We start from the raw sequence: 55,112 nt of genomic DNA, 5'->3' as shown, positions 1-55,112 counted from the left end.
ATCGAACGGCTGTGGAACGAGGGGTTGCCGATCGCCGGAACGCCCGCGGAAGCCTATCTCCGCTTTCGCGGCATCACCGGCGCCTTCGACGACCTGAGCTACCACCCGCGCTGTCCGTGGGGACCGAAACCGCATACCCGGTTCCTCCCGGCGCTGCTGATCGCGGCGCGGGAGGGGCGCACGCTGCGCTCGATTCAGCGCATCTTCCTCGACCTCGCGCATGGCGGCTATCTCGACAAGGCGACGCTCGGCACGCCGGGAGGTGCGACCTGGCAGGGCATGCGCGTCACCGACACATTGGCGCTTGGTGAGGGGTTCGAGACCTCGGCCGCCTTCACCCAGATCCACGGCATCCCGTGCTGGGCGACGCTCGGCGCGGCGCGGCTCGACCGTGTCCACATCCCCGATAGCGTCACCACGCTGATCTTCGCCGAGGACAATGACTTCGAGGGCCGACGCGCACGACGCAAGGCGTGGGCCGCCTATCGGCCGCGCGGGCTGACGCTGAAGCGGATGCCGCCACCCTCACGTTATGGCGACTGGGCCGACGTCGTGAAACCCGGAGCCTGAGAGGGAAGGGGGGTCGGGGTCGTGAGCTGCACGAGCAGCCACAGACCCGGAGACCCCCATGACCGACCTGTTCGACCCTGCGCCCGCGCGCGCCGACCATGCCACCGCTGCCGCCCGCCTGCTGCTCCCCGCGATCGCCGGCGACGCGAAGATCACCCGAGCGATGCTCAACGACGCGATGATCCGCGCCTATGGCGGCACCGACGCCGATGGTCACTGGACCCAGCGCGAGAGCTTCGAGGTGCTGGAGCATGCGACCGCGCTGGCGGTATGCGCAGCAGGCACCACGCCGGCGGTCGACGCCGCGATCGGGCTTATGGCGCGCCTTCCTACCCAGACCGTGCGCAGCGAGGAGCAGATCGACTGGCAGCAATTCTCGACCCCGCTCGATCTCGCCACGATCACGGTCATGCTCGCGAACGCACGCGCGGATGACATCGTACTCGAACCGAGCGCCGGCAACGGTCTCCTGGTAGCGGGCCTCCCGCCGATCGCGGCGCTCCAGCTCAACGAGATCGATCCCGCGCGCCGCGAGCGGCTGTCGGCCACCTTCCCGAAAGCCAGCGTTACCGGCCACGACGGCGCGCAGATCGCCAGCGTCATGGCATCCGCGGAGCGCCCCAGCCTCATCCTGATGAACCCGCCCTTCTCGCGCTCGCTCGGCCGCGGTGCCGACGCGCTCGCTGCGGTCCGCCACCTGCAGGCGGCGATCAAGCGTGTGCGGCCTGGCGGGCGCGTCGTCGCGATCATGCCCGACTGGTTCTTCAACTCCGCGCGCATGGGCACGATCTGGTCGACGACGCTGGCGAGCGTCGCGCTGCGCACCTCGATCCGGCTGACCCATGCCTATGGCAAGCACGGCACCGGAGTCGCGGTGCGACTCTATGTCATCGACAAGACGGTGGGTGATACCACGACGGTCACGCTCCAGCGCGGCGCCGTAAGCGACCTGGTCGAGGCGCTGGTCATCCCGCCCCGGCAGGATCTGATCCCGGAGGCCGCCACTCCGGCGCCGGTCAAGCGGGGCGGGGGGCTGTCCCTCCTGCGCAGCGTGAGATCGAAGCCCGCTGCCACCCCGCGCATCTTCCGCGCTCTCGCCAGGAACGAGGTTCTCCCGGTCGGCTACCAGGTACTCGAGACGCCGGCGCCACTCGCCGAGCAGTCCGGCGTCTATCTGCCCTATCGGCCGAGCCGTATCGTGTTCGACGCTGCCGGCGAGCATCCGACCGCGCTGGTGGAATCGATCGCGATGGGCTCGATCCCCGCGCCGATCCCCGTCCATGTTCCGTCGCTGCCCGAACGCACCGTCACCGAACGCCTCCTGTCCTCCTCGCAGCTCGAGACCGTCGTTTACGCCGGCCATGCCTGGACCCAGTATATCCCGGGCCTGAGCAAGCCAGACAAGGAGGGCGTGGGGCTGGTGCTCTCCGACGACGGACGCGCGTACCGCAAGGGCTATTTCCTGGGCGACGGCACCGGGGCAGGGAAGGGGCGGCAGGTCGCGGCCGTCATCCTCGACAACTGGCTGGCGGGTCGTCGCAAGAACATCTGGATCAGCAAGAACGAGGCGCTCCATGCCGACGCGATCCGCGACTGGACCGCGCTCGGCGGTCTCGCGGCCGACGTGCAGCCGCTCTCGCGCTGGAAGATCGACGAGCCCGTCACGATGGACGAGGGCGTCCTGTTCGTGACCTATCCGACGCTGCGCTCCAACCGCGGCGACGCCACCCGGCTCGATCAAATCATCGCCTGGGCCGGTGCCGACTTCGACGGCGTCATCGCGTTCGACGAGGCGCATGAGATGGGCGGCGTCGCGGGTGGCGAAGGGTCGATGGGCACCAAGAAGGGCTCGCAGCAGGGCATCGCCGGCGTTCTCCTGCAGAACCACCTGCCCGACGCCCGCGTGCTCTACGCCTCGGCGACCGGCGCGTCGGAGGTGAACAACCTCGCCTATGCCGTGCGGCTCGGCCTGTGGGGGCCGGAGACCGCCTTCGCCAACCGCGAGGCGTTCATCACCCAGATCCGGCAGGGCGGGATCGCGGCGATGGAACTGGTCGCGCGCGATCTCAAGGCGACCGGCCTCTACACCGCGCGCGCGCTGAGCTTCGCCGGGGTCGAATATGACATCCTCCGCCACGAGCTGACGCCTGAACAGATCGCGGTGTACGACACCTATGCCGATGCCTGGGCGATCATCCATCGCGGCCTTGAAAAGGCGCTCGAACTCACCGGCGTCGTCGACGGCAACGAGGGCAAGACGCTCAACTCGGGCGCGAAGGCCGCGGCGCGCTCGCGGTTCGAAAGCTGCAAGCAGCGGTTCTTCGGGGCGCTCCTCCTGTCAGCGAAGCTCCCGACCGTCATCGCGGCGATCGAACAGCATCTGGCGGCCGATCAGTCGGTCGTGCTGCAGCTGGTCAGCACCGCCGAGGCGATCCTCGACCGCCGCCTGGGCGAACTGTCGCCCGACGAGCGCGCCGACCTCGACATCGATCTCTCCCCGCGCGAGGCCGTGATCGACTATCTGACGCGGGCATTCCCGGTCCAGCAGATGACCTTCTTCCGCGATGACACCGGCGAGGTGCGCTCGCGACCGCTGTTCGACGAGAGCGGCCACCCGGTCACCAACCCCGAAGCCGAAGCCGAGCGCGACAATCTGGTCGAGCAGCTTTGCGCGCTGCCGCCGATCGCGGCCGTGCTCGATGCCATCATCACCCGGTTCGGCACCGAGATGGTCGCCGAGGTGACGGGGCGCACCAAGCGCCTCATCACGGTGAGCGGGGGAGGGCAGAAGCTCGAATCGCGCTCGGCCCGCGCCACGCAGGCCGATTCCGCCGCCTTCATGGAAGGCACCAAGCGCATCCTGGTCTTCTCCGACGCCGGCGGGACCGGGCGGTCTTATCATGCCAGCCTCGATGCGAAGAACCAGCAGCAACGCGCGCATCTGCTCCTGGAGCCGGGCTGGAGGGCCGATCGCGCGATCCAGGGCCTGGGACGTACCCACCGCACGCATCAGGCCTGCTCGCCCCTGTTCCGGCCCGTCACGACCGACTGCAAGGGCGAACTCAGGTTCACCTCGACCATCGCGCGGCGTCTAGACAGCCTCGGCGCTCTGACGCGCGGCCAGCGCCAGACCGGGGGGCAGAATCTGTTCGACCCGGCCGATAATCTCGAAAGCGACTACGCCAAGGCGGCGCTCATCAGCTGGTATCACCTGCTCGTCGCGGGGAAGCTGACCAGCACCAACCTCACCGATTTCCAGCATCGCACCGGCCTGGAACTGCTCGATACCGACGGCGTGTTGAAGGAGGATCTCCCGCCCATCCAGCGCTGGCTCAACCGGTTGCTGGCGCTGCCGATCGGGCTCCAGAACTGCATCTTTGACGAATTCCTGGCGCTGGTCGAGGCACGGGTCGCGGCCGCGCGCGAGGCGGGGACACTCGATGTCGGCGTCGAGACGATGACGGTCGAGACCGCGACCGTGCTCGACGATACGATCCTGCGCACCGACCCGGTCAGCAAGGCGACCTCGCACCTGCTGACGATCGAGGTGACCCGGCGCCGCAACCCCATGTCGCTCGAGCGCGTGCTGCGCATCGCCGATACCGACCAGACCGCCGTGTTCGTGCGCAACGGCAAGTCGGGCAAGGTCGCGCTGCGCACCAACGCGCGCTCCTGGCTGACCGAGGACGGGGTGGCGGTGTCGCGCATCGAACTGATGCGTCCGACCCGGCACGAATATCTCGCACTCGACGATCTCTACGAGACGGCCTGGGAGGAATGCAGCCGCGCACGGTTCGAGGCGGAATGGTCGGCCGAGGTCGACGAGATCCGCGGCAAGCTCGACGTCGAGACGATCCGGCTCGCGACCGGCCTTCTGCTGCCGATCTGGTCGGCGCTGCCGAGCGACCATCTCGTGGTCAACCGCGTGGTCGATGCCGAGGGTCGCTCCTGGCTCGGGCGCATGGTGTTCCCGGGCGACGTGCCGGCGCTGTTCTCGAAGATGGGCCTCGACAGCAACGACGTGCTCAGCCCGGCCGAGGTCGCGCGCGCCGCGATGGAGGGCGGGACGGTCACGATCCGGCGACCGTTCGTGTGCGAGGTGAAGCGCGTACGCGTCAACGCCAAGCCGCGCATCGAGATCAGCGGCGCACCGGCCGACCAGCTCGCGTGGCTCAAGTCGATCGGCTGCTTCACAGAGATCATCGCCTACAAGACGCGCGTCTTCATCCCCGTCGAGACGGCCGATGCGGTTCTCGCAAAGCTGATGGCCTGACCGGCACGATAACAGCCAGCTAGCAGCAAGGTAGCCGCTTGTCGGCGAGCCCCAGTCGCCCTCCCGCCCAAGCGGGAAACGAGAGGGGAGAAGGAGCGGGGAGGGTGTCCGGGTCGGGGGAAACACCCGTGCACCGGACACTTTCCCGCTCATGGAGACGATAGATGACCCAGACCGTCAAACTCGCGAAGCTGAAGCGTTCCGAGAAGAACGTGCGCACCACCCCGCCCAAGAATATCGAGGCGATGGCCGCCAGCATCCGCGCTCGCGGCATCATGCAGAACCTGCTGGTGACCGCCGCCCGCCCGAAGGGCATGTTCGAGATAATCGCCGGCGATCGCCGCTATCTCGGTGCGATGATGCTGGCCGAAGCCGGCGAGATCGTTGCCGCCGACTATGACGTGCCGGTCAAGATCATCACCGGCGACGAGGCGGACCTGCGCGAGGTGTCGCTGACCGAGAATTTCCAGCGCGAGCAGATGACCGTCGCCGAGGAATGCGTCGCGTTCCAGCACTTCCTCAAGACCGACGGTGACGTCGACGCGGTCGCCAAACGGTTTGGCCAGACCCGCCGCTTCATCGAGGGACGGCTGCGCCTCGCCGATCTTGCCGAACCGATCTTCGAAGCCCTGGCCGCGGGCAAGATCTCCTACGAGATGGCCAAGGCCTACGGCTCGACGGCCGACAAGGCCAAGCAGGAGCGCGTGTTCGAGCAGTATGGTCACTCGTCCTACGTCAACGCCGACCAGATCCGTCGCGCGATCGCCAACGACACGATGAAGGCGACGGATCCGATCGCGATCCTGGTCGGTGCCGATGCCTATGTCGCCGCGGGCGGCCGCATCGAGCGCGAACTGTTCAGCGAGGACGGTGACCGCTGGACCGACCCGGAACTCGCGCAGACGCTCGCTGCCTCGCTGATGGAGGCCGAGGCCAAGCGGCTCGGCGAGGAACTGGGCGTCGCATGGGTGCGCCCCGTCGCCACGACCAGCCTCTACGGCATCACGTCCGACCTCCACCGCGTGACGCTGCCGGCAGCGCCGCTGACGGACGAGGAACAGACGCGCTGCGACAAGATCGAGGAGCGCGTGCAGGTCATCGAGAGCGATATGGAGGACGAGGGTATCGATGACGACACCTATGCCGCGCTCGATGCGGAATCGGATCGGCTGCGCGAGGAATATCAGGCGATCCACGACAAGGCGCCCGAGCTGACCGACGAGGTCAAGGGCCAGGTCGGCGTCTTCCTGACGCTCGGCCGCGACGGCAAGATGACGCTCGACACGACCTATTACAGCGAAACGCCGATCCGCCTGCCCGGGGACGATCGGCCGCTGCCGTCGTCGCCGTCGTCGCGTCGCACCGCCGACCTGCCGCCCGAGGCGGTCGCTCCTGGCGGCAAGCCGCTCAGCGCGCGGCTCCATGACGAACTGGCGGTCCAGCGCCGCGACATCCTCGCCGCCTCGATCCTCGGCGATCCGGGGCTCGCGCTCGACTATATGCTGTTCTGCCTCGCCGACCCCAGCCACGGCTACGGCCGCTACGGGACGACGGTTCGGGCAGGGCGTCCGCAGGACCCGCAGATGCCCAAGGATCAGCCCGCCACGCAGGCGCAGGTCGCGATCGCCGAAGCCCGCGAGGGTCTCGACACGTCGTGGACGGAAGGGTCGAACCCGGTCGAGCGGTTCGAGGCGTTCCGCGCGCTCAGCGACGACGCCAAGGCGGCCTGGCTCGCGGTCGTGGTGGCGACCTCGCTCGAGGCCAAGCCCGATTACAGCTCGGTCACCACCAACCCGCTCCATGCGCGGCTCGCCTCGATCCTCGAGATCGAACCCGCCAAATGGTGGCGCCCTACCTCGGCGAACTTCTTCGACCGCGTGTCGAAGGGTACGCTGCTGGCGCTGCTCACCAACGTCGGGGGCGCGCCGCTCGCGGCCCGCTACATGGCCTCGAAGAAGGGCGAGATCTCGACCAGCTGCGAGAAGCTGTTCGCCGGCGAAGCGATCACCGAGGCGGAGACCAAGGACGCGGCGCTGGCCTGGGTGCCCGACGCGATGCGGTTCGATCTCGTGTCGGTCGCCGGTGCCGACGAGGCAATCGACGACGAGCCCGGCGATGAGGGCTTCGACGACGACGACTACGGCGACACCGATGATCTCGGTGCCGACGATGCCGGGATCGACAGCGACGAGGCGCTGATCGCGGCCGAATAGCCCCCCGATACCCCCGGCCCGTTCGTCTCCCGGGCACACCTTGGCGGCTGTCCCTCACCGGGGCGGCCGCCTTCTTTTTACCCGCGGACCGTCACGCGTGGCCCGCGCATCGAGGGAGCTTTCCCATGACCTTTCACCGCAAATCGACTGCGCCACGCCGCGATGTCGCGGCCGAGATCACCAACCTCATAATCGCCAAGCTTGAAGCCGGCGTCCTGCCCTGGTCGCGCCCCTGGGGACTGACCGGGGCAGGGGGGCGACCGCTGCGGCATTGCGGCACGCCCTACACCGGCATCAACGCGCTCTATCTCTGGGCGATCGGCGACGCCCAGGGGTTCTCTGGCCGCAACTGGATGACCTACCGACAGGCGACCGAGTTGGGCGGACAGGTACGGCGCGGCGAGCATGGCGCGCACAGCGTCTATTATTCGACCTTCTCGAAAACCGAGGCGGACCGCGTCACCGGCGAGGCGGCGACGAAGAATATCCGGTTCCTGCGCTCGTACACGGTGTTCAACGTCGATCAGATCGACGGTCTCCCGGCGTATTATTATCCGGTGCCCGCACCGCCCGAACCGCGCATCGAGAGCCGGCACCGCGCCGCGATCGATGCCTTCTTCGGAGGCCTGCCGGCGACCGTGCGGCATGGCGGCGATCAGGCATTCTATTCGCCGATCGGCGACTATATCCAGCTACCGCAGCGCGGCGCGTTTCGCTCGGACGATCATTACGCCAGCACGCTCGCGCACGAATATGTCCATTATTCGGGCGCGCCGCAGCGCCTCAACCGCGAGTTCGGCAAGAAGTTCGGCGACAACGCCTATGCGTTCGAGGAGCTGGTCGCCTGCATCGGCCAGTGTCTGGTGTGCGCCGACCTCAATCTGCCCGGCGAGCTGCACGACAACCACGCCAGCTACGTCGATCATTGGCTGAAGATCCTGAAGGGCGATTCAAGCGCGATCATCAAGGCCGCGGCGAAAGCCGAGCAGGCGGTGACCTGGCTCCATAACGCCGCCGCGGGTGGCGCGCCCGGGATCGACCAACCCGAAGCCCTCGCAGCATGACCTGGAGATCGCACCATGCACATCGAATTGCGCAAGCTGAAGGTGGTCGACGCTTTGTCCGAGGAAACGACCTGCTACTCGGCCGAGATCTGGATCGATGGGCAGCGCGCCTTCCTCGCCTCGAACCGCGGTCATGGCGCCGCGGACGATTACCATGCCGTCGGCAGCGTCACCGAACAGGCGGTCGATGCCTGGCTCGCCGCCAACCGGCCCGTCTCGCGGCTCGGCGACAGCGTCATGCCGCACTGCCTCGAATTCGAGGTGGCGGCGCTCATCACCCGGATCGAGGAGGCGAAGCGGCTGCGCCGGCAATGCCGGACGAAGCTGGTGACGATCGAGGGCGACCAGGTGTTCTGCTATCGGCTCAAGGGCAGGACACCCGCCATCGTGTTCGCCGGCGTGCAACGCCTCACCCCGTCGGCGCGCATGGTCAACGGCGATGACGCCGCGCTCGACGAGGCGGTCGCCGTGATGATCGCCCAGGCCGGGAAGCACGCCCCATCCTGATCGCATGACAGCTTCCACCCGATAGGACAGGATACGCACCATGCAACCGCAACGCCGCCCCCTCATCCGCGCACTCGCCTTCGACGAGGTCGGCGCCGCGATCGGCCGCCTCGTGGATGTCGCCTCGTCCGATACCGGGCAGGCCGCGCGCGTCGCGGACTTCCTGCTGGCGTGGTGGAATGGTGACGACAACGGCCACTTCCCCATCCTCCACCTCAGCAACTGCGACGCGATCATTTCCGAGGACATGCTAATTGTCATGGCCTGGCTCGCGCAGGAGCCTGCGATCTATCCCGATGCGTGGGGCTATCGTGACGCAATGGTCGACCTTGTCGGCCGATGGAGGCTGCGATGAGCCCACGGCCGTTACAACCATTATGGGCCTGCTTTCGTTTGCCCCGAACGCAATCATGGCGGCAGACCGTAGTGGGAGACTGGCATGAGCGATAATATACGGCTCGCGCTAATGCGGCAGGCGCTCGCGCTTTATGACGCGACCGACGACGGAGCGACCGTTGCCGCCTGTCATCTGCAGGCCGCGGTCGATGCGGAGCAGGGTCTGCGGCCTATGCAACCGGGCGAGGACATCGATCCTGAAATACCGGAGCAATTACGTAACTGGTTATCGTGAAGGGGAGGGGGAGCGAATTTCTGAGCGCGTGAGGCGCTCGGGAGATCGCTCATGCCCTACGATGTCGCCTTCCGCCACCAGCAGGCGCTCGACCCGAGCGCGCTGGTCACGATTGGAGCAAGCCTTCACGCCATCACCCGCGCGATCGACGACTGCCGCAACGCCGGCATCGCCTTCGAGACCGATCCCGCGGTCATCCTGCTCGCCCGCCATCTCGCAAGCGTCACCGCGCGGCAGTCCGAAGACGCGCTCCTCAAGCGGCGCTGCATGGACCGTATCGCCGAGCTGCGACAGCACCCGGCGCTGCTGACGCTCGCGGTGCGCGGCGTCGCGCACGATGCGGCCGCCAAGGATCGCTTCCACAGCGACGGACGCAAGGCGCTGCGCCGGCTCGCCGAAACGCTGGGGCTCGACCCCGCGCACTACGACCTTCGCTCGAACCGCAGCCACGCCTCCCGGTCCGGCGAGATCACCCTCCACGGCGAGGAGCTGTGGATGCAGCTATCGCTCCACGGCACCATGGCCGACCGCGAGGTCATCTACCGCCGCGTCAGCGGTCGTCACGATCACCTCGGGGAGCGCGACTGCTACGCCTCGATCCGCGACCTGCTCGCGCCCGAGCGGTTCGCCGTGCGGCTGCGCAAGGAATTGCGGCTCACACCGCCGGTCGCCGAGCCGGTCAGCCTGTTCGGCTGATCGATCACCCGTCCACACACGCGAAAGGACCGCCATCATGGGCTGGCTAAGCATGCCGCTGTCGTCGATGTTCCCGCACACAGGCCCCAAAGCCTATCTCGACGCGCAATTCACCTACGACAACCGCGATGCCGACGGGAAGGGCAAGGCGCTGCGCGTCATCGCCTCTTCCTGCCTGCGCAACAAGGTCTGGTACGCGGCCGTGGTGCCGTCGACCGACGGCACCGACGAACCCGCCTTCGCGGCCGTCTGCCTGGTCAGCTGGAATCCGCGTGCCAAGGACGGATTCGTGTTCGCCTACAAGGATATGACCGAACACGCCGGGCCTTGCGAGGCCGAATGCCCCGAGCGCATCCTCTCGCTGCTCGGCGATACCGACGATCCCGGTGCGCTCGACTGGCGCCGACGCTGCCTCGAGCGGCTCGCGACCCCGGTACGCCCGCTCGAACACGGCATGCACATCCGCTTGCCGAGCAAGGTCACCTTCGTTGACGGCTATGAGGGAGACGAGTTCATCGTCCACAAGCGCGGCCGCAAGATCTCGCTCGCGATCCCCGGCAACAGCTACCCGAAATATCGGATCGGTAACCTTCGCAAATGGGCGTGGACACTCGTGCCGCCCAAGCCCGAAACTCGCGTCCACAAGACGGTGTTCGGTTGATCGCCGACATCCCCCACGTCAGGATCATCGCCATGTCCGCCCCGTATCCGCCCGTCACACCCAGCCCGAAGCGGTCGCAGCTCTGCAGCCGCGTCCATGCCCAGCGCATCGCCATGCGGATGTTCGATGCCGGCGCACGCCAGGTCTCGATCGTGCGCACCGGCGATCCGCTGCAACCCTTCCGCGTCCTCCCGGTCATCGTCGACGGGCCGAACGTCGAAGTCGAATTGCGCTACGCATGAGGGGCGCGCTGCTCCTCGGCATCGCCGCGCTCGCCGCCTGCGGGGCAGGGGCACCCCAGGGCCACGACGGTGCGACGATCACCGGCGAGGGGCGGGCGATCGACGGCGACACGGTTTCGGTCGATTTCCGCCTGTCGGGGGCCGACGCCTTCGAGCGCAAGCAGATGTGCTCGAAGGACGGTGCCTGCTATCCATGCGGCAAGTTTGCTCAGGATTCCGCCTCGCGTATCCTCAAGAGCGGTGTCGCCACGATCCGCATGACCGGCGCGAGCAGCTATGGCCGCCCGATCGCCATCGTGACGGTCGACGGCTACGACCTGGGCGAGCAACTCATTTTGCAGGGTCTGGCGGTGCCGGCGACGCAATATCTGCGCGGCGATCCGCAACGCGCCGCGCGCTATGTCGCCGCGGCAGAACAGGCCCGGTCAGCGGGTCGCGGTGCCTATGCGGGGGAATTCATCGATCCGGCGCGCTGGCGGCGCGGGGAACGCCTCGCGTGCGAGGCGCGTTATTGATATCCCCCCCTTGGAAGAGGCGGTCCGGCATGCTCCCTTGCCGAACCGCCTTTTCTTTTGTCGTCAGCCCTTGAGCTTCGGACCGGGGCCACGATCGTCGGAATCGTAATCGGGTCCCGGGTCATGCGACCAGGACGCGCCGATCGCGAACGACGGGTCGAACCGGCCCAGCGGACCGTCCGGCTCGGCCGCGACATACGGGTTGACCAGCGGCTTCACCGGCAGCTTGTTGCGGTAGATGTGCCCGGCGATACGACCGCGCGCCTCCAGCAGCTTCTCCAGCCAGACGAGATCGTCGAGCATGGTCACGACGCCCTTGCCGGCGACGCAATAATAGAGGCACCGCTGGAAATCGTCGCACGCGGTGCTGAGGATCGTGGTCAGCTTGACCTTGCCCTCGTTCTCGCCCTCATGAATCCATTCGAGCGATTCCCGCAACTCGCGCGCCGAGAGATACGCATCCTCCGGATTGCTGCCGATGCACGCTCCGGCGAGCATGCGCCGGGTGACGCGAATATCCAGATCGACCGACAATTCGGTGAGCACCGCGTCGAGGTCGAACTCTCCGATAAATTCCGAACGCTTCATGGCCAGCTCCTTTGTTCATTGAACGTAACGTGAACAAAGGCGACAAGGCAAGCATTATGGAGTAGCATCACCACCATGTGGCTCGTCCCGCGCGATACCCGGGGTCTAACCTCCCGCTCGCCCGTCCCCGACGTGGTGCGCGAGGCGCTGGTGCGCTGGTATACCGGCGAAGGCGAGGACAGCGATCACCGCGCGTCGGTCATCATGGTGGTCAAGGCACGCGACCATCACCAGTGGATCGCCTGCGACTGCCTGGGGGAGGGGACGGACCCGCCGCTACTCTCGCCGGCCTATCTCTCCGAAGCCGAAACCTATTACCTGCGACGCCTTACCAGTATCCGCCAGCGTCGCCCCGAGCATGACGTCGACTGCCCCTTCTTCCGCGAGCAGGCACCGCCCCGCATCCGCGAGAAAGCGACCGCCACCCCGCGCACGATCAACGAGCCGGACGGGCTGTTCTCGGCGCACCGGCTCGCCCCCGAGAAACTGGCGCAGCTGCCCGACGACAGCGAACCCGACGATCGCACCCGCGGCGTCGCGATCCCGCGCCTCGCGCGGCTGCTGTGGCAGCTGATGGAAATGGCGCAGGTCAACGTCGTCGAGCCGCTTGAGGTCGGCGAGCCGCGCACCACGTCGATGGCGAGCGAATTCGCGGCGATGCGCGCCGCGGCCGAACGGGTCCAGATCGCACCGGGTATCCCGCTCGCGCGCCATCTCTACACCCACATCGACCCCTACGAACGCGGCATCGTATTCGCGAAACTGCGCGAGGCGGCGAAGAAATGGCCGAGCGAGCACGCCCCGCAGGCCTTCCTCCTCCTGTATGCGATCGACGTCTCCGGCTCGACCATCACGCTTGCCGAAGGGCGCGAGCTGATCGTCAAGAACCGCATCCGCCACATCGGCGTCCACCAGCGCCACATCGGACCGCCGTATCTGGTCCTGGCCGTCGTCGGCGAGCACAACCCGCGCGAGGGCTATGCGTGCCTGCGCGCCTATGCGCAGCCGATCGCGCGCCCCGCCAATTTCGTCGCGATCCACAATCTCGCCGAACGCAAGACGATCGTCGGCCTGCTCGATCTCCAGTACCGGCTTCGCCGGCGCGGCATCGGCGTCGGATTCAAGCGCCTCCTGTTCGACATCGCGACGTCGATCGGCGACGTCCGCCCCGACCTCATCCTGGACCTGCGGGACTTCACCACCGGCGAGGTGATCGAGGCGGCGCTCGAAGTCGTCACCGGCGACAATCCCGATGCGCTGGCGCTGAAGCTGCGCCAGGTCGAAAAGCTGCGTGAGATCGCGCCCGTCGTGACGATCCATGCCGAGGATCTCGAAGGCGATAATCTGGAAAGCGCCGTTCTCGATCAGCTTCATATCGGCTGATACCGAAACGGCCGCCCCGGTTTCCCGAAACGGCCCTCGTCTTCACACCGGAATCTGCGGTCAGATGTTGTCGCCGAGCGCGCCCTTGACCGAGCCCTTTACGTCCTGAGCGGACCCCTTCAGCTTCTGGGCCTTGCCCTCCGCTTCGAGGCTCGCGTTGTCGGTCGCCTTGCCGATCCCTTCCATGACGTTGCCGGCCAGCTTGTTGCCCGCAGCGTTCACCTTGTCGGTTGCTTCACCCATGATCGAACTCGTTTGAGCGATATGTTGATGGGTGAAAACCAGTACCCACCAGCCACGGTTCCGTAATGGCTGGCGTACCGCTGTTCTCCCGGATACTCCTTTCGAGCCCGATCACCGGGCAGGAGATTAGAGATGCGCACAATCGTCGCCGCTACTGCCGCGCTTTCACTTCTCGCTGGTGTCCCGGCACTTGCCGCCCCCTGCAAGGATGCCAAGGGCCGCTTCGTCAAATGTCCCGAGAAGCCCGCCAAGCCCACGCGCTGCAAGGATGCCAAAGGCAAGTTCGCCAAGTGCGGCACGCCCGGCAGCAAACCCGCCTGACCACCATGCCGGACCGGGTGCCCCCGGTCCGATCCTTCGCATCCGGGAGAGAACGCCTGACCAGCTCCGTCTACAAGGTCGACAAGTTCGCCGTCCCTGCCGCCAGCATCGACGCCTTCGTCGCGAAGCTTACCGAGACGCATGCCTTTCTCGACGATATGGAGGGCTGCATCCAGAACCTCATCCTCACGCAGGAAAGCGGCCCGGGCGGCTATAACATCGTGACCATCGTCGAGTGGCGCGACCAGGCCTGTCTCGACCGTGCCAGATCGCTCGCGGCCGAACGGTACCGCGAAAGCGGCTTCGAGCCGGCGACCATGATCGATGCGCTCGGCATCCGGGCGGACCTCGGCAACTATCGCGTCGTCGAGCATTGAACGGCCCTCGGCCGCCGGCGAGGAGACCGGGACGCCTCTTCGCCCGGTAGAGGAGGGGGAGGGATAGCTGTCAGATCCATGAGGGAGATGACAGATGACCCGGTTCAAGCCCAGCCCCCGACCCGACACGACCCCTTGGGACACGCCCGATCGCGCCGACCAGGTGCTGCCCGGCATCTGGCGCGTGTGGACGCCCAGCCATGGCGGCTATGTCCTGTCGGACGAACGCCAGTCCGCGATGCCCGACGCGCTGCGCCGCGACGATCCGTTTTATGAGGAAGACGTCGATTACGCGCTGGTACTCTACGCCTTCGGCAGCGAGTTTCGCCGCTTACCCATCCCCGGCATCGCGCTGCAGGTCGAGAACGCGCGCCGGTCGGTGCGCTGCTGGCATCCCGACCGCTGGACCGCGCTGACCGGCGAGGACGTGCCGGTCCACGACAGCCACGTCGTTCGCCGCCGCGCCGCCTATCAGGCGATCATCGGCCAGTATGAGAGTGTCTCGGCGTCGGGTTCCTGGGCGGACTGGGTGCCCGAGGGCAAGGTCGGCTGCGTCTTCCGCCGCGTTGTCAGCGTCGATGCGCTCGGCTTCGCGCGCCACGAGGGCGCGCCGATCCACGGTCTCGTCGACAAGGACCGTTACGAACGCCGCCAGATGCCCGAGACGTTCGAGAGCCTGGACGCGGTCCGCGTCGAGAGCACCGCACCGATCTCCAAGCAGGTCGACGCGAGCGCGCTCGCGCACCTCCTCCCCAGCGCCTGAAAGGACCGCCACGATGAGCGTCTATCTCTATCTGTTCCACGGCCGCGCCACGCCCGACGAGGACGTCGAAGACTGGGGCTGCGAAGGCCCCGCGATCGGACCGCTCGACTATGTCCACACCACCTATGGCAGCGAGGTGAAGATCCGCGGCGCGAAGGCGGTCCTGGAAAAGTTCTTCCCGGATACGGAAATTCATTTCCACGACGGCTACGGCGAACACGCCATTCAGCTCGCCGGCGACTGCTTGCCCTACGACGGCAAATTCTACGGTGACTGGTCGATCTGCACCGGGGATCGCTTGTGCTCGCCTGCCGCCTCCCGGGTCAAGCCGGTGTGCGACGACTGCGGCAGCGACAACGTCACCAAGGACGCCGTCGCGGCCTGGGATGAGCCCGAACAGGCCTGGGTGCTGCTCAGCACCTACGATTCCACCACCTGCCAGGACTGCGAGCGCGAAAGCGACGACATGCTCGAATGGCGGACGCTCGATGGTGCGCCCGCTCCCGATCCCGACGCTCCCGCCATCCCAGCCAACGATCCGGCGCCCCCTGATGCCGACGCCGCCTGACCCGGAGGACCACGCCATGACCTGTGTCACCCCGATTCGCGCGCCCGAGGCCGCGGACAATCGCGTACCGCTCGGCCATCATTCGACCGGCACGCTCAGCCTCGACCTCGATCGCCTGCTTGCCGGACGCCTGCTCATCCAGGGCAGCTCCGGGGCGGGCAAGAGCAGGACCTTGCGCCGGATCATCGAGGAGGCGTTCGACTATACGACGCTTGCGATCGTCGACCCCGAGGGGGAATTCGAGAACCTCGCCCGCCATATCGGCGCGACCACGATCCGCGCGGTCGAACTCACCGCCGACGGGCTGACGGCCGCGGCGACGCGCAGCCGGCGACATCGGCTGTCGATGCACATCGACCTCACCGACCTCGATCCCGACCAGCGGATCATCAAGGCAGCCGCGTTCTTTGCCGGCCTGGTCGGCGCACCGCGCGAGGACTGGGCGCATACCATGCTGGTGTGCATCGACGAGGGCCATCTGCTCGCACCGCATGTCGCCGGTTCCGCGCTCGATGCCGATGCCCGCCGGCTCGGCGTCGCCACCCTGACCGACCTGTGCGCGCGCGGCCGCAAGCGCGGTCTCGCCCCCGTCATCGCCACCCAGCGCCTCGCGAAGCTCTCCACCTCGGTCGTGTCCGAGCTGCAGAACGTGCTGGTCGGGCTCAACGTCTTCGACCGCGACATCGCGCGCGCGGCCGACCTGCTCGGCTTTCCCGCGCGTGACGCCGACCTGCTGCGCAACCTCGCCCCCGGCGATTTCTTCGCGATGGGTCCGGCGCTGTCGGCAACCCCGGTGCTGGCGCATATCGATCCCACCATCACCGAACATCTCGGCAAGACCCCGGAACTGCGTGCCGCCGCGTCCGTCGATGCCGACGAGGCGGCGAAGCTGCTCGATCTCGCGGGCCTGGCCGAGGTCGCGGACCACGGCCCCGCCATCGCCCTCAAGGGCACGCGCGCGCTCGACGCGTTCCTGCTCGATCCCGCTGCGACCGACGCGGCCGCGATCATGGACGCGCTGAAGCGCATCTCCCCCAACGCCAGCACCGCGCGCGACCTCGCACGGCACCTGTCGCTCGACGCCGAGCGCACCGACCGCGCGCTCAACCTCCTGTCGGCGATCGCCGCGGTCGACACCATGCCCAAGGGCGACGACCGCATCGGCCGCCTGCATGCACGGCTGCGCGCGCGGCTGAGCGACGTCGCCGTGGTGTCGCTGTGACCGACCTCGCGCCCGATATCGTCGAGCTGGTCGCGTGTCCGAAGCTGCCCGAGCCGTGCGGGCGCCTGCGCGAGATGCCGTTCCGGCACGATGCCTGGACCCCCGACGAGATCGCCACGGTCGAACGCATGTTCTGCGACGACGCCGCGATCGACGACATCGTCGCCGCGCTCGGTCGCGGCCGCGCCGGCGTGCGCGACAAGATCGCCAAACTGGGCCTGCGCCGCAATTCGTCGCGTCCGTGGTCGACCGACGAAGACGCATGGCTCACCCGCGAATATGGCCTTCGCCCCACGGCCGATCTCGCTGGAGATCTCGGCCGCGCCTGCACCAGCGTCTATGCCCGCGCGGGCGTGCTCGGGCTGACCGAAGGAAATCCTCCAAAATGGAGCGACTGGGAGGATGCCCAGCTGCGCGCCGGCTACGCGCAGGCGATCCCGATCGCACAGATCGCCACGCTGATCGGACGCCCGCTGTCCGGCACCGCGACCCGTGCCAACGCGCTCGGTTTGCGCCATCCCAACAAGCCCGCTGACTGGACCGAGGCCGAGGCGACGCGGGCGCTGACGCTGGCCGGGGAGGGGCTTCGTTATATCGCGATCATCGACATTCTCGCCACAGAGGGCTTTCCGCGCAGGACCAAGGCTGGCTTCGGGCCGCACCTGCGCAAGCTCGGCTATGGCCGGGGATGGGGCCGCAACTGGACCCCTGACGAAGACACACTGCTCATCCGCGCCTATGCCGACGGGGCAAGCCTGACCCCGCTCACGACCAGGCTCGGCCGCACGAAATGCTCTATCCGCTGGCGCGCCGACTATCTCGGGTTGCGCGGCACACATGCCAACCGCGACGGGTTCCGGGGCGGGCCGGTGTGGAGCGACAATGATCTGGAAAGGCTGCGCGACCTTTACGGCACGATGCCGATGGACGCCCTGGCGACGAAGATGGGTCGCACCAAGGCTTCGCTGTTCACGCGCGCGAACATCCTCGGCCTTGTCCACGGCTATCACCGGAAATGGACCGAAGAGGAGATCCGGGCGCTGCGCATCGCGCACGACTTCGGCGTCGCGCTGCCTGATGTTGCGGCAGCGATCGGCCGCAAATATCCAGCGGTCCACAAATATGCCGAAAAGCACGAGCTTCGCTTCTCGCGTCGCCCGCGCCGCGCAGCCCCCTGGACGCTCGCCGAAATTATCGCGCTCGATCCTTCGGGAACGGGCGTCACCGACCATGTTGCCATCCCCGGCACAATCGATGAGGAAAAGCCATGACGCCGCTTCGCCTCGCCCGCGATATCGCAACCGGCGCGCCGATCGACCGCGACACCCGGCGTGCCCGCCTCCTCGCGGCGCGGCGCTATGCGATCAACTCGGTCCCGCGTCGCGGTATCCTCAGCGGTCACTGGGACGCGGGCACCGTGGTCGGCGCGTTCCGCGACGGCAAGGCAGGCTGACCAGGGCTCGGCCCGATGCGCCGATGAAGGAGAGAGGGAGCGGGGAGGGAAGGCGTGACGGACGCCTGAGCCCTTTTCCAGGAGCGCACTCCCATGATTCCCGCCACCATCGCGACCGCGGTCGCCCCCGAGACGATCGCCAAGGTCACGCGCCTGTTCAACAATACCGCGTTCGACGTCATCTGCGAACTCCTCCAGAACGCGCGCCGCGCCGGTGCGACCGGCGTCGCGCTCGCGCTGAACGGCGCCGGCGCCGAGCACTTCCTGCACATCACCGATGACGGCCACGGCATCGCCGATCCGGTGAGCATCGTCACGCTCGGCCGCTCGGGCTGGTCCGACGAGACGCGCCGCGCCGAAGATCCCGCCGGCATGGGCGTGTTCAGCCTCGCAGGCCGCGACGTCATCATCCGCTCCTTCTCGAAACCCGACCGCCAGGGCTGGATGGCGCATATCCCGGCCTCGGCGTGGGAGACGAGCCGCCCGATCGCGATCGAACCCGATCCGATCATGCGCGGCACCGCGATCACCGTGCGCGTGCCCGACGAGTGGCTGAAGACGCTCGAGCGCGACGTGGCCCGCGCCGCCAAACATTATCCGGTTCCCGTGACCTGGAACGGCGCGGTCCTTCCGCAGGAGGACTGGCTGAAGGACGCGGTCCATGTCGAGGAATGGTACGGCGTGCGAATCGGCGTGTTCCAGAAACACCCCTCGCATTATTCCTCGCGCGACGGACGCCTCAACTTCCACGGGCTGACCATCCCGTGCGACCTGCCGTATGTTCAGGAAGTCGACCGGGGCGGCCACTGGATCGCGCGGGTCGACATCTTCGACGCGCCGCAAATCCAGCTCGTCCTCCCGGCGCGCAAGGAAGTGGTCGAGAACACCGGCATCGCCGCCCTGCGCGATGCGGTCCGGCTCGCGATCTACCGCGCGATCGAGGCCGCGGGGACGCACCGGCTGTCGGCGCATGACTGGCGCGAGGCGCGCTCGCTCGGTATCGCACTACCCGAAGCCGAGCCCTATCTGTTCGCATGGACCGCCTATGCGGCCGACAGCTCACGCAACTACGAGAGCGGCGCACGCGTGACCGACACCGGCATGGTGCTGATGCCCGACTTCGATGCGCTGATCGGCCAACCCGCGCAGGCGGCGATCGCGAAGCATAATCCGTTCGGTGGTCCGCTGGTCGAGGCCCAGGACGCGTTCAAGGGCTATGGCTGGTACGATATCCTCGCCCGTGTCGAGGATATGCGGTTCCGCGTCACCCAGGGCGACCGCACCTTCATCGTCTCCGACAGCCGCGAAGCGCCCGCCGAGGCGGAAAACGGTTGGGTCGAGGCTATCACGCTCGAGGCGACGATGAGCCACGCCGGCGCATTCATCGAGGTATCGACCGACGCGAATGTCGCCTTCGCACCCGACCAATGGTCGTGCAACTCGGTCGACGAGACGTCCGTCTTCGTCCGCCGGGGCAGCGAAATCACCGCGCTCGGCGTCGCCGACATCCTCGAAAACGCGATCTTCTATGCCAGCGACGACAGCGATGCCGACAGCTACGATACGCAGCTCGAGCGCTTCCAGGCCGATGCCGCCGAACGAATCATCGGCCTGCTCGAAGGCGACGATGCCGCGCTTGAGAACCGCATTCGCGACAAGCTGGCGGGGCATTATTTCCTCGTCCCCGAGGACCGGACGGTCACCGTCGTCATCGATCGCGACAGGCTCGACGTGACGATAACGGCCCGCGCGGTGCCTGCCGCGCCCGAGGCCGCAGCGGAGGGCGCGTGACATGGCACGCTACAACCACGCCTATACGATCGCCTTCAGCCTCGTCTCGAACGACGACAAGGGCCACGACGTCGACGCGCGCCAGCTGAAGGAGGCGCTGCTCGCACGGATCGAGAACCTCGACGAGGAAGGTAGCTGGGTCGAGTCTGCCGGTGCGCCCTACGACACCTATCTCGAACCGGAGGATGCACCATGACCGGCGCGGCAGTTCCGGTCGTGCCGCTGGCGCCGCCGCCACCAGTGGTGCTGGCCTACGGCATCGGCGTCGACAGCACCGCGCTGCTGATCGAGAAGCACGCGCGCGGCGAAGCGCCTGACCTCGTGCTGACCGCCGATACCTCGGTCGAGAAACCGGCCACTTACGAATATCTCGACGTGATCCGGCCCTGGATGCGCGATCGCGGCATCCGGTTCGAGCTGGTCAGCTATGTCCCGAGGCGATTCAAGCACTGGCCGCCCTATTACGGCATCCTCGAGATGTGCCTGACCAACGCCACGCTGCCGAGCAAGTCGCTCGGCGGGTCGAGTTGCAGCCTCAAATACAAGAAGGCGCCGCAGGACAAATTCCTGTCGACCTGGCAACCAGCGGTCGACGCATGGGCGCGCGGGCAGCGCGTCGTCCGCCTGATCGGCTATGACGCCGGTCCGCGCGACACCGCGCGCGCCAACCATGCGCTGTCGATCGACGATCCGCTGTACGACTGCCAATATCCCTTGCGCGAATGGCGATGGGACCGGCCCGACTGCGTCGCCCGCATCCAGGCCGAGGGTCTGCCGGTGCCCCCCAAATCGGCGTGCTGGCTGTGCATCGCCAATCATCCGGACGAAATCCGCGGCCTCCCGCAATGGTGCCTGCGGCTCATCGTGCTGGTCGAGGCACGCGCAGCCCCGCGGCTGCACACGGTCGAGGGCCTGTGGCGCAGATCGACCCGCGCGCGCCCCGGATCGATGACCGCCTTCATCCGCGACGAACACCTCCTGCCGGCCGACGAGATCGACCGCATCATCCGCGATGCGCCACTCGACCTCATACGGTTCCAGGACGTCGCGGCGGTCATCCCGCTCGGCGAGCGCCCGACGATGGGCGACTGGCTCGACCGCTTCCATGCGGCCTTTCCCGAACGAGGCCGGGGACAAAGCGACGCGCTCGCCGCCTGAAGTCCCCGCCACCATCGCTATCGACCCAACGGAGGATCGTCACATGATTTTGACCGCCACCGAAACGCGCCTCGAAGCCGTGGCCAGGCTCAACGACCGTTGCCGCCAGGGGTTCGACCGCACCGCGAAGATCGTCATGACCCGCGCGTGCCTCGGCGCGCTGTCGAACGGCACGCTCGCCTCGGAAGCCGTCGCCCAGGCGCATGTCCTGCAGGCGCTGCGCCGCTACACTTTCCCCGCCGACTGTCCCGAGCGCGATCGCGGCCAGTTCGAGCTGTCAGGCGAGACGATACACTTCCGTATCGATTATTATGACGTGGCGCTGGAATGGGGATCGGAAGACCCCGCCGACGCCAGCATCACGCGCCGTGTTCTCACGCTCATGCTGCGCGAGGATCTGTGATGCGTATTGTCGGAATGGCCGACAGCTATCAGCTAGCTGGCCGCTAGACGATGACGATCGAGATCATCCTCGGCCTGCCGCATCTCGCAAACGGGCCTATCCTTCAGCGCGCGGTCGCGCTGCAAGCACCGGTGCTGATCTCGGCCAATTGTCTGTCGCGCTGGCGCAAGGCCGATGGCTGGCGCGAGTGGTCGGGATGGCGCACCGGAACGCTCGCCAACGCGCGACCGCTCGCCAGCGTCGACCTCGATTCCGCCGGTTACACCATGATGGTCCGCTATGGCGGGCTTCCCTGGAGCATCGCCGATTACATGGCGCTCGCCGCGTCATGGCCGTTCCGACGCATCTCGTCGGTCGATTACTGCTGCGAAGAGGGCGTTGCCCACGACCGCGAGGAAGTGCTCGACCGCATCGCGCGCACCACCGCCACCAACCGAGAATGCTTTGCCCGCGCCGACGACTTGGCCATCCGCGACCGGCTGATGCCCGTGCTGCAGGGCCGCGTGCCCGACGACTACGTCCGTTCACTCGACGCGATCGGCGGTCTGATCCTGCCCGGCACCGTCGTCGGCATCGGCAGCATGTGCCGGCGACCGATCCACGGTCCCGAAGGGCTGATCGCCGTCGTCGAGCGGCTGACCCGCATCCTGCCGATCGGCGTCAAGGCGCACCTCTTCGGGGTGAAAGGCGATGCCCTGCCGTACCTCACGCCGTTCGCACGCTGGATCGCCTCGATAGACAGCCAGGGATGGGGCGTAGGCGTGCGACAGCACGCGCTCAGGCATCGCATCGCCAAGACCGACGCGCTCGGCGCCGACTTCATGGAACGCTGGTATCGCACGCAATGCGCGCGAACGCTCGAAACACCGCGACACCTGCCCGAGGCCGCGGCGTCTACTCCACCGCCACCAACCGCCGACCCCTGGGAACGCGCGATCGCGCAGGCTCGCGCCGAGATCCGCGCCCTGATCGAGAGCGGCGATCTCGATCACGATGAGATCACCACCGGATGGATCGAGACCTGGGCGGCCGAGATCTACGCCGACGCGGCCTGACGGAGGTAACCATGCTCACCGACCGCTCCCAGCGCTGGCGCGACCGGCGCAGCTTGTTCGTTGCCGGCGACAGCGTGATCGACCCGCGCCGCTACGCCGTCGATGTCGTCGCCCATGATACTGCCCGCGCATTCCTCGCCGACCATCATTACCTCCCGCGCTATCCCGCCGCCCAGCTCGCCTGCGGGCTGTTCGGTCCGGGCGACCCGGGCAGATCCGCGTTGGTCGGTCTCATCGTGTTCGGCGTGCCGGCGACCGGCGCGGTCATCACCCGGCACACCGGCTATGCCGATCCCGCTCGGGGCTGCGTACTGCAACGGCTCATCTGCCTGCCCTCGGTCGCCGCGAACGGCGAAAGCTTCTTCACGTCGCGCGCCTTCCGCCTCCTGCGCCTCGCCAAGCCCCGGATCGACGCTGTCGTCAGCTTCTCCGATCCCGCCTTCGGCCATTGCGGCGTCGTCTATGCCGCGCTGTCGGGCGCCTATCGCGGCCGCACGAGGCCGCGGACGGTGCTGCGCATCGCCGGCGAGACGATCTCGGAGAGAACGCTGTCGAAGATCCGCAACCTCGAATCCGGCCATGCCGGGGCGATCGACCAGCTGGTGCGGCTCGGTGCGCCGAGGCCGGAGGCGCACGAACACCCCGCCGACTGGCTCGCGCGGCTCCGTGCCGACAATCTGCTCCGCCCGCACCGGCAAAGCCCGCTATTCACCTATTGCTTCGAGCTGACGCGCGACGCCCGGCGCACCGCGCGCGATCTGCCCCGGCTTGCCTATCCGCGCCGGAGCGACGCGATCCGCGAAATCCTCGCGGCATGATCCCCGCGCCAGCGGCGCGAGGGAAGGGGAGCGGGAGCGGGCGGCATGTCACCGACATGCCGGAAGGAGCACCGCCCGTGGATATCCATCTCGCCATCGCCAGCGTCCAGGCCGACGCTGCCCGCATCGCGCGCTACACCGATCGACGCGACCGTTTCCTCGATGCGCTGGACTGGTCCGCGCTCGACGAACAGACCGCGCGCGAGGCCGCGATGCTCGACGATCTGCTCGCCGGCGATCTCGCCGACGCCGCGCTCTACATCCTCTGGCTGGAAGAACGCCTCGCCAGCGGCGAAACCGATGTTCCAGGCGTTCTTCGCTTCTACCCGCACCCGCGCCCCTGGCACGGCGAGTGGATCTCGCTGCACTGACCCTGAAAGGATCGCCATGAGCCGCCACCAGTTTCCCGGTATCGAACCCGGCACCAGCGTCAGCATCGGGTGGGACCGCCCGCTTGGCACCTTCTTCGTCCAGGTGCTGCGCCCGCACCCGCATCTCACGGGTGAGGACGAAACCGTCGCATGGCATGGCGCGCACCCCGGCGAGCTGACCACAGCGGCCGCCGCGGTCACCATCGCCTCACGCTGGGCCGATCTTCCCGCCGATCTCGCGATCACGCTCGAGACCGACCGGCTGATGACCCTCGGCCAGTCCGATGGCGAGGCGCAGATCGCCATCAAGCGCCGCTTCTTCGGCGACTGAGTACCCGACAAGAAAGGGGAGGGGGATGGGGCGCGTCGATCAATGACGATCGACGGAGAGCCCCATGCCATATTTTATCGATCTCGGTGCCGGTCCCGCCGAGGAGGATTGCGCGCAACTCGGCCAGTCGCCCAACTTCGACAGCCTCAACCGCCTCGAAATCGCGGTCTACAAGTCCGCGCTGATCGCACGCTACGGCCCGCCGCCCCCGGGATGCCGCCTCGCCGGCCTGTCCAACCGACACGATTTCGGTCGCTATGTCGAACTCGTCCTCCATATCGAGAACGAGCTCGACGAGGCCGTCGCCGACTATGCGACACGCGTCGAGGAGGGACTCGCCACCTGGCGCGAGGCGGGCTTCACCGCGCCGGTCGAGTATAACGGCGAGACGCCCACCATCGTCCATGCCGATCCGGCCGATGCCGTCATCAGCGCGCTGCTGATTACCCGGCCCGGGCCGAACGGTCTTTTCCCGATCCCGGATTTCGCGGTCCTGCACGGCAATCTCACGCAGGCTTACCCCGCCGAGGCCGCGGCCGCCAACGCGCGTCTCGCCGAGGCCGCGGACGCCTGAGCGCGACCGCACAGAGCGATTTCCCATCATTTCGGAGCATTCCCATGGCGAACACCTACACCAAGGCCGCGTTCACGCTGACCATGAGCCACGCCGACGCGGCGTTGCTAACCATTGCCGAACAGGCAGTCGATATCCTCGACACCAACGGCGACGATGCCGACCTCGCCCACGAATATGACGCGCTCGATCCCGCGTTTCACGCCGTGTTCCCGGCGAAGGGGCCGATGAAGTTCGAAAGCTTCCTCGAGATATTCGACGATTGGCATTTCCCTTATCTCGACTGCGCGATCGACATCGACTGGAAAGGCGAAGACGGGAACGCGCGCGTATTCTTCAGCGGCGATCAATTCGGCGTCGAACAGGTCGCCCAGCTCATCTTCCGCGCTTGCAAGTCCGCGCTCCCCTGCGGGTTCGCATGGATCTCCGACTGCGACCGGCTGCGCCCCGGCGAGTTCGGAGGCGGCTGCGTCATCATTACCGACGCGGGGCTGACGTTCCACAGCACCCAGGACATCCTCGATCGCGCCGCGCGCAGCGCCGCAGCCGATCCCGACACCCATGGTCACGAGGGTCGCTTCGGTTTCGTGCTCGCCTCGCGCGACCAGGACGGCCACGCCGTCTTCTGGAACAACGACGACGGCTTCGGGGCACTCGCCAGCGCGACCGTGTTCTCGAAAGCCGAGGCCCGCGCACACGATCCGGTCATCGCCAACGACGAACCCGAGTGGCTGGCGCTGCCAGCGCCGCTCGCGGCCTGAACGGCCATGTTCATCGACATCGGACGCGGCCTGGTCGCCGGCCTTCCGGCCCTCGCCCTGCCGCCCGCCATCCTCGACGCGGTCGAACGCGGCGCATGGATCGTCTTCAACCTCTCGGGCGGCAAGGACAGCTCGGCCGCGATGTTCGCGGTCAACCTGATCCTCGATGCGCTCGGCCATCCGCGCGAGCGGCGTATCGCCATTCACGCCGACCTCGGCCGTGCCGAATGGGACGAAACGCCCGCGACGGTCGAGGATCTCGCGGCCCACGCCGGCGTCCCGCTGACGATCGTCCGGCGCAACGCCGGCGACCTGTTCGACCGCTGGGCCACGCGCTTTGCCAACGGCAAGGCGCGCTACGAGGCACTCGAAACCTATAATCTGATCGGTCCCTGGTCATCCTCGGCGCTGCGCTTCTGCACCTCAGAGATGAAGGCCCATGTCATCGGGCCGCACCTCGCCAGACTGCTGCGCGGCCAGACTATCATCAACGTGCTGGGACTGCGCCGCGACGAGAGCATCGCTCGGTCACGCACACCCGAATGGAAAGCAGACGCGCGCTACGCCGCTGCCGGCAATCCGCACGGCACCGCGATGATGCTGTGGAACCCGATCGCGCACTGGACGACACCACAGGTCTTCGCCGCGCACGATACGCTCGGCATCCCGCTGCACGTCGCCTACACCTGTTACCAGTCGTCACGACTGTCGTGCCGCTTTTGCGTCCTTCAATCGCTCGGCGACGCCCAGGCATCGGCTTCGGCACCGGCGAACCGTCCCGCGCTGCTCCACCTGGTCGGCCTCGAGGCGACCTCAACCTTCTCGTTCCAGCCCGCACGCTGGCTCGCCGACGTCGCACCGCGTCACATACCGGGTAATTTGAGGAACCGGATTTCCCTCGCCAAGGCCGATGCCGCCGAGCGGCGACGGCTCGAAGCCGCGATGCCGCCCGACCTGCGCTACGTCAAAGGCTGGCCGCCGCGCATTCCCACCATCGAGGAGGCCGGCATCATCGCCGCGTCCCGCGCACCGATCCTCTCGCGGCACGGTCTCGCCGATCTCTATCCCAATGCCGGCGCGGTGCGAGACCGCTTTTCCGACCTGATCGCGCTGAAGCGTGCCGCCTGATCCAGAGCAAGGAGCTTTCATCATGCCCGATATCACCGATCTCCCCGTCATGACGCGCGCCGACGCGATCGCCGCGGGCTTCGCCGGTTACAACGACGTGCCGCACAAGCCCATCGACGTGCCTGACGGCGCGTTCACGATCACGGCGAAGACCAGCGAGGGTCGCCGCGTGACCTTCTGCTTTCTCGAAAAGACTTATGGTGGCCCGCCGCGTTTCATCGACATCCAGTTCCACGATCGCGGCACCACGATCCCCAACGCCGATAACGGGGTATCACCCACCTTCAACGCGTTCGCGATCACGCGTGGCGGCAGGTTCGTCGCCGACAGTCGCCCGCTCGACGAGGACATCAAGCCCTCGATCCTCGTGCTCATGCTCGACAAGGCTGGGGAAGAACCCGCGCGATCCGCGACCAAACCGGCGCCGATGTCGGACACCGACCTCGCGGCTCTGCTGACCCGCGCGGCCGAAGTCGTGGCTGCGCCCGACAGCCGGATCGCGTCGCATCGCAACACGCTTGCCGGCCAGCTCATCGCCGAGGCCGCGATCAGGCGGGCGCGCCCGTCATGACCACCCCCTCGCGCAGCGACGGGATGCACGTCGCCCATACCGCAACGGGCTGGGTCGTGTTCGACAACAGCTTGTCACACCCCTCTCGCCTCTCGGGCGCCTATCCGTCGCGCGCCGCGGCGACCGCCCGCAAGCGGGCGCTCGCGCGTGCGCTGCGCCACCAGCGTCCCGACGAAGCACCGGACGTCTGAGGAAGGGGAAGGGGGACCGGCTGTTATGAACCGGGAGGATCATCCGACCCGGTGACAACCGGAGCCGACCCAATGCGCAGCATCCTCGCCTTCTACGAAATCGACCGTGCCTGGGGCGGCCCCGAGAAGGGGGATGGTGGTACGACACCGGCACCTTCGTCCGCGTGATCGCCCTCCATTACCACGACGAGGCCGCGATCGCGGCGATGCGCCGCGCCAACCGGCTGCTCGAGCGCCTGCAGCGGCATCGCCCGCCGGTGGATTCGGCCGCCTACACCGGCGGACGCTTCCGCGCCTTCAGCTTCTCCGGCCTCCCGCCCACGCGGTTTCCCGCACGTCGCCCGGAATATTCCTGACCCAGCAGAAAGGGACCAGCCCATGTATCGCGTCCATTATTTCGACACCAGCGAAGCCGCGCATGACGCCTGTCTCGATGACGGTCCCTGCATCGAGGAAGGCGACGTTCTCGCCATCCTGTCGGAGGGCGTCATCGGTCTCGCCTCGACCGATCCGATCGCCGTCACCCTCGACCCCGGCGCACTGCGCATCGTCCGCCCGATGGCGATGGACGTGCTGCTAGCAGAACTCGTCCACGGCGCCTCCCAGATCCGCCGCGCGGTCGCGACCGCCCTCCTGCACCATTTGCCCGTGCAGCCCCATTTCCTCGCCTTCGTCGCGCCGGCGCTGCCCTATCCCTATCCGCAGACCGTCGTCGCGCTCTCGTTCGACGATATCATGCTGACGATCGATGCGATCGACCACCGTATCACGGCGCTCGAACGCCGGTTGGGGACACTCGAATCCGACAGCGCGCACGCCTTCTTCCTGCAACGCTCGATCGATCATCTGTCGGCCGCCCGGAAGCGCCTCATGCGACATCCGCGACCGCCTCGCTGAACGGCACGGCATCGCCTCGCGACGATGCCGGCACCGGCTGCGCCGGAAGGAGAGAGGGACCGGGTCGGCATCCTGGACATGGGGTCCGGGCATTTTGCCGAAAGGTCACGATCATGTGCATCGATCCCAACGCCGAGCCCGTCGCCTTCGCGCTCGACACCAAACTCTGCCACCTCCTGCCGACGCTGACCGAGCCGCACCGCGAAGCCATCGCCCAGGATCTCGCGCGCACCGCCATCTTCATGGCGACCGCAATGGCGGCCGACATGGCGCAGGACGCGGTGAACGGCCTCGTGCCGATCCCGAAGATGCCGACGCTCGGCAAGCCGCCCGCACCCGCGCTCGTGCCACAGGCCCAAACGCCGCGCGATACCGTGCTGCTGACCCCCGCGGTCGCGCCCGTCGTCACGATCAAGGCCAAAACGACCGACGTCACCGTCGCCGGCTTCGACCAGCGTCAAGGCTACACGTTCGGGATCGACAACAAGTCCGACCGGCTGATCGACATCCGCCACGCCGGCAAATGCTGGTGCATCGATCCGAGCGACGAGGCGACCGACGTCGTCAGCCGCGCGATCGGCGCGCTCGCCGCGGCGCACGCCGATATCGGCACCGCGCTCACCGACCAGCTCGCCCACTGAGCACCGACATCGTCCGCCTGCCGCACGATCCACCGTCCGCGTGAAGACGCGGTCGGTGAGGGGCGCTCATCGCGCCCTGCCCGGCCGAAGGGCCGGGGAGGGGAGGAGGATTGAAGATCGGTGTCGAGGACATGGGGTCCAGCACGACATCACAGGAGACACGTCATGAACATCGGTCAGATCAAGCAGAACGACGCGGGCATTTTCATGGGCCGCATTTCCACCCTCGCCGTCGCGATGACGATCGCGCTCAAGCCGGTCCAGTCGTCCAACCCGCGCGCGCCGCGCTACGAGATCCACGCGCTCACCCCGGGCCGGACGTGGGTGCAGGTCGGGGCGTTCTTCGAACTCACCTCGAACAACACCGGCGAGGCGTTCCTGAACGGCCGCATCGACGATCCGTCGCTCGCCGCGCCGCTGCAGGTCTCGGCCTTCCGCCAGGACGACGGCTCGTACAACGTCGTGTGGCAGCGCGCCCAGAAGCGCCGCGATGTCGGTGCCGCGCTCGGCGTCAAGGCGGATGACGATCTGTCGCCGCCGTTCGGCGCCGATGGCGGCCCGGTCGGCAACGGCCCCGATCACGATGCGGGCACCACCGACAACGGCCTGGGCGAAACCACCGCCCCGGTCGAGGAGCCGATCGGCAAGGGCCGCGGTCGCCGCCAGCGCGTCGCCGAGGACGCCTGATCCACCCCCGGTGCCGTGCACTCCCTCACGGCACCGCATGGCGCACGGGCGCGCCCCCTTTCGCTCCCGCACGCCGAAACTCGGGGCGACGCCGGCACACGGCGTCGCCCTTTTTTTGCTTCATGGGCTCCAGTCCCGATTCAACACCGTATCGGATCGATAATTTAGCTATTCCTTCGCTTTATCGCCGTATAAGCACAGGATATCGCAGTTCGAACCTGGGCCACGCTCAAGGGAAGGGGGTGATGAATGGATAGCCGGGCGAATGGTGATGACACCGCTCGCGGGACCGGCACGTCCACTTCATCACGAGGTCCCGACATGGCCGACCGCGTCTCCGTCTCCATTACGATCGGGGGGAAACTTCCCGCCGATCGACTGCCCGAACTGTACAAACTCGCCGATTTCTACGGCCTCTCGACCGAATGGGGGGGAGAACCGCTTGAATCCGTTACATCCGGCGAACCCCTGCGCCTCCATGCTCACGAGGTCCAGAACGGCAATATCGAGGATATCGAGGACTTCTGCTGCACCAACGACCTTCCGTTCAGGACGTGGTCGGGAGGCTCGCCCGGGTCGTTCTCGCCCGAGGTTCGGGTCTGGCCAGGTCATGGTCCGCGCGCGATATTCTCGGCCGACGACAACGAAAGCGTCGTGCTGACGCTTCAGGAATACAATGCTCTAGGTGACCTCGCCGCGATCGGTGAGCACTTCCGGTTGGGTGGCTTCAAACCGCCTGCGCTCTCCATCGTCCCGGGAAAGCCTGAGACCGATAGCTAACAGCGCCATCGGCGCATCCTCCTGACCTAGCCCGATCCGCGTCCCGCACGCACCACCGTCCGCGTGAAGAACGCGGTCGGTGAGGGGCGCTCATCGCGCCCTGCCCGGCCGAAGGGCCGGGGAGGGGAGGAGGATTGAAGATCGGTGTCGAGGACATGGGGTCCAGCACGACATCAGGAGACACGTCATGAACATCGGTCAGATCAAGCAGAACGACGCGGGCATCTTCATGGGCCGCATTTCCACCCTCGCGGTCGCGATGACGATCGCGCTGAAGCCGGTCCAGTCGTCCAATCCGCGCGCCCCGCGCTACGAGATCCATGCGCTCACCCCGGGCCGGACGTGGGTGCAGGTCGGCGCGTTCTTCGAACTCACCTCCAACAACACCGGCGAGGCGTTCCTCAACGGCCGCATCGACGATCCGTCGCTCGCCGCGCCGCTCCAGGTCTCGGCCTTCCGCCAGGACGACGGCTCGTACAACGTCGTGTGGCAGCGCGCCCAGAAGCGCCGCGACGTCGGTGCCGCGCTCGGGGTCAAGGCGGACGATGGCGAACCCGCGCTGCCTTTCACCGCCGATGGCCGTGACGTGGCGACCTCGGGCGCAGGCGATGACACCGGAGACGGGCTGGGTGCCAGCACCGCGCCGGTCGACGAGAGGGTCTGACCGGCATCGGGCGGCGCTGACGCGTCGCCCGTATCGCCACCTCGACGGGGATCGCTTCATCGCCGAAGCGGTCCCTGTTGCCGTTAGTGCCTGTTGCAGCCGCGCGGTCCGTGGTGTACGGATTGTCTTCCGTTTTACGGAAGATACGGATTCCCATGTAACAGAAAGATGGCCGTTACAACATTGGCAGGACCAGATGAGGGTCCCATCCTGGAGGGACGCAGGGCTTAATCGATCCCCGGCCGCGTAACGAAAGATGAGGGAAACCATGACCCCTACAATCGAAAAGGCCAGATCGACCGACGTGTCGAAGCGGTTCGGCTTCTATTACGACGAGGCGATGACGCATCCGATCGCGATCGAGCGCAACGGCGCTGCCCGCGTGGTCATGCTACCCGCCTCCGAGTTCGAACGCTTGTCCCGCCTCGATCACCTCGCGCTCTCGCCGCAGGAGTTGAGCGATGAAGCCATCCACGCCATCAGGACCGCGACGCCCAGCGCCGGGTCCGTCCAGAACGATCAGTACGTCGATTGAACCGCAAGCCGGTGACCTGATCTGGTATTTCTACCTCTGGCGGCATGAACATAACCGGGGCGACGAGGACGGCTCGAAACTCCGCCCCTGCATGGTGGTTGGCAGCTATCGCTCAGCCGGAAGGCTCCGTGTCCTGATGGTGCCACTGACGACGCGCGATTATTCACCGGCTGCATCCATCCCTCTGCCGCCGCGATTCATTGAGGCCTTCGGCCTCGATGACCGATCACGCATCGTGTGGGACGACGTGAACGATTTCGCATGGGTCGGACCCGACGTTCGCGCCGGTAACGACGGTAGCACCATCATCGCCGAGGTGCCGAGCCGCATCGTACAACGTGTCGCGGCGCTGATCGTCGAGCATCGGATCACCCCCACCCGGCGAACCGAGTAGGCGATCGATCCTCGCCAACCCGAAGGGCGGCGCCCGCAGACACAGCCCGGTTCGCTGGCCGAGTGGAAAGATCATCACGATCGGCGATGATCCCGCAGCCGGGCGGCGCGTAAAGCCGTCGCTGTTCTGCCAGCGGGTATCGGCAGGCGTTTGCCCCCTATGGCGATGAGGACGCCCAGGTCCGATGCGGTTGCCGGCGATCGCCCTGGCGAGGGTCGGCCGTCGGGCGACCTTGCGGCATCCGGTCTCCTTGCCGGTGCGTCGTCGCCCGGGCGCGGCCGTCCTTGTCGAGCTTCGGAGCGGCACCACGTCGGTCAGCGAGCGACGCTGGCGGCACGCCTGCCTTCGCGCCGGGTCGTTCGGGGGTACGGGTCAGGCGACCGACATGAGCGGTTCACGAGGTTTGTCCATGGCAATGCCTGCGGGAACCTTGGGCTGATCGACGGCCCATCCGCCGTTTCGTGTCACCTGCGCCGCGCCCCGGGGCCTCGCAACCCCTTTGGCAGGGCCGTGTTGCCGCGCTTCGCGCGGCTGCCCGCACCACCCCTGCAAAAGGGGTTCCCCTCCGGTCGACCAGGCCCGCCGCCTGCGCGCCGGCCCAGCTCGCCCTCCGGTGCGACGCCCCGAACCGCGACGCCCTTCAGGTGACACCGGCGGACGGACCGCCGACCAACCCAAGGAGGCAATGCCATGAACAACGTGAACCTCGTCGGCCGCCTGACCCGCACCCCCGAACTGCGCGAAGTCAATCGCGCCACCAGCGTCGCGACCATCTTCGTGGCGACCGATCGCCCGAAGCTCAACAAGGACGGCCACACCTACAAAGGCGACGACGGCTTCACCGTCAAGGAGACCGAATACCACAAGGTCACCTGCTTCAACGGCCTCGCCAAGGCGATCGCCGGCAACCGCAAGAAGGGCGACCTCATCGCCATCGAGGGACGCCTGCACTACACCCGCTGGCAGGACAGCGACGGCAACGACCGCTACGGCTGCGAGATCATCGCCGATCGCGCCGAGTTCTACTGACCGGCCAGCGAACCGGGCGGCGTCTGCGGGCGTCGCCCTTCGCGCATGCTTCATCATCGCCCGCGCAGGACGCCTCGCCCACGGTGCTTCGCACCGCGGCCTTGCGCCAGCGCGCGCTCACCTGAAAGGTCCGGCACCATGACCGTCCAGCGCGACATGTTCGACGGCGACCCGTTCGCGCCCGAGCCGATACCTGCGGCACCGGACCCGGTCGCTCGGGTCGACGAGCCGGCACCCGCCGGCGGCGACCACGACGGCAATGCCGTCGCGCTCGCCCCGCTGGCGGTGCCGTGCGGCTTCCGCAACCGTCGCAATGAACCCTGCCGGCGTCTCGCCGAGCGACCCATCCTGATGAACGGCCAGCCCTTCGTCCATCGTGGTCACCAGCTGCTCCAGTGTCCGCGTTCCTGCTGGCTAGACGATGACAGCGCGGTCGAGCCGGACATTGCTGACCGGATCGGTGAAGATATCCGGTTCGCAACCGAACCGGATATCCAGACCGACCCGCACGGCGAGGACCCCGATGCCAACCGCGATCCAGACGACCCGGGAATCCAGGAGATGCCGGATTACGATGCCGGGGATGACGGTGGCGAGTATGAATCGGACTGATCCTGCTGATCCTGCTGTGCTGGCTGTGGGACGGCCGTAGAGGGGCAGGGCGGGGCGTCCCGCCTTGTGGGCGGGACCGGGCTCTATTCGGCCCTGGCGGGCCTCACGGAGCCCCCTGGCGGGGTCTCCGCCCTGCGGGTGACGATCCCTATGCCGGCGCCGGGCGTCCTGCGCGCGGGCGACGGCAGCTGGTTCGCCCTCTCGGGCTCACTGGCGCTGCCTCTACGGCGCTGCGCCGTGCCGGCGCATCACCGCCGCCCGTGCTCGGTCCGACCCGGCGTGCCCACCACAACATAATATTTTCTCTCTCTGTGATGAGGAAGTCTGGCATGCGGGGTTGGCGGGCCGTCAAGGACGCGCGGTCCCCCCAATTTTCACGCACCCTTCCGTCTCCGCTTCGCTCCGCCTCCAGGGCACGAGAAAATCGGCTCCCCCGCGCGCGAGCGTTAACCGGGGTCCGCGACCCTGCGGGCCGCGGCTTCCCGGTTAACGTCCCTGACCGCCCTGACCGCCGCATGCCGGATGAGATTCCTCACCGAGAGAAGGTGAGATTTTCAACTCATGGAGGCTATCATGACCAAGTACAGCAACTTCAACGACATGGGCCGCGCGATCAACGAGCGCCGCGCCGACGAGCACACCACCGAGACCTATCAGGGGGCGTTCATCGAGGCGAGCGAGATGGCGAAGCTTTCCATCGTCAGCGAAGCCGAGAAGCTGGACATGCCCGACCCGGAGCAGGCCGCACACGCCGTCGAGCAGATGCTGGCGACGATGTTCGACGTGTTCCGCGACACTCGCATGGAGGAGTTCGCCGCCGACCTCGCATGGGGCTTCGTCAACAGCTTCCACATGGTGGCCAAGCGCATCGAGGGCCGTGAGGATGACGCCGCCAAGAAACTTGGCGACCTGGTGCGCAGCTACGACCCCTCGGAGATCTACGCGGTGGAGCTCGAAGAGACCCAGCTGCTCTGCCAGACCCTCGAGAATTGCGCCGAGGCGATGCGCTGCATGCGGGACCACGCCGGGAACGTGTATCGCGTCGAGACCGGACGGCCCTTCTCGACCGTCCGCGGCAGCAGGGTGTCGTCCAAGCTGACCGCCTCGATGATCGACGGTGCCGACTATCTGGCGGCACGCGCGGCAAAGCGTCGGGACGAGCACAACCCGAGCGGCCCGATTGTCGCCTTCTCGGGCGGCATGGAATGGCACGACCACGAGCAGCTCTTCGAACGCCTCGACCAGATCAAGCGTCGCATCCCGTCGATGGTCCTGATGACCACCGCCATGAACAAGGGTGCCGACGCCATCGCAGCGTCGTGGGCGGCCTCGCGCGAGGTCAAGCTGGTGCGCATGTTCCTCGACAAGCGCCACGGCAACCGGGGCGGGTTCCTCCGCAACGACCGCATCGCCTCGCTGCGTCCCGTCGAAGCGATCGTCTGCGAAGGATCGGGCGTCCAGATCGACTTCGCTCGCAAGTTGCGTACCGCCGGCGTACCGCTCCACGTCTTCCGCAAGGACGGACAGGCACCGGTGCAGCCGAGCCAGCGCAGCCGCCGCGCTTGACGCACCCACGGAAGGGCTCCGGGCAACCGGAGTCCTTCCCCTTTTTTACGTCGCCCTGGGCGGCGCTCCGGGGCATCGAGCCCCATCGCGCCGCGTGGGACTGACCTATCGGTCGATCACGCCACGTTGCCCGCTCGGCACGGCTCGCTCGCGGCAGGGCAATGCCGTCGCATTGCCACTGCCAGCTACGCCTCGCCGGTGCCGGGGTCGATACCGACACCCGTCGCATCGCCTCGCTCGCTTTGCGGTCATCGCTGAATGCGATGACCAGCGCGCTACGCCTCGGCCGATACGACTGGCGATCGTCGTTGAACACCAATCGGCACGCCTCGCTTGCTTCACGGCGATCCCTTCGGATCGCCGGTTCGCTACGCATCGCCGTGCCGATCGCGTTGGCTTATCGACCGCGCCGTCTCGCTCGCATCGCGGCCACGCCTGCGCGTGTCACGCTCGCTACGCATCGACCGGCGCGGTTCAACCGGCGTCACGCTTGCGGCATCAGCACGGCTCGCTGGCGGGCGCGGCGATGCCGTCGCATCGCCTGCACTGCCGCTGCGCATCGCGCCGTGCCGATCGCACCCATTGATCGGCCACGCCGTCTCGCTCGCATCGCGGCCACGCCTGCGCATGTCGCGCTCGCTACGCATCGACCGGCGCGTCTCACCCGGCATGTCGCTTGCCGCATCGGCACGGCTCGCTGGCGGGCGCGGCGATGCCGTCGCATCGCCTGCGCTGCCGCTGCGCATCGCACCGTGCCGATGCCATCGCGCAGGAGCTGACCGGCACGGCTCGCTCGCATCGCGGCCACGCCTCCGCGTGTCGCGCTCGCTACGCATCGACCGGCGCGGTCCGACCGAAGCCCGGCTCGCTCGCGGTGCCGCAATGCCTGCGCATTGCGAGCACCAGCTACGCATCGCTCGGGCACCCGGTCCTGCGGACCGACCCCGTGGCAGGATGATCGACCATGCCGATCCTGACGGATCGGAAGGGGGAGGGGAACCGGAGATGATGGTTCCAATGGGAGACAGACCATGTCGATCACCTTCTTCCTCAGCGTCGATCGCAAAGCCGACGCCGCGCCCGCCGTCATCACCGCCCGCCAGCTTGCCGCGTTCCGCGCCTTCGCCCGCGAACGTGGCCAGCTGCTCGAAGACGAGGATGATGACCCGCTCGTGTCGTGCTCGTTCGAAGCTCGCGTCTGCCCCTGGTCGCTCGCGTCGATCTGCGCGATCTTCGATCACGATGTGGGTGTCATCGCCGTGGTCGAGGAAGCCCAGTTCCGTGGCCTCAACGTGCGCTTCTGGCACGATGACGCGACCCGCACGATCACGATGCGCGTCGCCAGCACCCCGGACGGCGCAGCGGAGATCAATCTCGCGAACGGCAACGCCTTCCACGTCCTCGACGCGCTACGACTTTCGGACGATAATTGCGGCAGCATGCCCATCGGGCAACTACGCGAAACACTCGGCCAGCCCTATGTTCGCCGCGACCTTGGTCGCCTCGATGGTCGTTACCTCGAACGCTTCGACACCCTCGCTGCTCAGGCCGACACCAGTGAAGGGATACGCATGGTCTGGGGATAGCCTCCCTCCAGTCGCCATCGCGTCGGGGAGCATCGGGCTTCGCCTCGATGCTCCCCATTCTTATGCCTGAATGGACCGAAGCTTCGCCAACTCGGCCCAAGCATTGAAAAGGGGAGCGCCTAACGGCAGCTCCCCTTCTATTTGCATGATGGGCTTGAGCCCGCTTTCGCGCTGACCCGCTTACGCGGTCAGGCGCTTCACGGTCTCGGCGATCCCGAGTTTCTTGATCGCTCCAATGATCGCGCTGAACTGGGCAGGATCGGCCTTCATCAACCCCGACCGTTCCACCTCCTTCAGCAGCTCCGAACGCTCACGATCGGCCAGTTGCTTGCGGCGTTCGTTGAGCCGCTGTTCGTCCGCCTCAAGCTGTGCCCGTTCCTGCTCGATACTCCGTGCCATATGACCTGCCTTTTCTGATCGTGGATCGGCCTCCATTTCCCACGATGCCAGCACCGCTCCACCGGCACAATAGCGACACTCATAATCGCTCGCTGGTCCGGCTTTACCGGACCAGCATGAGGCGACGGACACTGCCCTTCGGCCAGGTCCGTCGTGGGGCGGGATTGCTCCGCCCAATACCCTTCGGTCCAGTCCGGTGGTCGCCTGCCTGCGGCGCTTACTCTCCCGGAACCCAGTCCAATGATCGGACATCCAGCCATGATGCCACCACCACCGCGACAGTCCCTAAGGATTTGCACACCGTACGCGGCACGCCGCAGGTTAGGTGTCTGTAATTGCCGGTGTTTGCAGGGGCAAACATGTTTGCCCCTGCAAACGCCTTGGTGGTTCTCCCCTAAGCGCTTGAGAACGCGCGAAAATCCCTGTTTGCAGGGTGAATGCGTTTTCACTCTATACCTCGGGACCAGGCTGTAGTATTTTCCACTCTCCGAAAACCCCACCAGCCACTTTCAAGTGGGTGGTGAATGTCTAACTCGACGATAGCCTTCAGACTTTCGTCTGAAGAGATTGCGGCACTTGATCGTGTAGCCGCGAAACGGTCGTGCTCCCGGTCTGAGGCCGCGCGCACTGCGCTTATGTTCGGTATCCGTTTCGCTGAGGCCGAGCATACTTTCAACATCACCCGTGCGGTCCTCGTTCTCGAGTACATGCAGGCGGCGATCGACGTGATTATCACACGCGATCACGGCGACGTCGTACCCCAGCTTCGCGAAGCCGCGAAGGAGCGCCTGGCGACGTTCCATGCGTAGCGGCGACATCCGGTTCAACGGTCAGGCGGCGACCGTAAAGCACCATTCCGCGCGGGGGCGAATCACCCGCAACTCGGGCAATTTCACCCGCGGTTCGCAGCTTCTCGCCAGTCAGTACAAGATGACCTGGGCGGGCCTCCAGGTGCCCATCTGGATATGGCTGGGGACGTTCATCGTCCTGTTCAATATCTTCGTCTGGCTGGGCCTCGCCGAGCATGAATTCCAGCTCGACCTGATGAAGCTCTATTCCGCCATCTGGACGTGGGTCGGCGGGGACAAATTCCACCTCATCAACCTGACCTTGCCAAACGGCATCGTGACCAAGGTTCCGATCGGCTACGTCCCCTACGAACCCCATGTCGTTCATGCCTGGGCGAAGACGGTCAAGATCTTCCTGACGACACTCGTCATGTCGGCCTTCATCGCCGCTCCGATCATCATGTGGTTCATCATGTGGGCAAACAAGCGCGGCAGCGACATGCTCCAGGAACGCCACAACCGCGGCGCCCTGTTGGTCGAGCGTGACGTGCTCGTCAAAACTGTCAGCGGCCACAACCGGCGCAAGTTCCGCACCGAGTGCGCCGAACACGATCCGCCGTACGTCCCCGAACTCGTCGCCAAGGCTCCGATCCTCGATCGGATCGACCGGGGCATCCACGTTCCATACACGATCGCCGGCATCCCCTATCCGTGGCGGCTCGAACAGAGCCATACCATGCTCATCGGCACCACCGGCACCGGCAAGACGACCCAGCTGCGCAGCCACGTCTCGCAGCTTCGCGCGCGCGGTCATCGCGCGGTCATCTTTGACCTGACCGGCGTGTTCGTGGAGACGTTCTACAACCCAGAAACCGACGTCATTCTCAACCCTATGGACGAGCGTTGCGCGCCGTGGACGCTGTTCGACGAATGCCGCAACTATGCCGATTTCGTTTCGGCCGCATCGGCCCTCATTCCCTCGCATCCCGACGACAAGGAACCGTTCTGGCAGAACGCCGCGCGGATGCTCTTCATCGAGATGTGCCTGAAGCTTCAGGAGATGGGTGAAGCGAACAACGCCGCGATCGCGCACCACCTGATGCAGGCCGATCTGAAGTCGATCAACGCCAAGCTCGATGACACCATCGCCGCCCCGCTGACGACCGAGAAAGCCGCCCGCATGGCGGAATCGATCCGCTCGGTTCTGAACGTCAACGGACAGGCGCTACGCTTCATGCCGGACCCTGTCCCGGGCGGCCCGCCCGCCTTCTCGATCCGCGACTGGATCGCGACCGACAATCGCGACGGCTCGATCATGTTCATCACCGGCTCGTACAACGACCTCGAGATGACCCGCGGTCTGTTCACGCTGTGGATCGATCTGGCCGTCAACAACCTCATGCGCCTGCCCAAGACCCGTGACCTGCGGACCTGGTATCTGTTTGACGAAGTCCATGCGCTTCACGCGCTTCCTGGTATCGAGCATGGCCTCCAGTCGGCCCGCAACTTCGGCGGTGCGTTCGTCCTTGGGATCCACTCGTTCGACAAGCTGGTCGCGACCTATGGCTTGCAGAACGCGACCGCGCTCACCGGCCTCGCGCGCACCAAGCTGATCCTCGCCACCGCCGATCGAACCACAGCCGAAAAGTGCTCCGAGTTCATCGGCAGCCGCGAGGTCCGCCAGATGGATGAGGCCTACAGCTACGGCTACAACAACACCCGCGACGCCTCGACCCTCACGCCTCGCACGGCGATCGAGCCGCTGGTCATCCCCGACGACATCAACAACCTGCCGTCGCTCCACGGCTTCGTGAAGTTTCCCGATGGATTTCCCGCTGCGCGGATCGAACTCAAATACCGCTCCTATGCCGAGGTCGCGCCGGGGGCGGTGCCCCGCAAGAACTTCAAGCCTACCGAATACGTCTCGCCGGAAGACCGGCGTCGTCAGAACACCCGGAACAATGGCGCGGATGAGGGGGGTGAGGGTGGCCGCGAGCATACCCCCACACGGCCTGTGGGGGGCGTGGAGGCGAAGGAAAGGCAAGAGCCGGACCTGACCGCCTCGCAGCCCGAGAAGCCGCGTAGCGAGGCTGAAAAGGCGGCTGCGGCGATGGAGGTCACCGGGTCGCTGCCGGTGGTGATCGATCAGATAACCGGCAAGGGCGTCGCCAGCAGCCCGACCGGCGTCGATGCCGTCCGCGCGTCGGATGCCGCAACGAGGGTCGGGGGCGAACCTTCCAAGCCTGTGACGGGAGGTTCATCCAGTCTGGATGCCCAACTCGGCGGCATGGGCGTGTCCCTGATCGAGAACCGTGCGGGTCCGCAGAGCGGGGTGGATCCGACGCGCGGCGAGGCGTCACGCCATGCCCCGGAAAGCCGGTCCGATCGCGGTGATGCCGATCGCCACGAGGACCAGGCGACCCGCGAATTGCGCGATGGGTTTGCGACGCAGCGCGACCCCGATCACCACCATCGTCATCACGGCCCGGATCATTCGCCGGAGATCGATGACGACATGGACATGGGGATGTAGCCGATGCTGTCGATCGCTTCCGTCAAGTCCGCCTCCGGCGCGGCGCAGTATTTCGCCAAGGACGATTACTACACCGCCGAGCATTCGTCCGAGGCGACCGCCTGGGGCGGGGTGGGCGCGGCCGACCTTGGCCTCAAGGGCGAGGTGACCAAGGAAGACTTCGAGAAGATCCTCAACGGCGAGATGCCCGATGGCGAAAAGGTCGGGCAGGTCGAGGGTCGCAGGCTCGGTGTCGACCTGACCTTCTCGATGCCGAAGTCCGCCAGCGTAATGGCCTATGTCGCTGGCGACACCCGTGTCCTCACCGCGCATATGAACGCCGTAAAGGCGACGATGGGATGGGTCGAGAAGACCTTCGCCGAAGGCCGCACCTACGATCAGTCCAGGTCAGGGGATGCGGTGCGAACCGGCAACCTCGTCTATGCGCTGTTCCAGCACGACACGAGTCGCGCGCTCGATCCACAGGGCCACATCCATGTCCTGATCGCCAACATGACCAAGATGGCGAACGGGGCATGGCAGGCGCTCCACAACCAGCAGCTGTGGAAGAACAACACGACCATCGGCGCGGCCTACCACGCGCAGTTTCGCGCCGAGCTGGCGAAGATCGGCTACGAGACCAGCGTCACCGGCAAGCACGGCCAGTTCGAGATCGCCGGCGTGCCCAAGCAGGTGATCGACACCTTCAGCCAGCGGCGCGCCGATATCCTGGCGAAAGCCGGCGAACTCGGTGTCACCTCCGCCGAGGCGTTGCGCAAGGTGACCAACAATACCCGCGACGCCAAGCTGAACGTCGAGGATCGCGATGCCCTGCGTCAGGAGTGGCGCGACCGGGCGGCCGCGCTCGGGTTCGACGGCAAGGCGCTGGTCGATGCCGCGCGCGAGCGTGCTGGCGCCAGCGGCCTCGATGCCCAGCCACGACCGATGGAGCGCCTCGGTGACGTCCTGGCCAATCTCCGCGAAAGCCTGGGCGAGTTATTCCGACCCGCCGATCCGCTCGTCGCCAGCGGCCTCGACCGGCTGCGCATCGCGCCGGTGGATCTGCGCGCCCAGCACGCCGTCGCCTCCGCGATCCGCATCCATGCCCAACGCGAAGCCGCGTTCGCGGTGCCGGACATCACCAGGACCGCGCTCGACCTCGGGCTGAAGGGTGTCACCGCCGCGCATGTCGACGCGCGCGTCTCCGAGCTCATCCGCAACGAGAAGCTGATTCCGGGCAAGGATGACCGGATCGACAGCGTCGTCACCCATGTCACGACGCCCGAGGCGCTCGCGACGGAGCGCGGCATCCTTGCAGAGATCGAGCGCGGCAAGGGGGAGGGGCGGGTGATCGTCTCCGCCGACACCGTCATCGAGCGGATCAACGCCGCATCGGGCGACAAGGAACTCAACGCAGGCCAGATGGCGGCCGCGACGATGGCGCTGACCTCCGCCGATCGTATCGTCGCGGTCCAAGGCGTCTCGGGCGCCGGCAAGTCGACCATGCTGGCGAGCGTCGCGCGCAACGTCGAGCAGGAGGGCGGCAAGGTGGTCGGCCTCGCGCTCATGAAGGCGACCGCCGATCGCCTCGGCGCGGAAGCCGGGATCGAGAGCCGCACCGTCTCCTCGTTCGTCCACAGCTATGCCCGCCACGCGCTCGCTGGGAAGGGAGCGGGCTATGACGGCGCGCGCGACGCGCTCGCCGGCACGACGCTGATCCTCGACGAAGCCTCGATGGTGGGTTCCGACCAGATGAAGCACCTGGTCGGCATCGCCAATGCGCTCGGCGTCGATCGCTTCCTGATGATCGGCGATCGCCAGCAGATCACCGCGGTCGACGCCGGCAAGGCGTTCGCGCTCGCGCAGGCCGGCGGGATCACGATGGCGCGGATGGACGAGAATCTGCGCCAGCGCACCGAGCAGCTGCGCACCGTCGCCGCGCTGACCAACCGCGGCGAGGTGCGCGAGGCGATGGCGATGCTCGGCGACAAGGTCACCGCCAACCCCGAGCATGTGAAGGCCGCGGCCGAACACTGGCTGGGCCTAACCCCCGAACAGCGCGAGACCACCGCGATGTTCTCGTCGGGCCGCGTCGCGCGCGCAGAGCTCAACGTGCGCATCCAGGACGGCCTCGCCGCGGAGGGCACGTTGAAAGGGGACGGCGTCGTCACCCCGGTCCTCGACAAGGTCAACGTCACGCGCGAGGAACTCCGCTACGCGCATACCTATAAGCCCGGCCAGGTGATCGACCTGCGCCATGCCATGCGCGAGCTCGGCCTCAGCCCCGGCACCTATGACGTGCTCGGCGTCGACGCGAAGGGCCGCGTTCAGGTCCAGATCGGCAACCGGGTACGGACCTTCGATCCGCAGAAGATATCGCCGGTCGACAAGACCGACGCGATGCAGCTCGCCCAGCGCGAGCAGATCAAGCTGCATGAGGGCGACAAGATCCGCTGGACCCAGAACGACAAGGACCGCGGCCTCAACAACAACGATATCGCCCGCGTCGTCTCGGCCGACCCGTCGGGGATCAAGGTGGAGGCGAGCGACGGCACGCTCCACGAGCTGAAGGCGGGCGATCCGATGATGGAACGGATCAGCCTCGCCTACGCGCTCAACATGCACGCGGCGCAGGGCATCACCACCGATACCGCGATCGCGGTGATGAGCCACAAGGAATCTAACCTCTCCAACCAGCGCCTGTTCAACGTCACCGTTACGCGCGTCCGCGACGACATCCAGCTGTTCACCGACGACCGCGAGAAGCTGACCGCCGCGATCGAGCGCAACGAGGGCAACAAGACCTCGGCACTCGAGACCACCGGCGCGCTGTCGATCGACCCCGATCGCGGCGCTGCCGGCACAGCGGCGAAAGCCGGCGCGGGCGAGACGTTCAACCCTTCGCTGCCGCCCGACCTCGATCGCGGACCGGAGAAAGTCGGAGGCGAGCCGAGCGCAGATACAGCCCGCCCCTCGACCGGCGGCAAGATCGACATCCGTACCGATCCCTCGCTCGACCTCTCCCGGTTCAGCGTCCCGGTCGAGCCCAAAGGCCCTGAACTTCCCTACCCCGAAAAGGACATCGGACTGGAGCTATGAGCATGACCACGTCGCCACCGACCTGGGATCAGGTGATCGCCACGAAACATTGGCACGCCTGCGATCTCGACACCCATACGCTCGCGCAATGCAGCCAGCTCGCGCGGCGCGACGATGCGCTCGACTGGGGCGGCGAAACGCTCGCGATGGCCGCGATATTCGGCCTGACCTACGTCTTACTCCTGCCGCTCACCCGCCCGCTGCGTGCCCTCCGGGTCCGGCCCGAGCCAGCACGATGAGCCTCGCCGACCGCGACTATATGCACGGGGCTCCCCGCATCGGCCGGACCTCGCGGCTCGACACGCCGCCCTGCGATGCGATCGAGGGCGCGTCCGAGCATCTCCAACAGGCCCGCAGGAAGCCCGTGGAGCCACGGTCAACCGCGCCGCGCGTGCTCGTCCCCCTGACGCGCCGGCTGCGTCAGGCGGGGCTCCTGGCGGCCGTGGTGGCGGCTTTCACCTTCGCCTGGGCGGTCGGATGCGGAATCGTCAGCGCGTCGCTCCACACCGATGGTGGAATTTTCGTTCCGCCCGCAACCCAAGGTACGCCCGGTGGACGGTAGTTTCCCTTTTCGCTTCCGGCGCCAACCCGAGCCGACGCACGCGACCCTCACGATCGCCGAAACCGCGGATCTGACGGCAGCGGCGCTTGAAGCGGTCCGCGCCGGTGACGGGGGCCGGCTCGCGGTATTCGGCGATGGCGACGCGATCGCCGAACTCGCCGACCAGGTCCGCGACCAGCTGATCGACCCCGCGCGCGGCAACTGGGACTTCTTCGCAGACCATCCGAGCGACTATGCACGCTCGTCCGCGATCGAAGCGTTCCTTCCCGACGATCCTGACGTTTGCTCGGGCTACACCTGCGCTTCGCGCTATGTGCTGCTCCGCGCGATCCAGCATGCCGGCGATGAACCTGGTGCGACCCTTTCGGCCGTCCGCGATCTGATACGGGATCTCCCGCCGGAAGCCGTCGCAGAGGCGGCGGGACACGATTCTGGAAACGGTCACGCCCTGCGTTGGGGAATGACCGTGCTGGCCAGCGTGCGACGAGCGACCCACGCTTTCGCCGACCACGACCGGCTGATGCCCAGGATCTCCATCGCGCGCTGGCTGGCAGGATCGGCGTCGACCATCCTGTTCGTACGACGCGAACCTGGACTGACTTCGAGCGAGGTTGTCGCCGTCGAGGCCTCGCTGCGCGATCACGCGATGCTGTCCAGAATGGACGTGTTTCCCCTGGCTCTCCCCTCGCAGTCGATGGAGGTGGTCGATGGGCATCGATGATCGCGACTATATGCGCGATCGCTACCGCAAGCGGCAGGGGCTCGATCCCGGTGCGACGCAATGGAACGATCGCAAGGCACGGGTCGAGCTGAACCGCTTCGGGTTCAGGAAATCGGTGCCGCTGGGGAGCGCGAGCTGGATATCTGGCGGATCGAAAGGGTCGTGGTTCGAAGCCAGGAACAGGGGCCACGATTATCAGCGCGGTCGATGGCGGCCCCGCCCGCGCTTCACGCCGGCCCCTTACTGGCAGGCGCTGGGCGTCGGTGTTGCCATCGCACTGGTCCTTGCGGCCTGGGCCGGGCAGGGCCAGATCAAGCGCGCAACCTCCAGCCTGTTCGCGTCAATCGTGGGGACGAACACCGGTTTTCCGGAATCGGGAACGGTCGCCGTCTCCTCCAGCGTCGACCTGCGAACCGTCAGAAGCCACCTGACCATTCAGGGTGCGGCAGACAATAGCATCGTCCAGCTGCTCGATCCGGCGACGGCGAAGAACCGGCTGTCGGTCTATGTCCGCGCCTTCGAGCGTGTCACCGTGCCAGCCCCGCTCGGCCAATATCGCGTCCGCTTCATCCACGGCCGCGAATGGGCAGATTCTCGGACCTTCTTCGGCAAGGGCACGCTGCACGACGAGGTTGCCGGCGTGATGCTGTTCACGCGACGGGTCGGGCACACGCTCGATCTTCGTCTGGGGGCCGACAGCAATCTCGTGGTCCGGCGCATCGCCGCCAAACCGGCCTCGATCCAGTGACACTGTCCTTCATCCACGCGCGGGGATTTCGCATCGCACCGCCAGGACCGGCCCCCGCGCGCCGGCACGGCGATCAACCGGGACAGGAGACATGAGCAACTGGGATTTCGAGGAAATGGGCGAGTTCGGCTCGGATGCCGACGCAGACCGCTGGGCGAAGCGCAACAACATCGCCCCGCAGGATGTCCGCATTCGCCGCAAGGGGGACGGGGTTGAGCTGGAGGTCCGGCGCTCGGCGCTGGGCGACAGCAGCGCCCGCCACGATGACCGTCGCGACGGCCGACGCAACGGTTTCTTCTGAAAACGGCCAGGGAAGGAGTACACACGATGAAACTGAAGATGATCGCCGCGCTGGGGCTTGCCGCCCTCTCCGTGGCCTTGCCGTCGGCCGCCAGCGCGCAGTCGTCGGCGCCGGTCCTGCTCGCGATGGCGAGCTTCGCCGGAAGTCATGCCGGCACCGATGCCGCGCGCGAGGCCGCGGCGAAGAAGGCGCGCTATCGCGCGCACGCGCTTCACAACGGCAAATGCAAGGACTGCGCGGACTGTCCCGACTGCAAGGACTGTGACGAAGCCGCGAAGAAAGTTGCGGCGGACGAGGAGCGTGCCGGGATCTGCGATCCCGCAGCGCATGCGAAGAAGGCGGGCGCCGGTGCTTGATCGCACCCGCATGCTCGTCGTGACGGCCGCGCTCGCGGCCGTCACACCTTCAATGGCCCACGCCCAGAAGCTGGGGCAGGGCGGCACCGGCGTCGACGAGACGACCGCCGTGCCGCAATGCCAGGTGCCGCTCGGCGTTGCCGCGCTGGTTGAGGAGAAGGCCGCCAACCCGGCCGATGGCCTGTCGCCGCAACTGCAGGCGCTCATGCGCATGGCGGAGATGCAGAACGGCGGTTCGACCGCGCGCGTCGACGCGCTGCCACTGGTCAAGCTGATGATCGCGCGATCCAATTGCTTCCGCGTCGCCGATCGCGGCGAGGCGTTCAGCGCGCTCGAACGCGAACGCGCGATCAATGGCGGGACTGCCACAACCCGGCCTGTCACCAAGGCGGATTATCTGATCGAGGTGAAGGTGGTCTATTCCGACGCCAAGTCGCGTGAGAGCGGGGGCGGGGTCGGCGGTGTGTTCGGCGGGGCGGTCGGGCTCAAGTCGAAGACACTCGAAAGCCAGGTGCTGATGACGCTGGTCGACGTGAACACCGGCATCCAGGAAGCGGTCGCCAGCGGGTCGGCGCGCAAGAAGGATATCGGCGTCGTGGGCGGTGGGCTGTTGCTCGGCCTTGGCGTGGGTGCGCTCGGTGGAAGCTACGCCTCGACCGACATCGGCAAGATCACCACGCTGGCGACGCTCGATGCGTTCCGCAAGCTGATCGAGGATGCACGGCCACGGCTCGAGGCGAGGCTGGTGCCGGCCAAGCCGCCCGCAATGGTGCCTCCCGCCTCCGCGCCGCTACCGGCGCAGGCGGTTCAACCGCTGCCGCAGCCAAATCCGGGAACGCCGAAACGATGATCCGCAAGAAATCGACCCGCGCGGCCGAGATCGCATTTGCCGACGAAGTGATGGCGTCCGACGAGTTCGCGGCTCTCCCCGAGCGCGTGCGATCGACGGTGCGGAACCATCGCCAGGGGATGCGGGGCGAGCGCGAGACCGCCTATATGCTCGATCACCAATTCGGGCCTGACAACGACCGCAACCTGCTTATCCACGATCTGCGCCTGCCGGACGGGCAGGGCGGGTTCGCGCAGTTCGATCATATCCTGCTGTCGCGGGCGTCGCGCACCGCCTCGATCTTCGAATCCAAGAACTACTCTGGCCGGATCTCGAAGAACGAGCATGGCGAATGGATGGTCTGGTATCGCTCGCAACGTCAGCCGCAGAACATCCCCAATCCGGTCGAACAGGCCAAACGACAACGCAAGGTGCTGCAGGCGTGGCTGAAGCGAAAAGGGCATGACAGGGCGTTCGCGGAGGTCGGCGTATTCGTGTCCGTTCCGCCCACCGCGATGATCGACCGTTCCAAAATCGGCAGCGACGAGCCGATCTACAAATGCGACAACCTTTACAAAGCCTGGGTGCCGTTCGGCGGGTCATCGCCCCTGGGACGAATGTTTTCGACCGGCGTCACCGCCGCGCAGATGGTCGAGATCGCCGACCAGCTCATCGCCGACCATGTCCAGGAGGGCGATATCTATACCCGCCTCGGCATCGTTCCTGACAGCACGGACGCCGCCGATACGTCTCATACCGGCGACCCGTCTGGGCCGATCAACATGCCCATCGTCCAGGCCGCGTCTGTGCCGGAATTTCCGCCGTACGTCGAGGCAGAGCCTGTCACTGTTCATCCGGCGCAAAGTCCCTCCACATCGGTAGCGGTTGAATGCACCGTTTTGGAGGTATCGCCCCCTGCCAAGGCGGTTCCCGTCAAGGCGGGCGCACCTATCGAGGTATGCGCCGGGATCGTCGAGCGGACACTGCCAGATGGCCGCATCGCATTCCGGGCCGCGCGCGACGATGAGATCGGCAGGGAGGTTCTTTCCGCGTTGTGCAAGGGCAAGGCGATCTGGAACCCGAGATTCTCCAACTGGATCTGCGTGCCCGACGTCGCCGACGTGATCCGGGCTGCACTTCCCGATGCGATCAGGGTCGGCCACGTCGCATGAATATGATCAGCCTGCCCCGGCCCGAATGCCCGTATTGCCATGAGGCGATGCGCCGCTGGCCGCTGGGGCAGCACATGCTGGTCTGCGACACCTGCCGCCGTCCGATCGTGCGCTACCTCGCTGCGCCCTCGCGTCGGATCTTTCGGCTGCGCCCGCTCTACAGCGTCATCAACGCCATCGCGCTGTTCATTCTGGTCGCGACCTTTCTCGCCATCGTGATCGCCCGCGCCGACATCCGGCATATCATGCTGGCCGTCGCGATCCCCATCGCGATGTTCGGCGCGAGCGATATCGGCGATGGCTGGCTGTCCTGGCGTACCTCGCTCGATCGAGGGTGGAACCACCTTCGCAAGGGTCGCAAGGCGCGGCTGATCGGGCTGGCACGCGCAGCGTTCGGCATCGCCGGCTGTGCTGTCGCCATCTTCGGGCTGCTTGCCTACGGCGACATGACCACTCCACGAAAACCGCTTGCCCATCAGGCTGGTCGGCCATGATTCCCTTCTGCCTGATCCTGGGCGACAGCACCGCGGTCGGCACGGCGCAGGCATTGGCAGCACAGGGCATACGCTGCGAGGTTCATGCGCGCGTGGGTGCCGGTTCGGCCGAGATCGAGCGGCGGGTGAGGGGCGCTTCGGCCGCCACCGTCGCCCTCATCGCACTCGGGTCGAACGATGCCGCCAGTCCGGCGCTCCCAACCAACCTTCTTGCGCTCAGGCGGCGAACCACCGCCGTCAAGGTGGCCTGGCTTGCCCCCTACGACCTGCGCGCGTCATCCATTGTCACGTCGATCGCGGCACGTTTCGGCGACACCGTCATCCCGCTGCGGGCGCAACCGAGCCGGGATGGCATCCATCCGGTCAGCTATCGCCCCGTCGCCAAGTCGCTGCGGTGGGGGGCGGTCGCCCCCTTCAGAGCCGGCGTAGCGCCGGCGCCGATCGCGCGCGCGACCGTGCTGGTGATGAGCAGCCCACTCGGGTCGTGATCGCCATCTTCATGCCGCGAGCATCGGTCGCCGGAACCGAACGGCTCGACTCAATCCCGCTGGAACAAATCCGGCCCATATGACAGGCTGAACGTCATGGACCATCGCATCACCCACACCTGCGGCCATGAGCAAACCCATTTCATTGCCGGGTTCGCGTCGCAGCAGGAGCGCAAGGCCACCTGGCTGCGCACGACGGTCTGCGGCGCGTGCTACCGCAAGCAGCGCCAGGAAGAGAACGAGCGCGACGCCGCGGCCTCGCAACAAGCCGTTGCCCATCTGTCGCTGGCGCCGCTCAACGGCTCGGAACGACAGGTCAGCTGGGCAACGACCATTCGCGCGAAACGGATCGCCTTGCTGCGCAAGGATCAACCTCTCGATAGCGTCGAAACCGGCGCGGCGCTGCTCGGCATCGCGGACGCCAAATGGTGGATCGACAACCGCGACGCGACCGACGCGCAGTTGCTCGCCTCGGCAGGGGTGGCTCAGGCTCCCGGCTGAACCGGCGTCGTCACCGCATTCTTCAGCGGCGCGGGCTTCTTGCCGTCAGGCAGCGTCCTGCGGAGGTGCTCGTGGACGATCGCAGCCGAGAAGGGCTTCGGGATGAACGTCGCCTTCTCGGGCATGTCACCCGGATTGGGACGGATATTTGTAGGGGCTTGCAATCGTAGCGGTGTCTGCTCGCCAACAGCGCTATTTCCTGCTCACGCTATCTGCCACTGGCGCGTGGCACCGTGCTCGAATTAGCTGCCAATGTGCTCGCCATCATCCGGCGCTGCTCGCAAACGAGGCGTCGCACTCACGTTATCTGCCAACAGCTTCGACCGCCAAGGGGAGGTCGATCAGACGGCCATAGGTTGTCCCGTTTCTCCATCTGCACCGGGCAGTTTCGGGAAAAGCCAATCGGGAACACATTTCGGGAAAATGGCGCCCTCGTTGCCATCGAGCGCGCCTTCCCGCCGTCAGCCGTCCCACGCGACCTTCCCAAACGAGACGGTGCCGTTTCGCTGGCTCCTCGCGCCAGCATTTCAATCTACAGAACTGGAGGTTGTTTCTATGATGTTCTCGATAGTGGCGAGGCGCCGATCTGGATGCTAGCGTGCCGCGGAAGGGCAAATCGTGGTAAACAATGACTGATCTTGGAGCGCGTGAGCAGCGGCGTTTGGCGGCGCTCGCAAAATTCGAGGTAATGGACACCCCGCGAGAGTCGGCTTTCGACGAGCTGGCCGAGCTGGTCGCCGCGATTTGCGAGGCGCCGATCGGGGTCGTGAATCTGATCGGGGAGTGCCGCCAGTTCTTTAAGGCAGAGGTGGGTCTGGGGGTTCGCGAAACGCCGCTGGATACGTCGTTCTGCGCGCACGCGCTTTTGGAGCAGGATTTCCTCCTTGTTCCCGACGCGACGGCCGATCCGCGGTTTGCGTGCAACCCCCTGGTTACCGGCGAGCCTCACATCCGCTTCTATGCCGGTGCACTGCTAAAGACGGACGACGGACTTCCAATCGGGACGCTGTGTGTGCTCGACTACCAGCCGAGGCAATTGTCGGACGTACAGATACGCTCGATCCGCGTCCTGGCTCGACAGGTCATGGCGCAACTCGAACAACGTCTTGCGGCACGGCAGGTCGCCGCATCCGAGGCGCGGCAGCGCGCCATCATGGACAGCGCTCAGGATTTCGCGATCGTCACGACCGATCTCGATGGCCATATCGTTGAATGGACTTCCGGCGCGAAGAACGTGCTTGGCTGGTCAAGGGACGAAGTGATTGGAAAGAGCGCTTCGATCCTGTTCACCGACGTAGATATCAGCGCCGGCAGGCTGGCATTGGATCTGGCGCAAGCTCACGACGAAGGCCGAGCGTCTGTTGAGCATTGGATGGTTCGCAAAGACGGGAGACGCATACTGGCCGTCGATGTGACGTCCCCATTGATGGACCAGCACGGCCAACATGTCGGCTATGTGAAGGTGCTGCGTGATCGCACCGAAGCGCATGCCGCGAGCGAAGCCCTGCGGGAGGTGGAAGCCCGCGCCACCGGCAGGTTGCAGGCCAATGAGGAGAAATGGCGCACCCTGTTCAAGACGCTCGAAGAGGGTTTCATCCTCGCCAGAGTCGTGCGCGATGCAGACGGCAGGATCTGCGACTGGCGGTATGAGGAAGTGAACGACGCCTGGTATAGCCTGGTGGGTATCGAGCGGGGCACGGCGATCGGAAAGACGATGCGCGACCTCTTCCCGGGAATTGAGGACGTATGGGTCAACGAGTTCGCCGAGGTTGTCGATACCGGCGAAGCCAAGCGCTTTACCCGTCAGTTCGGAGGGCTGGATCGTTGGTATGACGGGGTGGGCCAACCCATTGGGGAGGATCGGTTCACCGTCATTTTCCTCGAAGTGACGGATCGCATCCGCGCCGAGAAAAAGCGCGAGGCGCTCACCGACATCGGGCACGTTCTGTCGGAGTCATCCGATATGGAACATGCGATCGATCAGGCGACGGAGATCGTGGCCAAGACGCTCGGCGTGGTTCGGGCTGGGTACGGTACGCTGGATGCAGACGGGGAAATGATTACCGTGCCGGAGCACTGGACGGCGGATGGCTGTCCCCGGCTTGTCGGTCAGTACCGCGTCGATGATTATGGTGACTACGCTATCGACCTCCGGGCTGGTCGTCCCGTCGTCATTCCCGATGTGCGGTATGATCCACGAACATCGCCTCGAGCGGACATTTTCGAAAGCCTCGCCGTTCGAACGATGATCAATCTTCCGGTGGTGGGGAATGGTCGAACCGTCGCGATCTTCTTCGTGAACGATAACGTTCCGCGCCAATGGACGACGCAGCAGGTGGCATTCGTCGCAGAGGCGGCCAGTCGTATCCGGGTTGCGATTGAGCGCCGCCGGGCAGAACAGGACCTGCGCGAAAGCGAAAGCTTTATGCGCAGCGTTCTTGCTGCCTCGACCGATTGTATCAAGGTGCTCGACCTTAACGGCGATCTCACCTTCATGAGCGATGGCGGCATGAAGGTGATGGAGATCAGCGACTTCAACGCGGTCAAAGGCTGCTTCTGGCCGAGTTTTCTGAAGAATGACGGCGTTGGTCTGGGCAAAGAGGCGCTTGCAGCGGCAAGAGCGGGTCGATCGGCCCATTTCGAGATCGCAGCTGACACATTCCTGGGCACCCCGAAATTCTGGTCGGTGTCGGTTTCGCCCATCTTCGGCGAGAACGGCGAGGTGGTGCGCATCCTGTCCGTATCGCGTGATCACACGACTTTGCAGGAGGCGCGTGAGCAGCAGCTCCTGCTCAATGGCGAATTGAGCCATCGATTGAAAAACGTCTTGTCCATCATCCAGTCGATTGCCAACCAGACGCTGCGTGATGCGGTGACACTGGAGGATGCCTCTGCTGCCTTCTCATCACGTCTGGCATCCTTGGGCCGGGCGACGGATGTGCTGACCGCGACATCGTGGGAAGCGTCGGACCTTGATACGGTCTTGGAAGCCGGCTTGGCGGCCGTTGCCGATAAGCGGGACCGGATCGCGATCAATGGCCCCGCGGTGCGTCTCAATCCGCAGTCGGCACTCGCCCTCACGCTCGCAATCCACGAGCTGGTCACCAACGCGCTGAAATACGGTGCCCTGAGCAACCATACCGGCACCGTGACGTTGACGTGGGAGGTGAGTGGATATGACGCAAACCCAGAGTTCACCTTGCTATGGCAGGAGCGCGACGGTCCGACCGTCTCGCCCCCCACACGCAGGGGCTTTGGAACGCGGCTAATCGAACGTTCGCTGCGATCGTACTTCAGGGGCGAGACGGTGTTGAGCTACCCGCCTGAAGGTGTCGAATTTCGGATCAAAGCGCCGTTAGTCGGTGCAGGCGAATTGGTAACCGCGTAATGGGTCAGGCAATTCCGCCACGGGCAATCCTCATCGTTGAAGATGAGGTGTTTATACGTCACGATCTGATGGATTTTTTCAGCGACCGTGGTTTTATTGCGTTTGAAGCTGAGGACGGCGACGAAGCGATCAAGATCATAGCCGATCATCCCGAGATTGGAATTGTCCTGACAGACATCCAGATGAAGGGATCGATGGATGGTCTGCGACTTGCACGCTACGTTCGTGATAGGTACCCGCCAATGCTGATCGCGGTTGTCTCCGGTAACGTCCGTCCTTCACAAGCTGACCTGCCGGAACACTCTTTCTTCGTCGCCAAACCTTTTGACCCTCGATACGTGCTGTCAGAGATTGATCGGCTTAGTTCCTGATTTCCGCAGGCGAGGGGTACCTGGGAGAACGCTCCTATCCCGGAATACCATCGTTTGAGGGAAAGGGGGTGACCGCCGAGGAGTGGTGATTATGAGCAGCCCCCACCGGGTGGTCCGGGTTGATAGTTAGTGCATTGTCGTCTCCGCCGCCATTGCCGGTCGGAGGTGGAGCGAAGCGGAACCGGAGGCCGGCAATGGCGGTGTCGCCGCTTCCGGGGCGGGTGGTCGATAGCCGAGGCTGCTGTGCGGTCGGACAGTGTTGTAGTGACGCCGCCACGCCTCGATCAGCACCCTGGCTTCAGCGAGGGTGTAGAAGATCTCGCCGTTCAGCAGCTCATCCCGCAGCGAGCCGTTGAAGCTCTCGTTGTAGCCGTTCTCCCATGGCGAGCCCGGGGCGATGTAGAGCGTCTTCACGCCGATCTGCCTGAGCCAGGTCTGGACGGCGGCGGCGATGAACTCGCTGCCATAGCACATTGGGAAGCGCTGGTTCGGGAGCCGCTATGGCCCTGATGAAGACAAGGCCGCGAAGCGGCCGCAGGCTTCATCAGGGCAAGCCATGGCCGGTCAGCAGGTATCTAAAGTGAGGTTGTCGAGACAACACTTTGGAGGCCAACCGACCATGACCAAGCTCACCTCTACGCCTGCCGGCGCCGTGCTGGTAGCCATCGACATGTCCAAGAACCGGCAGGAGGTCCTCATCGAGCGACCGGAAGGCGGTCGGCGCCGGCGGATGACCGTCATGGCGACCAGGCAGGACTATGACGGCTTTGCCGAGCAACTCGCTGCCATCGGGCGCCCCATCATCGTCGGGTTCGAGGCGACGGGTAATTACCATCGCACGCTGGCACACCGGCTGCTGACGGCGGGGTTCGAGCTGCGCCTCATCTCGTCGGTCGCGCTCGCCCGAACGCGTGAGGCGCTGCACAACGGCTGGGACAAGAACGACCCCAAGGACGCGCAGGTCATCCTCCACATGCTGCGGATCGGCGCGACGCAGCGCTACGTCGACCCGCTCGCCGCGGGCATCAATGACCTGCAGGAACTCTCGAAGACCCACGAGACGATCTCCAGGATGAAGACGCAGACCTGGCACCGGATCCTGACCCACTACCTGCCGCTGTACTTTCCCGAGATCGCCCGCTTTGCAGGCAACAGCCGGTCCGACTGGTTTCTCGCGCTCATCGAGCGGTTTCCGACACCGGCCAGTATCACGGCGCTGGACCGCGAGGCGTTCTCGGCTGCGGCATGGCCGCTCATCGGCCGCAAGGTTTCCAAGGCACACCTCATCAACGACATCTACGAGACGGCGTCCGCCTCGACGGCGCTGCCGGTCCCGGAGGACTCAGCCGCCATCACCATGTTCCGCATGGTCATCGCCCAAGGCCGCAGCCTGATCGGGGGCACCTCAAGGTTTGTCATATGGACAGCGGCAGTCGGAACAAATGGTCAACAAAAGCCTGAGCGTTGCCGCAAAGTATATTAAGTTTCGTGGGTTTGTGAGGTTGGACGAGTTGGAAGTTACCGGATCACCTCTCGTGATGTTTCACCCG

Annotated in this window: 65 protein-coding genes and 2 pseudogenes (1 of these 67 running past the window's edge); 62 read left to right on the top strand and 5 right to left on the bottom strand. The window is 66.3% G+C overall.

The window, feature by feature from the left end; genetic code table 11:
* From GGR88_RS14715 to GGR88_RS14665, 11 genes are all read left to right on the top strand, one after another.
* Positions 1-570 carry the 3' portion of a DUF7146 domain-containing protein gene (locus tag GGR88_RS14715; protein ID WP_010408880.1) on the top strand. The gene continues 270 nt to the left of window position 1, outside the view, so 570 of the gene's 840 nt are visible here — the last part of the coding sequence; its start codon lies beyond the left edge, outside the window; it ends in the stop codon at positions 568-570.
* A 58-nt stretch (positions 571-628) separates the two neighbouring features.
* On the top strand, positions 629-4,843 hold the full coding sequence (locus tag GGR88_RS14710) for a strawberry notch family protein (protein ID WP_062126477.1): 4,215 nt from the start codon (positions 629-631) through the stop codon (positions 4,841-4,843).
* 164 nt (positions 4,844-5,007) lie between these two features.
* Positions 5,008-7,056 (top strand): ParB/RepB/Spo0J family partition protein, encoded by a 2,049-nt coding sequence (locus GGR88_RS14705; protein WP_037447387.1) that lies wholly within the window; start codon positions 5,008-5,010, stop codon positions 7,054-7,056.
* 125 nt (positions 7,057-7,181) lie between these two features.
* On the top strand, positions 7,182-8,120 hold the full coding sequence (locus GGR88_RS14700) for an ArdC family protein (RefSeq protein WP_062126480.1): 939 nt from the start codon (positions 7,182-7,184) through the stop codon (positions 8,118-8,120).
* Positions 8,121-8,135: 15 nt separating this feature from the next.
* Positions 8,136-8,627, top strand: a complete 492-nt coding sequence (locus GGR88_RS14695) for a hypothetical protein (protein WP_016510938.1) — start codon at positions 8,136-8,138, stop codon at positions 8,625-8,627.
* A gap of 40 nt (positions 8,628-8,667) precedes the next feature.
* Entirely contained in the window at positions 8,668-8,982 is a 315-nt protein-coding gene (locus GGR88_RS14690; RefSeq protein ID WP_010408907.1) for a DUF7673 family protein, read from the top strand.
* A gap of 84 nt (positions 8,983-9,066) precedes the next feature.
* On the top strand, positions 9,067-9,258 hold the full coding sequence (locus GGR88_RS14685) for a hypothetical protein (RefSeq protein WP_024310640.1): 192 nt from the start codon (positions 9,067-9,069) through the stop codon (positions 9,256-9,258).
* A 51-nt stretch (positions 9,259-9,309) separates the two neighbouring features.
* On the top strand, positions 9,310-9,954 hold the full coding sequence (locus GGR88_RS14680; RefSeq protein ID WP_010408914.1) for a hypothetical protein: 645 nt from the start codon (positions 9,310-9,312) through the stop codon (positions 9,952-9,954).
* Between the two features lie 37 nt (positions 9,955-9,991).
* The gene (locus tag GGR88_RS14675; protein WP_010408917.1) at positions 9,992-10,615 is read left to right on the top strand and encodes a DUF6927 domain-containing protein; all 624 of its coding nucleotides are present in this window, start codon (positions 9,992-9,994) and stop codon (positions 10,613-10,615) included.
* Entirely contained in the window at positions 10,612-10,857 is a 246-nt protein-coding gene (locus GGR88_RS14670) for a hypothetical protein (protein WP_167956367.1), read from the top strand. The genes GGR88_RS14675 and GGR88_RS14670 overlap by 4 nt, the downstream gene beginning before the upstream one ends.
* On the top strand, positions 10,854-11,372 hold the full coding sequence (locus GGR88_RS14665; RefSeq protein WP_010408925.1) for a thermonuclease family protein: 519 nt from the start codon (positions 10,854-10,856) through the stop codon (positions 11,370-11,372). The genes GGR88_RS14670 and GGR88_RS14665 overlap by 4 nt, the downstream gene beginning before the upstream one ends.
* Before the next feature lie 63 nt (positions 11,373-11,435).
* Here GGR88_RS14665 and GGR88_RS14660 read toward each other — a convergent pair whose 3' ends face one another.
* Positions 11,436-11,960, bottom strand: a complete 525-nt coding sequence (locus GGR88_RS14660) for a hypothetical protein (protein ID WP_167956397.1) — start codon at positions 11,958-11,960, stop codon at positions 11,436-11,438.
* A gap of 75 nt (positions 11,961-12,035) precedes the next feature.
* On the opposite strand from GGR88_RS14660, the gene GGR88_RS14655 reads away from it, so the two are divergent.
* Positions 12,036-13,343: a hypothetical protein gene (locus GGR88_RS14655; protein ID WP_167956395.1), complete on the top strand. Its 1,308-nt coding sequence runs from the start codon at positions 12,036-12,038 to the stop codon at positions 13,341-13,343.
* Between the two features lie 60 nt (positions 13,344-13,403).
* Here the strand turns inward: GGR88_RS14655 and GGR88_RS14650 are convergent, their stop codons facing one another.
* Positions 13,404-13,586 carry a CsbD family protein gene (locus GGR88_RS14650; protein WP_024310649.1) on the bottom strand — a complete coding sequence of 61 codons (183 nt, stop codon included), beginning with the start codon at positions 13,584-13,586 and terminating at the stop codon, positions 13,404-13,406.
* A gap of 132 nt (positions 13,587-13,718) precedes the next feature.
* On the opposite strand from GGR88_RS14650, the gene GGR88_RS14645 reads away from it, so the two are divergent.
* The 33 genes from GGR88_RS14645 to GGR88_RS14485 all read left to right on the top strand — a co-directional run bounded on the left by GGR88_RS14645 (position 13,719) and on the right by GGR88_RS14485 (position 36,833).
* Positions 13,719-13,907 carry a hypothetical protein gene (locus GGR88_RS14645; RefSeq protein ID WP_024310650.1) on the top strand — a complete coding sequence of 63 codons (189 nt, stop codon included), beginning with the start codon at positions 13,719-13,721 and terminating at the stop codon, positions 13,905-13,907.
* Positions 13,908-13,912: 5 nt separating this feature from the next.
* Positions 13,913-14,284, top strand: coding sequence for an antibiotic biosynthesis monooxygenase (locus GGR88_RS14640; protein ID WP_051163864.1), 372 nt, complete (start codon positions 13,913-13,915; stop codon positions 14,282-14,284).
* 94 nt (positions 14,285-14,378) lie between these two features.
* Positions 14,379-15,047 carry a DUF7007 domain-containing protein gene (locus GGR88_RS14635; protein ID WP_164523912.1) on the top strand — a complete coding sequence of 223 codons (669 nt, stop codon included), beginning with the start codon at positions 14,379-14,381 and terminating at the stop codon, positions 15,045-15,047.
* 13 nt (positions 15,048-15,060) lie between these two features.
* A complete protein-coding gene (locus GGR88_RS14630) occupies positions 15,061-15,615 on the top strand; it encodes a hypothetical protein (protein WP_167956393.1) in 555 nt (184 codons plus the stop codon).
* Between the two features lie 16 nt (positions 15,616-15,631).
* Positions 15,632-16,837 carry a helicase HerA domain-containing protein gene (locus GGR88_RS14625; RefSeq protein WP_167956391.1) on the top strand — a complete coding sequence of 402 codons (1,206 nt, stop codon included), beginning with the start codon at positions 15,632-15,634 and terminating at the stop codon, positions 16,835-16,837.
* Positions 16,834-18,108: a hypothetical protein gene (locus tag GGR88_RS14620; protein WP_024310654.1), complete on the top strand. Its 1,275-nt coding sequence runs from the start codon at positions 16,834-16,836 to the stop codon at positions 18,106-18,108. Before GGR88_RS14625 ends, GGR88_RS14620 begins: the two co-directional genes overlap by 4 nt.
* The gene (locus tag GGR88_RS14615; RefSeq protein WP_024310655.1) at positions 18,105-18,290 is read left to right on the top strand and encodes a hypothetical protein; all 186 of its coding nucleotides are present in this window, start codon (positions 18,105-18,107) and stop codon (positions 18,288-18,290) included. The genes GGR88_RS14620 and GGR88_RS14615 overlap by 4 nt, the downstream gene beginning before the upstream one ends.
* A 93-nt stretch (positions 18,291-18,383) precedes the next feature.
* Positions 18,384-20,081: an ATP-binding protein gene (locus GGR88_RS14610; protein WP_126014909.1), complete on the top strand. Its 1,698-nt coding sequence runs from the start codon at positions 18,384-18,386 to the stop codon at positions 20,079-20,081.
* A 1-nt stretch (position 20,082) separates the two neighbouring features.
* Positions 20,083-20,277, top strand: coding sequence for a hypothetical protein (locus tag GGR88_RS14605; protein WP_024310657.1), 195 nt, complete (start codon positions 20,083-20,085; stop codon positions 20,275-20,277).
* On the top strand, positions 20,274-21,239 hold the full coding sequence (locus tag GGR88_RS14600; protein WP_126014907.1) for a hypothetical protein: 966 nt from the start codon (positions 20,274-20,276) through the stop codon (positions 21,237-21,239). Before GGR88_RS14605 ends, GGR88_RS14600 begins: the two co-directional genes overlap by 4 nt.
* A 43-nt stretch (positions 21,240-21,282) precedes the next feature.
* Complete coding sequence (locus GGR88_RS14595) at positions 21,283-21,642, top strand: DUF3768 domain-containing protein (RefSeq protein ID WP_010409079.1); 360 nt, start codon at positions 21,283-21,285, stop codon at positions 21,640-21,642.
* Between the two features lie 50 nt (positions 21,643-21,692).
* Positions 21,693-22,697: a deazapurine DNA modification protein DpdA family protein gene (locus GGR88_RS14590; RefSeq protein WP_024310660.1), complete on the top strand. Its 1,005-nt coding sequence runs from the start codon at positions 21,693-21,695 to the stop codon at positions 22,695-22,697.
* Positions 22,698-22,708: 11 nt separating this feature from the next.
* Positions 22,709-23,515 carry a Mom family adenine methylcarbamoylation protein gene (locus tag GGR88_RS14585; RefSeq protein ID WP_010409084.1) on the top strand — a complete coding sequence of 269 codons (807 nt, stop codon included), beginning with the start codon at positions 22,709-22,711 and terminating at the stop codon, positions 23,513-23,515.
* A 77-nt stretch (positions 23,516-23,592) separates the two neighbouring features.
* A complete protein-coding gene (locus tag GGR88_RS14580) occupies positions 23,593-23,886 on the top strand; it encodes a hypothetical protein (protein ID WP_010409087.1) in 294 nt (97 codons plus the stop codon).
* Between the two features lie 16 nt (positions 23,887-23,902).
* Positions 23,903-24,217, top strand: coding sequence for a hypothetical protein (locus tag GGR88_RS14575; protein WP_010409090.1), 315 nt, complete (start codon positions 23,903-23,905; stop codon positions 24,215-24,217).
* A gap of 64 nt (positions 24,218-24,281) precedes the next feature.
* Positions 24,282-24,791: a hypothetical protein gene (locus GGR88_RS14570; RefSeq protein ID WP_010409093.1), complete on the top strand. Its 510-nt coding sequence runs from the start codon at positions 24,282-24,284 to the stop codon at positions 24,789-24,791.
* A gap of 44 nt (positions 24,792-24,835) precedes the next feature.
* Complete coding sequence (locus GGR88_RS14565) at positions 24,836-25,552, top strand: hypothetical protein (protein ID WP_010409095.1); 717 nt, start codon at positions 24,836-24,838, stop codon at positions 25,550-25,552.
* 6 nt (positions 25,553-25,558) lie between these two features.
* Entirely contained in the window at positions 25,559-26,680 is a 1,122-nt protein-coding gene (locus GGR88_RS14560) for a phosphoadenosine phosphosulfate reductase domain-containing protein (RefSeq protein ID WP_010409098.1), read from the top strand.
* A 22-nt stretch (positions 26,681-26,702) separates the two neighbouring features.
* A complete protein-coding gene (locus GGR88_RS14555; protein WP_010409101.1) occupies positions 26,703-27,251 on the top strand; it encodes a hypothetical protein in 549 nt (182 codons plus the stop codon).
* On the top strand, positions 27,248-27,442 hold the full coding sequence (locus tag GGR88_RS14550; RefSeq protein WP_010409103.1) for a hypothetical protein: 195 nt from the start codon (positions 27,248-27,250) through the stop codon (positions 27,440-27,442). The genes GGR88_RS14555 and GGR88_RS14550 overlap by 4 nt, the downstream gene beginning before the upstream one ends.
* A 164-nt stretch (positions 27,443-27,606) precedes the next feature.
* Positions 27,607-27,798 (top strand): hypothetical protein, encoded by a 192-nt coding sequence (locus tag GGR88_RS14545; protein WP_010409107.1) that lies wholly within the window; start codon positions 27,607-27,609, stop codon positions 27,796-27,798.
* A 22-nt stretch (positions 27,799-27,820) separates the two neighbouring features.
* Positions 27,821-28,339, top strand: a complete 519-nt coding sequence (locus GGR88_RS14540; protein ID WP_167956383.1) for a hypothetical protein — start codon at positions 27,821-27,823, stop codon at positions 28,337-28,339.
* Between the two features lie 113 nt (positions 28,340-28,452).
* Entirely contained in the window at positions 28,453-28,980 is a 528-nt protein-coding gene (locus GGR88_RS14535) for a hypothetical protein (RefSeq protein WP_033967159.1), read from the top strand.
* A 165-nt stretch (positions 28,981-29,145) separates the two neighbouring features.
* Entirely contained in the window at positions 29,146-29,667 is a 522-nt protein-coding gene (locus tag GGR88_RS14530) for a DUF736 domain-containing protein (protein ID WP_167956381.1), read from the top strand.
* A gap of 321 nt (positions 29,668-29,988) precedes the next feature.
* A complete protein-coding gene (locus tag GGR88_RS14525) occupies positions 29,989-30,447 on the top strand; it encodes a hypothetical protein (RefSeq protein WP_052192542.1) in 459 nt (152 codons plus the stop codon).
* Between the two features lie 187 nt (positions 30,448-30,634).
* Positions 30,635-31,111: a DUF736 domain-containing protein gene (locus GGR88_RS14520; protein ID WP_024310589.1), complete on the top strand. Its 477-nt coding sequence runs from the start codon at positions 30,635-30,637 to the stop codon at positions 31,109-31,111.
* Between the two features lie 268 nt (positions 31,112-31,379).
* Positions 31,380-31,646 carry a type II toxin-antitoxin system Phd/YefM family antitoxin gene (locus GGR88_RS14515; RefSeq protein ID WP_010409116.1) on the top strand — a complete coding sequence of 89 codons (267 nt, stop codon included), beginning with the start codon at positions 31,380-31,382 and terminating at the stop codon, positions 31,644-31,646.
* A 136-nt stretch (positions 31,647-31,782) separates the two neighbouring features.
* A complete protein-coding gene (locus tag GGR88_RS14510) occupies positions 31,783-32,040 on the top strand; it encodes a hypothetical protein (RefSeq protein WP_062126514.1) in 258 nt (85 codons plus the stop codon).
* A gap of 690 nt (positions 32,041-32,730) precedes the next feature.
* Positions 32,731-33,069, top strand: a complete 339-nt coding sequence (locus GGR88_RS14505) for a single-stranded DNA-binding protein (RefSeq protein ID WP_010409121.1) — start codon at positions 32,731-32,733, stop codon at positions 33,067-33,069.
* Positions 33,070-33,207: 138 nt separating this feature from the next.
* Positions 33,208-33,681: a hypothetical protein gene (locus tag GGR88_RS14500; RefSeq protein ID WP_167956379.1), complete on the top strand. Its 474-nt coding sequence runs from the start codon at positions 33,208-33,210 to the stop codon at positions 33,679-33,681.
* A gap of 573 nt (positions 33,682-34,254) precedes the next feature.
* Positions 34,255-35,247 carry an SLOG family protein gene (locus GGR88_RS14495; protein ID WP_037494485.1) on the top strand — a complete coding sequence of 331 codons (993 nt, stop codon included), beginning with the start codon at positions 34,255-34,257 and terminating at the stop codon, positions 35,245-35,247.
* Between the two features lie 712 nt (positions 35,248-35,959).
* Positions 35,960-36,205, top strand: coding sequence for a hypothetical protein (locus tag GGR88_RS14490; protein ID WP_167956377.1), 246 nt, complete (start codon positions 35,960-35,962; stop codon positions 36,203-36,205).
* A gap of 73 nt (positions 36,206-36,278) precedes the next feature.
* Positions 36,279-36,833 carry a hypothetical protein gene (locus GGR88_RS14485; RefSeq protein WP_010409130.1) on the top strand — a complete coding sequence of 185 codons (555 nt, stop codon included), beginning with the start codon at positions 36,279-36,281 and terminating at the stop codon, positions 36,831-36,833.
* 180 nt (positions 36,834-37,013) lie between these two features.
* On the opposite strand, the gene GGR88_RS14480 is transcribed toward GGR88_RS14485, so the two are convergent.
* Complete coding sequence (locus GGR88_RS14480; protein ID WP_342449822.1) at positions 37,014-37,286, bottom strand: hypothetical protein; 273 nt, start codon at positions 37,284-37,286, stop codon at positions 37,014-37,016.
* A 470-nt stretch (positions 37,287-37,756) separates the two neighbouring features.
* Here GGR88_RS14480 and GGR88_RS14475 point away from each other — a divergent pair, with 470 nt between their 5' ends.
* The 14 genes from GGR88_RS14475 to GGR88_RS14410 all read left to right on the top strand — a co-directional run bounded on the left by GGR88_RS14475 (position 37,757) and on the right by GGR88_RS14410 (position 49,803).
* Positions 37,757-38,041, top strand: a complete 285-nt coding sequence (locus tag GGR88_RS14475) for a hypothetical protein (protein ID WP_064312469.1) — start codon at positions 37,757-37,759, stop codon at positions 38,039-38,041.
* Positions 38,034-40,553, top strand: coding sequence for a type IV secretion system DNA-binding domain-containing protein (locus GGR88_RS14470; RefSeq protein WP_167956375.1), 2,520 nt, complete (start codon positions 38,034-38,036; stop codon positions 40,551-40,553). Before GGR88_RS14475 ends, GGR88_RS14470 begins: the two co-directional genes overlap by 8 nt.
* Before the next feature lie 3 nt (positions 40,554-40,556).
* The gene (mobF, locus tag GGR88_RS14465) at positions 40,557-43,631 is read left to right on the top strand and encodes a MobF family relaxase (RefSeq protein ID WP_167956373.1); all 3,075 of its coding nucleotides are present in this window, start codon (positions 40,557-40,559) and stop codon (positions 43,629-43,631) included.
* A gap of 2 nt (positions 43,632-43,633) precedes the next feature.
* Entirely contained in the window at positions 43,634-43,870 is a 237-nt protein-coding gene (locus tag GGR88_RS14460) for a hypothetical protein (RefSeq protein WP_035386409.1), read from the top strand.
* On the top strand, positions 43,867-44,193 hold the full coding sequence (locus GGR88_RS14455) for a hypothetical protein (RefSeq protein WP_035386408.1): 327 nt from the start codon (positions 43,867-43,869) through the stop codon (positions 44,191-44,193). The genes GGR88_RS14460 and GGR88_RS14455 overlap by 4 nt, the downstream gene beginning before the upstream one ends.
* A complete protein-coding gene (locus tag GGR88_RS14450; protein ID WP_167956371.1) occupies positions 44,183-44,914 on the top strand; it encodes a type IV secretion protein in 732 nt (243 codons plus the stop codon). The genes GGR88_RS14455 and GGR88_RS14450 overlap by 11 nt, the downstream gene beginning before the upstream one ends.
* Positions 44,901-45,662: a hypothetical protein gene (locus GGR88_RS14445; protein ID WP_010409145.1), complete on the top strand. Its 762-nt coding sequence runs from the start codon at positions 44,901-44,903 to the stop codon at positions 45,660-45,662. Before GGR88_RS14450 ends, GGR88_RS14445 begins: the two co-directional genes overlap by 14 nt.
* Positions 45,663-45,753: 91 nt before the next feature.
* Complete coding sequence (locus tag GGR88_RS14440; protein ID WP_010409146.1) at positions 45,754-45,963, top strand: hypothetical protein; 210 nt, start codon at positions 45,754-45,756, stop codon at positions 45,961-45,963.
* Between the two features lie 26 nt (positions 45,964-45,989).
* Positions 45,990-46,319, top strand: coding sequence for a hypothetical protein (locus tag GGR88_RS14435; RefSeq protein ID WP_167956369.1), 330 nt, complete (start codon positions 45,990-45,992; stop codon positions 46,317-46,319).
* Entirely contained in the window at positions 46,312-47,169 is an 858-nt protein-coding gene (locus GGR88_RS14430) for a CsgG/HfaB family protein (RefSeq protein WP_010409149.1), read from the top strand. The genes GGR88_RS14435 and GGR88_RS14430 overlap by 8 nt, the downstream gene beginning before the upstream one ends.
* The gene (locus GGR88_RS14425; protein WP_024310595.1) at positions 47,166-48,320 is read left to right on the top strand and encodes a nuclease-related domain-containing protein; all 1,155 of its coding nucleotides are present in this window, start codon (positions 47,166-47,168) and stop codon (positions 48,318-48,320) included. Before GGR88_RS14430 ends, GGR88_RS14425 begins: the two co-directional genes overlap by 4 nt.
* On the top strand, positions 48,317-48,814 hold the full coding sequence (locus GGR88_RS14420) for a hypothetical protein (RefSeq protein ID WP_010409153.1): 498 nt from the start codon (positions 48,317-48,319) through the stop codon (positions 48,812-48,814). Before GGR88_RS14425 ends, GGR88_RS14420 begins: the two co-directional genes overlap by 4 nt.
* Complete coding sequence (locus GGR88_RS14415) at positions 48,811-49,302, top strand: SGNH/GDSL hydrolase family protein (protein ID WP_010409155.1); 492 nt, start codon at positions 48,811-48,813, stop codon at positions 49,300-49,302. Before GGR88_RS14420 ends, GGR88_RS14415 begins: the two co-directional genes overlap by 4 nt.
* A 96-nt stretch (positions 49,303-49,398) precedes the next feature.
* Positions 49,399-49,803 (top strand): hypothetical protein, encoded by a 405-nt coding sequence (locus GGR88_RS14410; protein WP_010409157.1) that lies wholly within the window; start codon positions 49,399-49,401, stop codon positions 49,801-49,803.
* Here GGR88_RS14410 and GGR88_RS14405 read toward each other — a convergent pair.
* Positions 49,788-49,928 carry a hypothetical protein gene (locus GGR88_RS14405; protein WP_231372554.1) on the bottom strand — a complete coding sequence of 47 codons (141 nt, stop codon included), beginning with the start codon at positions 49,926-49,928 and terminating at the stop codon, positions 49,788-49,790. The genes GGR88_RS14410 and GGR88_RS14405 overlap by 16 nt on opposite strands.
* Positions 49,929-50,431: 503 nt before the next feature.
* On the opposite strand from GGR88_RS14405, the gene GGR88_RS14400 reads away from it, so the two are divergent.
* The gene (locus tag GGR88_RS14400) at positions 50,432-53,191 is read left to right on the top strand and encodes a PAS domain S-box protein (RefSeq protein ID WP_245197282.1); all 2,760 of its coding nucleotides are present in this window, start codon (positions 50,432-50,434) and stop codon (positions 53,189-53,191) included.
* A complete protein-coding gene (locus tag GGR88_RS14395; RefSeq protein ID WP_018250464.1) occupies positions 53,191-53,562 on the top strand; it encodes a response regulator in 372 nt (123 codons plus the stop codon). Before GGR88_RS14400 ends, GGR88_RS14395 begins: the two co-directional genes overlap by 1 nt.
* 126 nt (positions 53,563-53,688) lie before the next feature.
* Here the strand turns inward: GGR88_RS14395 and GGR88_RS14390 are convergent.
* A pseudogene (locus GGR88_RS14390) lies at positions 53,689-54,027 on the bottom strand (integrase core domain-containing protein); the annotation flags it as partial.
* Positions 54,028-54,181: 154 nt separating this feature from the next.
* Here GGR88_RS14390 and GGR88_RS14385 point away from each other — a divergent pair.
* Positions 54,182-54,958 (top strand): annotated as a pseudogene (locus GGR88_RS14385) (IS110 family transposase); the annotation flags it as partial.
* Between the last annotated feature and the right edge of the window lie 154 nt (positions 54,959-55,112).

It is taken from the genome of Sphingomonas jejuensis (assembly GCF_011927695.1).
GTDB classification, from domain to species: Bacteria; Pseudomonadota; Alphaproteobacteria; order Sphingomonadales; family Sphingomonadaceae; genus Sphingomonas_K; species Sphingomonas_K jejuensis.
This window is presented reverse-complemented; position numbering and strand designations above follow the sequence as displayed.

Excerpts from the sequence above, each read along its gene's own strand:
- GGR88_RS14710 (WP_062126477.1), top strand. The coding sequence starts at position 629 with ATGACCGACCTGTTCGACCCTGCGCCCGCGCGCGCCGACCATGCCACC.
- GGR88_RS14705 (WP_037447387.1), top strand. The coding sequence starts at position 5,008 with ATGACCCAGACCGTCAAACTCGCGAAGCTGAAGCGTTCCGAGAAGAAC.
- GGR88_RS14700 (WP_062126480.1), top strand. The coding sequence starts at position 7,182 with ATGACCTTTCACCGCAAATCGACTGCGCCACGCCGCGATGTCGCGGCC.
- GGR88_RS14695 (WP_016510938.1), top strand. The coding sequence starts at position 8,136 with ATGCACATCGAATTGCGCAAGCTGAAGGTGGTCGACGCTTTGTCCGAG.
- GGR88_RS14690 (WP_010408907.1), top strand. The coding sequence starts at position 8,668 with ATGCAACCGCAACGCCGCCCCCTCATCCGCGCACTCGCCTTCGACGAG.
- GGR88_RS14685 (WP_024310640.1), top strand. The coding sequence starts at position 9,067 with ATGAGCGATAATATACGGCTCGCGCTAATGCGGCAGGCGCTCGCGCTT.
- GGR88_RS14680 (WP_010408914.1), top strand. The coding sequence starts at position 9,310 with ATGCCCTACGATGTCGCCTTCCGCCACCAGCAGGCGCTCGACCCGAGC.
- GGR88_RS14675 (WP_010408917.1), top strand. The coding sequence starts at position 9,992 with ATGGGCTGGCTAAGCATGCCGCTGTCGTCGATGTTCCCGCACACAGGC.
- GGR88_RS14665 (WP_010408925.1), top strand. The coding sequence starts at position 10,854 with ATGAGGGGCGCGCTGCTCCTCGGCATCGCCGCGCTCGCCGCCTGCGGG.
- GGR88_RS14660 (WP_167956397.1), bottom strand. The coding sequence starts at position 11,960 with ATGAAGCGTTCGGAATTTATCGGAGAGTTCGACCTCGACGCGGTGCTC.
- GGR88_RS14655 (WP_167956395.1), top strand. The coding sequence starts at position 12,036 with ATGTGGCTCGTCCCGCGCGATACCCGGGGTCTAACCTCCCGCTCGCCC.
- GGR88_RS14650 (WP_024310649.1), bottom strand. The coding sequence starts at position 13,586 with ATGGGTGAAGCAACCGACAAGGTGAACGCTGCGGGCAACAAGCTGGCC.
- GGR88_RS14645 (WP_024310650.1), top strand. The coding sequence starts at position 13,719 with ATGCGCACAATCGTCGCCGCTACTGCCGCGCTTTCACTTCTCGCTGGT.
- GGR88_RS14640 (WP_051163864.1), top strand. The coding sequence starts at position 13,913 with ATGCCGGACCGGGTGCCCCCGGTCCGATCCTTCGCATCCGGGAGAGAA.
- GGR88_RS14635 (WP_164523912.1), top strand. The coding sequence starts at position 14,379 with ATGACCCGGTTCAAGCCCAGCCCCCGACCCGACACGACCCCTTGGGAC.
- GGR88_RS14630 (WP_167956393.1), top strand. The coding sequence starts at position 15,061 with ATGAGCGTCTATCTCTATCTGTTCCACGGCCGCGCCACGCCCGACGAG.
- GGR88_RS14625 (WP_167956391.1), top strand. The coding sequence starts at position 15,632 with ATGACCTGTGTCACCCCGATTCGCGCGCCCGAGGCCGCGGACAATCGC.
- GGR88_RS14615 (WP_024310655.1), top strand. The coding sequence starts at position 18,105 with ATGACGCCGCTTCGCCTCGCCCGCGATATCGCAACCGGCGCGCCGATC.
- GGR88_RS14610 (WP_126014909.1), top strand. The coding sequence starts at position 18,384 with ATGATTCCCGCCACCATCGCGACCGCGGTCGCCCCCGAGACGATCGCC.
- GGR88_RS14605 (WP_024310657.1), top strand. The coding sequence starts at position 20,083 with ATGGCACGCTACAACCACGCCTATACGATCGCCTTCAGCCTCGTCTCG.
- GGR88_RS14600 (WP_126014907.1), top strand. The coding sequence starts at position 20,274 with ATGACCGGCGCGGCAGTTCCGGTCGTGCCGCTGGCGCCGCCGCCACCA.
- GGR88_RS14595 (WP_010409079.1), top strand. The coding sequence starts at position 21,283 with ATGATTTTGACCGCCACCGAAACGCGCCTCGAAGCCGTGGCCAGGCTC.
- GGR88_RS14590 (WP_024310660.1), top strand. The coding sequence starts at position 21,693 with ATGACGATCGAGATCATCCTCGGCCTGCCGCATCTCGCAAACGGGCCT.
- GGR88_RS14585 (WP_010409084.1), top strand. The coding sequence starts at position 22,709 with ATGCTCACCGACCGCTCCCAGCGCTGGCGCGACCGGCGCAGCTTGTTC.
- GGR88_RS14575 (WP_010409090.1), top strand. The coding sequence starts at position 23,903 with ATGAGCCGCCACCAGTTTCCCGGTATCGAACCCGGCACCAGCGTCAGC.
- GGR88_RS14570 (WP_010409093.1), top strand. The coding sequence starts at position 24,282 with ATGCCATATTTTATCGATCTCGGTGCCGGTCCCGCCGAGGAGGATTGC.
- GGR88_RS14565 (WP_010409095.1), top strand. The coding sequence starts at position 24,836 with ATGGCGAACACCTACACCAAGGCCGCGTTCACGCTGACCATGAGCCAC.
- GGR88_RS14560 (WP_010409098.1), top strand. The coding sequence starts at position 25,559 with ATGTTCATCGACATCGGACGCGGCCTGGTCGCCGGCCTTCCGGCCCTC.
- GGR88_RS14555 (WP_010409101.1), top strand. The coding sequence starts at position 26,703 with ATGCCCGATATCACCGATCTCCCCGTCATGACGCGCGCCGACGCGATC.
- GGR88_RS14550 (WP_010409103.1), top strand. The coding sequence starts at position 27,248 with ATGACCACCCCCTCGCGCAGCGACGGGATGCACGTCGCCCATACCGCA.
- GGR88_RS14540 (WP_167956383.1), top strand. The coding sequence starts at position 27,821 with ATGTATCGCGTCCATTATTTCGACACCAGCGAAGCCGCGCATGACGCC.
- GGR88_RS14535 (WP_033967159.1), top strand. The coding sequence starts at position 28,453 with ATGTGCATCGATCCCAACGCCGAGCCCGTCGCCTTCGCGCTCGACACC.
- GGR88_RS14530 (WP_167956381.1), top strand. The coding sequence starts at position 29,146 with ATGAACATCGGTCAGATCAAGCAGAACGACGCGGGCATTTTCATGGGC.
- GGR88_RS14525 (WP_052192542.1), top strand. The coding sequence starts at position 29,989 with ATGGCCGACCGCGTCTCCGTCTCCATTACGATCGGGGGGAAACTTCCC.
- GGR88_RS14520 (WP_024310589.1), top strand. The coding sequence starts at position 30,635 with ATGAACATCGGTCAGATCAAGCAGAACGACGCGGGCATCTTCATGGGC.
- GGR88_RS14515 (WP_010409116.1), top strand. The coding sequence starts at position 31,380 with ATGACCCCTACAATCGAAAAGGCCAGATCGACCGACGTGTCGAAGCGG.
- GGR88_RS14510 (WP_062126514.1), top strand. The coding sequence starts at position 31,783 with ATGGTGCCACTGACGACGCGCGATTATTCACCGGCTGCATCCATCCCT.
- GGR88_RS14505 (WP_010409121.1), top strand. The coding sequence starts at position 32,731 with ATGAACAACGTGAACCTCGTCGGCCGCCTGACCCGCACCCCCGAACTG.
- GGR88_RS14500 (WP_167956379.1), top strand. The coding sequence starts at position 33,208 with ATGACCGTCCAGCGCGACATGTTCGACGGCGACCCGTTCGCGCCCGAG.
- GGR88_RS14495 (WP_037494485.1), top strand. The coding sequence starts at position 34,255 with ATGACCAAGTACAGCAACTTCAACGACATGGGCCGCGCGATCAACGAG.
- GGR88_RS14490 (WP_167956377.1), top strand. The coding sequence starts at position 35,960 with ATGCCGTCGCATCGCCTGCGCTGCCGCTGCGCATCGCACCGTGCCGAT.
- GGR88_RS14485 (WP_010409130.1), top strand. The coding sequence starts at position 36,279 with ATGTCGATCACCTTCTTCCTCAGCGTCGATCGCAAAGCCGACGCCGCG.
- GGR88_RS14475 (WP_064312469.1), top strand. The coding sequence starts at position 37,757 with ATGTCTAACTCGACGATAGCCTTCAGACTTTCGTCTGAAGAGATTGCG.
- GGR88_RS14470 (WP_167956375.1), top strand. The coding sequence starts at position 38,034 with ATGCGTAGCGGCGACATCCGGTTCAACGGTCAGGCGGCGACCGTAAAG.
- mobF (WP_167956373.1), top strand. The coding sequence starts at position 40,557 with ATGCTGTCGATCGCTTCCGTCAAGTCCGCCTCCGGCGCGGCGCAGTAT.
- GGR88_RS14460 (WP_035386409.1), top strand. The coding sequence starts at position 43,634 with ATGACCACGTCGCCACCGACCTGGGATCAGGTGATCGCCACGAAACAT.
- GGR88_RS14455 (WP_035386408.1), top strand. The coding sequence starts at position 43,867 with ATGAGCCTCGCCGACCGCGACTATATGCACGGGGCTCCCCGCATCGGC.
- GGR88_RS14445 (WP_010409145.1), top strand. The coding sequence starts at position 44,901 with ATGGGCATCGATGATCGCGACTATATGCGCGATCGCTACCGCAAGCGG.
- GGR88_RS14440 (WP_010409146.1), top strand. The coding sequence starts at position 45,754 with ATGAGCAACTGGGATTTCGAGGAAATGGGCGAGTTCGGCTCGGATGCC.
- GGR88_RS14435 (WP_167956369.1), top strand. The coding sequence starts at position 45,990 with ATGAAACTGAAGATGATCGCCGCGCTGGGGCTTGCCGCCCTCTCCGTG.
- GGR88_RS14425 (WP_024310595.1), top strand. The coding sequence starts at position 47,166 with ATGATCCGCAAGAAATCGACCCGCGCGGCCGAGATCGCATTTGCCGAC.
- GGR88_RS14420 (WP_010409153.1), top strand. The coding sequence starts at position 48,317 with ATGAATATGATCAGCCTGCCCCGGCCCGAATGCCCGTATTGCCATGAG.
- GGR88_RS14415 (WP_010409155.1), top strand. The coding sequence starts at position 48,811 with ATGATTCCCTTCTGCCTGATCCTGGGCGACAGCACCGCGGTCGGCACG.
- GGR88_RS14410 (WP_010409157.1), top strand. The coding sequence starts at position 49,399 with ATGGACCATCGCATCACCCACACCTGCGGCCATGAGCAAACCCATTTC.
- GGR88_RS14405 (WP_231372554.1), bottom strand. The coding sequence starts at position 49,928 with ATGCCCGAGAAGGCGACGTTCATCCCGAAGCCCTTCTCGGCTGCGATC.
- GGR88_RS14400 (WP_245197282.1), top strand. The coding sequence starts at position 50,432 with ATGACTGATCTTGGAGCGCGTGAGCAGCGGCGTTTGGCGGCGCTCGCA.
- GGR88_RS14395 (WP_018250464.1), top strand. The coding sequence starts at position 53,191 with ATGGGTCAGGCAATTCCGCCACGGGCAATCCTCATCGTTGAAGATGAG.